This window comes from Streptomyces sp. NPDC093149, assembly GCF_044754145.1.
Lineage (GTDB): Bacteria > Actinomycetota > Actinomycetes > Streptomycetales > Streptomycetaceae > Streptomyces.
In genome coordinates this window covers 624845-680113 of the sequence record NZ_JBIVON010000003.1, presented here as the reverse complement: position 1 = coordinate 680113, position 55269 = coordinate 624845, and the positions used below count along the sequence as shown (strand labels likewise).

The following is a 55269-nucleotide window of genomic DNA, read 5'->3' as shown; positions in this document are numbered from 1 at the left end:
CCCGCGAAAGACCGCAGCCTTCAGCGATCAGACGCACCGGCCGGACCGGGATCCGCGCCGCAAAGCGGACCGAGACGTCGATCACCTCGCGGTCCAGGTGATCCGACCCGCCGGTGTCGAGGCGCCATGCGTTGTCCCAGTCGAGGGCAATGCGATTGCGGCGCCGCACGACCGGATCCTGGAGCAGCTCAGCTGCCAGGTCGGGGTCGTTGTCATGCAGCCGGTCCAGCAGCTCAGGTCGTACGGAGCGTACATTCATCCGCTCCAGGACCGTCAGCTTTGCAGTTTCCCCGCAAGCGGTACAGAGCGCGAGGAGCCAGACGTCGATGAGCTTGTGGTTTGCGTTGACGCGAAATTTACCGCTTGTCCGGAAGCGCTCGGACGCGCACGCGTGGCAACGGCGGAGAACGAGCGGCAGGCAGGTGGGCACAACCACCCAGTTTTTGAGCACAGAGGTACACCGGTTTCAGTGAGAAGTCCGCAGCAAAAAGGAGCGCGGCGCACATGCGCGACGCGCGACGATTCAGCGCTCGGGAGGTCTCACAGGGTGTACAACGGCGTGTCCTTGACTAGACAACTTGGCTCGGTAGCACGGTAATGGCGCACGGCGGCGCTGCTCCACTGGTTTTCGAGCGCCTCACCGCCAGGTTCTGTCCGGCGGATCACGGACGAGGCAAGAGCCGGATCGCGCCGACGGTGACGGTGCCGTGGAAGACGTAGACCCGCTTGTGGTACCTCGTGGCCATGGCCCGGAGTTCTTGAGCCTGTTGATCGTCCGTTCCGCCTCGCTCCTACGCTTGTGGATCGTCCTGTCGAAGCCGGCGGGCGTCCCCTGCCCGTGTTCACCACCAGTCGCCGTCCTGGAAGCGCATGTCCCTTGTACAGGGCGGTGTGCCAGTGACGACGGGCGAGCCGAGGTCGGCCAGCCGGGGGCAGCCGTCGGTGGAGGTTCGGTTGACGAGTTGCTGTTCGTTGGGGACGACTGGACACTTCGTGACCTGGCCGGACGTTCCCGACGCGAGGACGCCGCAGAGATCCAAGGGCCGTTCCGGCAGGCTGTGGGCGAGGCGACTGGCGCGTCAGCCTGGCGCTGAGGGCTGCCCGTCCCCTACAACTCAGTGACCACCCAAGACTGTTGTGTCATTCCCAGGGTGGAGGGGAGGTGCAGCCCGGCGAAGGATCCGCATGCGCGGCCTGTTCCTGGATGATCTTTCCTGTCCGAACATGCAACCGGAAGGATCGATATCGTGCGCAGACGACGTCTCGCTCCCCTGTTGGCCGTGAGTGTCATGGCAACGCTGGCTCCCGCGCTCGCCACCTCGACGGCCACCGCCGCTGCGGCGGCCACCCCATCGACCGCCTCCTCGTCCACCGCCACGCGCGTGCTGAACCGGTATGTGAAACAGAAGCCGCGGTGGAAGCGGTGCGAAGCCTCCTCTCCGGCTGAGTTCGAGTGCGCCACGATCAGGGTTCCACTGGACTACGGGGTTCCCTGGGGCAAACGGATCAGCTTAGCCATATCCCGGATCAAGAGCACCGCCCCCGACAAGCGGCGCGGTGTCCTGTTCTCCAACCCCGGCGGCCCGGGGGGACAGGGGCTCTACATGCCACTGGAAATGCAGGAGAGGCTCCCCAGGGCCGCACAGCAGAAGTACGACCTCATCGGCTTCGATCCGCGCGGTGTCGGACAGAGCAGCCCGGTTTCCTGCAATCTGGAGCCGGAGGAGGAGAACTGGCTGCGGCCGTACAAGGAGGAGACGTTCGGCAAAGACGTCGCCTGGGCACGCGACGTCGCGAACAAGTGCAAGGAGAAAGCGGGCGACACGCTCCCGCACATCACCACGCGCAACACCGCGCGCGACATGGATCTGCTCCGGGCGATCCTCGGTGAGAAGAAGATCTCGTACGTGGGTTACTCGTACGGCACCTACCTGGGCGCCGTCTACACCCAGCTCTTCCCGGGTCGGGCCGACCGGTTCGTGCTGGACAGCGCGGTCGATCCGGCGCGCGCCTGGCGAGGGATGATCCAGTGGTGGGCGGAGGGCGCCGAGCCCGCTTTCGACCGGTGGACTGAGTGGGCCGCCGAGCGTTCAGGGAAGTACGGCCTCGGTGACACCCCGAAGCAGGTCGACCGGACCTTCTGGGACCTGGTCGCGCAGGCCGACGAGAAGCCCATCGAGGTAGAGGGGCAACCGACCACCGGTGATGACATCCGGAGCGGTATGCGCGGGGCGGTCTTCAGCCCAAAGTACGCCACCGAGGGGGTCGTGGAACTGAAGAAGGCCGCGGCCGGCAAACCCGCCTCCGCGAACAAGATCGCGGCGTTCGCCGGATCCCGGGTGACCGGGACTGCAGACGCCGTCGATGCCGTCGAGGTGCCGTCCGACAACATGACGGCGAGCTTCTGGGCCGTGGTCTGCGGCGACAACTCGGCCGCATGGTCCCGCGATCCTGAGAGCTACCGGCAGGACGCCATCAAGGACAAGGGCCGTTACCCGCTCTACGGTGACTTCGCGTCCAGCATCAAGCCCTGCGCGTTCTGGGACAAGTCCATGGAACCGGCAACCAAGGTGAACAACAAGGTCGGCTCCCTGGTCGTCCAGAACGAGTGGGACTCGCAGACTCCGCTGCCCAGCGGTCAGGCCCTGCACGCCGACCTGAAGGCCTCGAAAATGGTCACCGTCCTCGGCGGCGAGGGCCATGGCGTCTACCCGAACGGCAACGCGTGCACGGACGGCACGGTCACCGACTACCTGCTCACCGGCAAGCTCCCGGCGAGGGACGTGACCTGCCGGGCCACGGCCGACTCGAACGCGGAGGCACGGAAGAGCCAGAAGCGGGACGCGCTCCCGGGCTCTCCGCTCCCGCAGCGTGCCCCGGACCGATTCTGAGCCCGATCGCATGGCCCCTTGCCGCATGACCCGTTGAAGACGGGGGCGGGACCACCCAGCGGGGTCCCGCCCCCATAGTGGATGCGGCCGACTGAGCCCGCGCGGGGACCGGCAGCCGTGTGTCCGGCAGGCCGTCCCCGAAGTGGCAGGGGGAAGGCGCATGGGCCGGCGCGGGTATCCGGCGCTGTAGTGTGCGGTGTTCGGCGCGGTGCCGCTGCAAGGCTACGGGCGGTCGCCGGCCGGGATGACGCGGACCCAGCGGCCGACCGCGTTATCTTCTCCCCATGGATCCGCTCACGTTCGACTACGCGAACCTTCATCTGCGTGTGGACCGGGGGGTGTTCGAGCTGTTCAACCTGGACTCCGCAGAGCACACGTTCCGGGTTCCGTTGCGCTGGCTCGGGGTGTTGGTGCACTACAAGAAGCCGGACAAGCCAGGCGAGTTGTTCTTCGGTGTCGTGCGCGATCCGAGTTCCGTCCTTTACGGCACCGACCGGCTCGCTTTCAGGTTCGCCCACTCGCCGGCGGTCCGGGTGCCGCACGGCGAAGAGCGTTTGTTCCGCGCGTACTTCAGCGAAGTGGCCGTGCTCGCCGACCGGTCGGTGGCCTGACTTCGGAGTCCGCGGTCTTCGAGCACAGCGACGTGCGCATGCGGGTCGACCACGAGGTATTCGAGGTGTTCCGGCTGAACCACTTCATCGGGTCTTTCCGGGCCCCTCTGCGGTGGGAACCGTCGCTGCCCTCCGGCCAACTGTGACGCTCAGAGCGGCCAAGTGAGGCACCCGGTCACACGCGGCCATCGACCGCGAAAAGAGCGGCGAAGGCGTCGACGCCGGGCCAGGCGTACCGATCCAGCATCGCCGAGCGGCTCGGCATCACCACGGGCGCGAAGCAGGGACCACACCCCTCGGGCAGCACTGAGCCCCTTCCGACCTGACGGCGGCGCCGTCGAGGCGGGCTGCCGCACAAGGCGAAGAAGCACCTGGCAGTCGCTCGTCGATCGCTGTCGTTCGTCGTCGGTCGCAGGTCCTGCACGGCTCCGGCCTATGCTGGGCGAATGTCCGCGAACGGAGCACCACCAAGTGGCTCGGGCAGTGCGGAGCCCGGCGCCGACGCGGAGTTGCCCGCGACCCTGTACATCGCCGGACTCGCGCTGAGACGGGTGGAGGGCCCTCCCCCGCTGGCCTGCTGGACCGGTTGCTTCCCGGCACCGGCGGGCGCCGACCGGGCCTCGGTCAGCCTGGTGACTGAACCGCCTGCCCTGCCGCAGCCGGCCACCCTCCGACTCGCCCACGATGTGGTGAGCCGATTCGACGCCTTCGTCGCCCGGGCCATGGAGTACTGCCGCATCCGGCTCCGTGAGGAACATTTCGGGCTCACCGCCGAGGAGCTGGATCTGTTGGACCTTCCGGAGCCGCCACTGGGAGTTCCCGAGGCAACGGTGTGGGCCGATCAGAGTTGGGCTGTCCGATTCGCCGAGAGCGGGCTCCGTATGGGCGACCCCTACGGAATCCTCGTAACCTTCGACGGGACTCGGCCCGTCGATGTGCAGGGCATCGACGACGAGTGACGAACCGCCCGTCGTACCGTCAGCACACATCGGAGCAGCCTCACCCTGCCCTGGAACTCGGGCGCGGTCGAGGGCCACGTCAACCGGATCAAGATGCTCGAACGCCGGATGTTCGGCCGCGCAGGCTCCCACCTTCTGCGCAAGCGCGTTCTCCTCGCGAATTGAGTGTGTCGCTCCCGACCCTCGCCGCCGGCCCTCGCTCCCTCCCCTCAGCTCGGCTCCCCCGTGTTCGCCCCGACCGCAGTCGGTGCGCACCGGTCGGCGTGCCTCACGCTCAGCTGCCCGGCGGCGCTTCTCTTCCTCGTCGGCCTTCGCGGCCCGGAGGCGGTAGAGGGCGTCGTCGTCGGGGGTGTCGAGCGCGTGGGTCGCGGTTTGCCGTCCGCCATCCGGTCGCCGCCCCCGTCCGTCGCGTACGAGGGGCAGGTGCGGTGGAACCGGTCGGGCGCGCGGAGAACGGGTCGCTGGCACCGGACGTGAGCGCGTGACGGGATCCACGAGGCTGTCAGGTTCCAGACATGCCGGTTTCAGACAGTGAACGACGCTTCTTGATCCGGTAGTTGGACTTACAGACTGAGCGTCGCCCGTGGATGCCCTACCGGGGCACCCTCGAAAGGAGACCTCGTGAAGAAGACCCTGTCTGTGGCAGCGAGCCTGGCGATCGCCGCGACCTGTGGCCTTGGCATGGCGCTTCCCGCGCACGCCGCTGACGCGACCGGTGTCACGACTGCGGCGAGCCGGTCGCTGCAGTCCTCCATCGACACCTCCTCCATGGACCCGCAGCACCAGGCCGTCGTCGACCGGATCCTGGCCAAGCTGCCCGCCGACTGGGAGGCCCGCCTCGACGCGGCCAAGGCCAAGTACGGTCTGAAGGGCGAGGAGTGGCAGCAGATCCGCGACAGCGCGATCAACCCCGGCGACTACCAGTGCCAGACGACCGATCTGTCGAAGTACGCCAACTCCCTCCTCGATGGCGCCCAGGACCCGTGGACCATCTTCATCCTTTCGCTCTTCGGTGGCTTCGACATGCCCACCTACGACGCGCTGATCTACGGCAAGGAGTCGTCGTCGAACACGTTCGGCGCCAAGGGTGAGTACACCCAGCAGCTCAACTCCGAGATGAAGAACCTCAAGCGCTTCTGGGACATCGACTCGGCACGCATCGAGCTGATCCCCATGCACGGCGCGGACGTCTTCACCAGCCCGGACCGGCTCGCCCGCACCCTCTCCGTGCTGTACGGCGGCACGCCCGAGGAGAACCTCGACCTGGCCGACATGTTCATCGAACTGGTCGACTCGGAGCCGGTCCTCCAGGGCGGCGCCAACCCGATCTTCACCTTCAACGCCTTCGCCTACAGCGAGAAGGACGACCCGGAGCCGCTCGGCATCACGGACCGGATCATCATGGGTGACGGCATCCTGCAGGGCATGAACGCGGTGAGCCTGGGCGACGTCGCGCCGCGCGGCATCCTGGGCCACGAGTTCGGCCACCACGTCCAGTACCAGAAGAACCTCTTCGAGAGCGACCTGACCGGCCCGGAGGCCACCCGCCGCACCGAACTCATGGCGGACGCGTTCGGCACGTACTACCTGACCCACTCCCGGGGCGAGTCGCTGAACGCCGCCCGCGTCCTCAAGTCCGAGAAGTCGTTCTACCAGGTCGGCGACTGCAGCTTCAACAGCTCCGGTCACCACGGCACGCCCAACCAGCGGCTCGACTCGGCGACCTGGGCGGCGGGCGTGGCCAACGAGGCGCCGAACCAGGGCCACATCCTGCCCGCCCTCGCGTTCGACAAGCTCTTCGAGGCCAAGCTGCCCGACCTGGTCAAGCCGGACAACAAGTAACAATCACCACCGCAGCGCGGGGCGATGAACGCCTGAGCGGCTGAGGACCCGCGCGGGGCGGGCCGGATCACGCACCGGCCCGCCCCGCGCGCCCACGCCGCGAGCCGGGCCGCGGCCCGGAGTCACAACCAGCCACGACGGCTGGCCTGAACACCGAGCTGGAAACGGGTCTTGGCGCCGAGCATCTCCTGGAGGCGGGCGATGCGCCGGGCGACGGTGCGCTCGCTCACCCGGAGCTCACGGGCGATCGACTCGTCGGTCAACCCCGTGCTGAGGTAGCTCAGGAGCTGCCGACCCTCGGGGGTCGCCTCGCTCTTGACGGCCTCACCGGCCGGCGGGAGCGGAACGGCGATCTGCCAGTACGACTCGAAGACGCCGATCAGCCCGTCCAGGAGCCCCGACGGCTGCACGACGACACTGTGGTGTCCCGTACGGTTCGGGGCAGCGACGGAGACCACGGCGAAACGGTCGTCGCAGACCAGCACGTTCAGCGCGACATCGGGGAAGACCCTGGCCTGTTCTCCCCGGGCGACGCACTCGTGCGCCACTTCCAGAGCCTTGGGGTCCTGCAGGATGTTGGCGCTGTACACCACCCGGTAGGCGATCCCGCGGCCCAGCGCATCCAGCGTGCCGGGGCCGACCTCCGGCATCCGGTCGCCCCCGCCCACCGGCCCGATCGACAGCGCGCGCACCTGGGACACGGCCCCGTTGTGCACCCGTGACTGGATCTCTCCGCGCCGCTCGGAGGTGTCGACGACCTCGACGTAGCTCGCTCCGGCGGTGTGGTCGAGCCAGTACTGCGACAGGGCCGTGGCGCTCTCGTAGGCGGTCCGGGCCTGGCGCGCGCGCCGCTCGGCGACCGCCTCCAGCACCGCGCGGGGCGGCTGGGCGGTCAGCCTGCCGTCCGTACGGGACACCAAGCCGATGTCGCTGAGTTCGGCGACGGCGTCCTTGAGACCGTCAAGCAGCGACCCGGCCAGCGCCGGCCGGTCGGTGAGTTCGGTCAGGGTCTGCGGACCCCATTCCACGAGCGCGAGGTAGGCGGCCTCCGCTGTCGCGGAGAGACCGAGAGCCTGCAACGGGCGCAGCGTGCGCATGTCCCCCCAACCCGGCGGCACCGCACGGCGCCACCCCCCGACCCCATTTCTACGGTGGCTGTCATTCCGCCAAAGATCGTCACCCTAACACCGGCGTGATCACGCGGACCAGGAGCGGACGGCGTGACAAGCGGAGCTGGTGAAGGCGTCGGCGTGAACGCCGGCGGAAGCGTCGGCAGTCGGTCCGCGCCCGCCGGTACCGGGGCGCCCGGCCACCCCACCGGCTGCCCCGAGGAGAAGCCCCCCGTGCCGAAAGGAGTCACCAAGCGCACCATCCCGCGGCCTGTTGAGGGCGGCCCTGTTCAGCCTCCCCGACAACTGGGCCCTCCGCCGGGACGCCCTATCAGATCTGGCAGGCCGGCGACGCGGACGTCGGCGACACGATCCGCGTCCACTACGAGCCGGGGCGTCCCGAGACGGCGAGCACCCGCTCCGTGACAGGAACCAGGGTGTCGTCCGGCATTTTGGCCCCGGTTGGGCTCGCGCTCGTGATCCTCATGCCGCTGCCGGCACTCAGGGGCGGATGGGAAGGCCTCCGCGGCATTCGGCGGGCGGCGCGGAAGCGGAATCGGTCGGCGGCGGGATGACGCTGCCTGCGGAGACAGCCTCGCCCTTGCGCCCACGGGTGCCGTGAGCCGGCCGGCGCGGGCGGAACCGGCCCGGACCCGTATGCCCGGCCGGCGCAGGGCAGTCGTCACAACCGCCGTGTCATGACGGCTTCGCGGACTCGTTCGACCGCCTGCTGGAGGACCCGATTCGGTCTGTGTCGCGCATCACATCCGACCCATGTCACGTCCGGGCCGCCTGCTCCCATCCGGTGGGTGTCAGCAAGCGAGCCGAGGAGGACGGAACGATGAACGCACGGCAGGAGACCGGCACCACGACCGCGCACCGCGTGGTGGTCCTGGGGGCGGGGTACGCGGGCATGTCCGCGGCGATCCAGCTCGCGGCCCGGGTCAAGGGGCGCGAGGGCGTACAGGTGACCTTGGTGAACGCACAGGAGCGCTTCACCGAGCGGATGCGGCTGCACATGACGGGGACCGGGCAGCGGTCCGCCGAGCTGAGCATCCCGGGGCTGCTGGAGGGCACGGGCGCGCGGTTCGTGCGCGGCTGGGTGACGACGATGGACGCGGACACCAAAACCGTGCGGACCGACGACGACCGGGTGCTGCACTACGACACGCTGGTGTACGCGCTGGGCGGGGCCGCCGACACCTTGACGGTGCCGGGGGCCGAGGACCACGCGTACACCCTGAGCAGTGCCCAGGACGCCGAGTTGCTGGCCGCCCGGCTGGGGCGGCTCGCAAGCGGCACCGTGGTGGTCGCCGGAAGCGGGTTGACCGGCATCGAGTCGGCTGCGGAGATCGCCGAACAGCACCCGGAGCTCAACGTCGTGCTGCTGGGCCGGGCCGAGCCCGGTGCGGCCATGAACCCCAGGGCCAAGGCGTATGTGCGGGCCGCGCTCGACCGGCTGGACGTCGTGGTGCGCGCCGGGGCCGAGGTGGTGAGGGTGCTGGCCGACGCGGTCGAGCTGGCGGGCGGGGAGAGCATCGCCGCCGACGCCGTTCTGTGGACCAGTGGTACGCGGGTGTCGCCGCTGGCGGCCGCCGCCGGGCTGACGGTCGACGAGCGTGGACGCATCGTCACCGATGCCGCGCTGCGGTCGGTGTCGCACGCCGACGTGTACGCGGTCGGTGACGCGGCCGCGATCCGCCAGGGCTACGGCGTCATGCACGGCACCTGCCAGGGCGGCATGCCGACCGGGGTACACGCCGCGCTGTCGATCGACCGTGTGCTGAAGGGAAAGCAGCCCAAGCCGTTCCGCTTCGGCTACTACCACACGCCGGTGAGCCTGGGGCGGCACGACGCGGTGGTGCAGTTCACCCGCCCCGACGACAGCCCTCGGCGAATTCACCTGACCGGCCGTATGGCGGCCCGGTACAAGGAGACAGTGACTGCCTCGCCCTGGCCGGCCTACGGCCGTATGAAGAAGATGCCCGCCTCGGGCGCCTTCTGGCCCCGAGGGGGCCGCTTCACCCGGGTCGGGGAGGCCCGGTGACCGACCTGGCCGCCCGCCCCGACCAGCAGGTCTTCCACGAGCACCGGCGACTGCTGTTCTCGGTGGCCTACCGCCTCCTCGGCTCCGCCGCCGACGCCGAGGACGCGGTCCAGGACGCCTGGATCAAGTGGTCCGCCGCCGACCGCTCGCAGGTGGCCGACCCCAAGGCGTACCTGACGCGGATCGTCTCGAACCTGGCGCTGGAACGGCTGCGTTCCACCCGGCACAAGCGCGAAACGTACGTGGGTCCGTGGCTGCCGGAGCCCATCCTCACCGGCGGGGACGCCTCCGAGATCGTCACGGACGCCGAATCGGTGTCGATGGCCATGCTGGTGGTGCTGGAGACGCTCAGCCCGCTGGAGCGCGCGGTGTTCGTCCTGAAGGAAGTCTTCGACTTCAGCCACGCCGAGATCGCGCAGGCGGTGGAACGTTCCGAAGTCGCGGTGCGACAGGCCGCGCACCGGGCCCGCGAGCACGTGCAGGCCCGACGGCCGCGCTTCGCCGCCGACAGGTCGAGTCAGCGCGAGGCCACCGAGCGGTTCCTCGCCGCCGCGACCGGCGGAGACGTCAACGCCCTGATGGAACTGCTCTCCCCGGACGTGACCCTGTGGACCGACGGCGGTGGCAAGGTCCGCCAGGCCCTGCGTCCGATCGTCGGCGCGACCACGGTGGCCGCCTGGTTCGCGGCGATCGGCACCGTCACCTACCAGGGAGTCGATCCCGCTGACATGAATGCCCGACTCGTCGGGATCAACGGTGCGCCGGGCATTGTGTTCAGCGGGCCGCAACGCGTGATCGCCACCGTCACCTTCGACTTCGACGCCGACGGCCGTATCACCGCCATCCACAACGTGGCCAACCCGGACAAGCTCAAGGCCGTCGCCGACGGCACCATTCACGGCATCGGCACGCGGTGAGCACCGCAACCGCGTGCTGCCGCCGGGTGCGGGAGACACCGTCGAGCGCCGCCTCGTCCGCCGGCGGCTGCGAGGCACCCAGGGTGATCGGGGCGCCGTAGGTGTGCATCGCGACCTCCTGGAGCTGGTGCCGGGCGACGGCGCCGGAGGTCTGCGGCGGCTCCGACGCGCCCCGCCCCGTCCGGCAACCGCGATCCTGGCCGGCCTTTCGCAGCGTGCTCTGCAGTTCCCCCGTCGGTGCGGCGGACCAGGCCGGCACCTGTACGTCGAGGCTGGGCGTGGAGGCGACCGCGGCCCGGAACGCGGTCGGCGTTCGTCGTTCAGGCGCGGCAGAGCGGGGAACCCGGGTGTCGTTGCCACGCCGACCGTCCATCACTCGCGCTCCGACGACGGACGGGAATATCCCGGCCGACGCGGCGGGCGCACGGACGACCTGAGCGCCCGTCACAAGAGCGGAGACTCCACTGAAGTCTGATAGGTTGGCTTTTATCGTTCAAGCCTTCCCGGCCGGGCCCCGCCTCCGCCAGGAAGGCTTTTTTCATGCCCTGATCCACCCCGGCACAACGGGAGACCGCCGCCGTCCTGCCACGACCGCACAACCCCGTGATGCCCCGGACACCACCCGACCGCCGAACATGGAGGAGATTCATGACCGACATATCCGTGCGCCTCGCCGAGCAGGCCGACCGACCGACGCTGGAGCGCCTCTGGTTACTGTTTCAACATGACATGTCGGAGTTCAGCGGTGTGCTGCCCCGCCCGGACGGAACCTTCCGAAGCGATCGGCTCCACGCCGCGTTCACGCAGGCCGACTGGGCACCCTATCTCGTGACCAGTGGCGAGTGCCCCGTCGGGCTCGCATTCGTCCGCAGCCTGACAGGCCCGACGCGCGTACTGAGCAGCTTCTTCGTGGTGCGTGGCGTACGCGGGACGGGGATCGGGCTGCGCGCCGTTCACGAGGTCGTGGCGAAGCACCCGGGGCCCTGGGAAGTCGCCTTCCAGGAACGCAACGACGCCGCAGTCGGATTCTGGCGCCGCGTTGCTTCCGAGATCGCAGGCGACGCATGGGCCGAGGAACGCAGAGCGGTACCGGGTCGCCCGGACCTGCCACCCGATACCTGGATCTCGTTCACCGCCCCGGCCACGACCCGGGACTGAATGCCGAACGCGGCGTTGCTGCCGAGAAGGACTCGGCAGCCACGAACTCCCCCGTGCCCGAGGGCATTTTTTTGCGCGACCTGTAACACCCGGCGCCACCAGCAGGGTTGCAGCTCTCCGGGATGTGGCCGAGGTGCGCGGTGGTGGGGATGATGCGAGAGCGGGTGCCGTAGGCGGTCCGTTCGTGGGGCCCGGATCACCGGCCGGGGCGGCGCCCGCGCATGAGCCACAGAGTCCACGAGACCGACCGCTGCCGCACGCATCACGGGCCGGCCGCACCGGCACGGGGCTTCGGCCGACTCGCGGCGTGCGACCTGAGGTTGACGACATCTACGTCGCACGTCGTGAGCGGACGCCGGGACGTCCAGCCTGCCGACGGATGACCGGGACCACGCGAACTCGCAGGATGGATCCCGTCAAACACCGGCTCCTCAAGAAAGGCAGGAGATCATCATGGCGTCTCTTCCACGGGGCAGGACCGTGGCCGTCCTGGCCGCACTCGCCGCAGGTCTCGCCCTGTCCGGTTCCGCCGTCGCTTCCCCCGGGCACCGGGAGGAGAAGCCGATCCGCGCGAGCGTCGTCGGAAGCGCCGAGTTCGTGCTGCCCTACTACAAGGACGACGACATCCGCTCGTTCACCTTCGACGCCCATGGCGCCCCGTACAGCCGTCCGCTGCCCACGATCCCCACGGGTCTGCCCACCGACGCGCGGGGGACGATCGAGATCTCTCACTACTCGGCCGAGCGACACATCACGTACACGTCCAAGGGGCGCGTGGACTGCTTGGTCACCGGACCGCGAACCGCGACGCTGACAGCGGTCATCACCGAGGTGAGCCCCGGCGGACCGCCCACCGTCAGGCACCGGGTCGGGCTGAGCGTCTACGACGGGGGCAAGGACGAAGGCCGTTCCTCCGACCGTGTCGGCTTCTCCTGGAACGGCGTGAACCTGCTGACGGACAGCGGCGCCCGACCCGAGGAGGCCCCGGTCGGCACCTGCATGGCCCCCGCCCCGTACGCCCCGGTGACCAGGGGCGGGTACACGGTCACGCACGCCGAGCTGCCGCCGCCACCGCCGACGCCCAGCCGATCGGAGCAGCACCTCTCACGCCTCCCCGGCCGCACGGCGGACCCCCAACCGTCATGGGCGGCTCACAGATGAGTGTCGACGGGCAGCTGCCGGCACCTTCTCTGCGAGCCGACCGGCGAGGAGGCCGGGACCGCACTCCTCCAAATCCTTTGCTCCGGCGAGCATTTCACCCGAAGTATCGGCTCCGAGCGCCTCCGCGGCGCCGCGCCGCTCGAACTCTCTGCTGTTGAAGCCGGTGCCGGAGGCCGGGTCGAGGCCCGGTTTGCCGCGCACGTCCGCCGTCCCGGGCCGCCGGGGGAAGCGGCATCGGCGGACGATCAGAACGCAGTGGGGTGGTGCCGGCCAGTTCCTCACGGATGCAGGTACAGGCATGGCCGAGTTCCCCGACCCGAATGCGGGGGCCGGTCTGCCGGCAGGCCACCGGCTCCCGCCAGGGCCGGTGATCCCGTTCTCGGGCTCCTGCCCGAACGGTCCGCCCCCACATCCCCTCGTATTCTGTTCCCGTGCCAGCCTCCCGCCTGCATCGCGTCGCCGTCCTTGTTCTCGAGGGCGCGAAGCCGCTCGATGTCGGCATTCCTGCTCAGGTGTTCACGACCCGCGCGAGCATGCCGTACGAGGTGCGCGTGTGCGGCGCCGCACCCGGTCTCGTGACCGGCGGCGACGGCCTGTCGTACTGCGTCGCCCACGGCCTCGACGCACTCGCATGGGCCGACATCGTCTTCATCCCCGGCTACCGGTCCCCGGACTGCGACGACCCGCCCCAGGCCGTCGTCGATGCGCTGATCGCGGCCCACGATCGGGGCGCACGCCTCGCAGCCATCTCGACGGGCGCCTTCGCGCTCGCGGCCACGGGCCTGCTCGACGGCAGGCGCGCCACGACGCACTGGCATTACACGCGCGCGCTCGCGGCGAAGCATCCGCTCCTCCAGGTCGACGAGAACGTCCTGTTCGTCGACGAGGGAAGCGTGCTGACGTCGGCCGGTGCCGCCTCCGGCATCGACCTGTGCCTGCACATTCTGCGCGGTGACCTCGGGGTGGCCGCATCGAACCACGCGGCCCGACGCCTGGTCGCGGCCCCCTACCGCAGCGGCGGCCAGGCGCAGTATGTGCCACGCAGCGTGCCCGAGCCGCTCGGCGAGCGGTTCGCCGCCACCCGCGAGTGGGCGTTGCACCGGCTGGGCGATCCCCTCACCCTTGAGATGCTCGCCCGGCACGCGACGGTGTCGCCACGCACGTTCTCGCGGCGCTTCGCCGAGGACACCGGATACACGCCGATGCAGTGGGTCATGCGTGCCCGCATCGACGTGGCCCGCGAGCTGCTCGAACGCTCGGAACGGAGCATCGAGCAGATCGCCGCCGACACCGGTCTCGGCACCGGCGCGAATCTGCGGCTGCACTTCCAGCGCATCCTCGGCACCACGCCGAGCGAGTATCGGCGCACCTTCGCCCAGGGCGAGTAGCCCGCCACCGTGGCGCGATCCTTTCGAGCCGTGGCACTCACGCCGCTGTCACGGGCGGACGGTGCAAGCGAACCTGATGGCGAACGAAAGGGACACCACTCATGACTCGTATCGCCATCAACGGATTCGGACGCATCGGACGCAATGTGCTGCGCGCGCTGCTCGAACGCGACAGCGACCTCGATGTCGTCGCCGTGAACGACCTCACGGAGCCCGCCACCCTCGCGCGGCTGCTCGCGTACGACACCACGGCCGGCCGGCTCGGCCGCCCGGTGACCGTCGACGGAAACGTCCTTGTCGTCGACGGCCGTCGCATCACGGTGCTCGCCGAACGCGAACCGGCGCAGCTGCCGTGGGCCGAGCTCGGTGTCGACATCGTGCTCGAGGCGACCGGCCGCTTCACGTCGGCCGCGGCCGCCCGCGCCCACCTCGACGCAGGCGCGAAGAAGGTGCTCGTCGGTGCGCCGTCGGACGGCGCCGATGTCACGCTCGCGTTCGGGGTCAACACCGACGCGTACGACCCGGCCGTGCACACGATCATCTCGAACGCCTCGTGCACGACCAACGCGCTCGCACCGCTGGCCGCGGTACTGGACGAGCTCGCCGGCATAGAGCACGGCTTCATGACGACGGTGCACGCGTACACCCAGGAACAGAACCTGCAGGACGGCCCGCACCGTGACGCCCGCCGCGCCCGCGCCGCCGCTGTCAACATCGTGCCGACCACGACGGGCGCCGCGAAAGCGATCGGACTCGTACTGCCGAACCTCGATGGCAAACTGGCGGGCGATTCGATCCGCGTACCGGTTCCGGTGGGTTCGATCGTCGAACTCAACACGACCGTCGCCCGCGACGTGACGCGCGACGACGTGCTGGCGGCTTACCGCGCCGCAGCACAAGGGCCGCTCGCCGGTGTCCTCGAGTACTCGGACGACCCGCTCGTGTCCTCCGACATCACGGGCAATCCCGCCTCATCGATCTTCGACGCGGCCCTCACCCGCGTCGACGGCCGCCACATCAAGGTGGTCGCCTGGTACGACAACGAATGGGGCTTCTCGAACCGCGTGATCGACACACTCACGCTCATCGCCGCCCACTGACCGGACGCCAGGACACCTTCCACCTGCCCCAGGGCCTGGACCTCCTTCTGGATCGGGCCGGATCGACGAGCGGGGGCCCTGTGCCGCGGACGTGAGGCGGAGGAGGGAGTCATGGCGACCGGCGACAACGCGGCGAGGCGCGGCACCGGGCTCCGCGAGCCCGGCCTGACCCGGACGAACCACCCCGGCCGCGGCGAACGGCCGGCCCCCTCGCCCGTGCCCGCGGCGAGCTGACCGCGGCCACCGCCGACCGGACCGCGGTCTACGACGCTCGCCGAGCCGGGCGGGGACCGGTTGCCCCCGCGACCGGCCGGACGGGACGAATTGCCCGGCTTCGAGGCCGAGTGGCTGAGTACGCCGTGGCGCTCGGAGGCGCCGCTCGACGGCCCAAGGGCTGTCCGGTGATCCGCGGTGGATCAGCGCGTGGCGTCGGATGCGGTGCATCGCAAGGCGGAGGGGCGTCCGCATACCTGATGTATGTGGACGTTCCGACGACGCGGCGAGGTGCCGTAGCTGTCGTCGCGTGCCCGCCGGGGATTACGGGACAGCCCTTGGCTGCGCACGAACTCACCACAGCACTCGATGAGTTGTACGCCCCCGGGCCCTTTCCTCGCCCTCGGCGACGGCGAGGCGGAAGCCGACGGCATGATCAGTCGGCCGTGGCGGCGAAGGGGCCGTCGGCGCCGAAAGCGAGCCGCGCGAAGTTCTCGCCGATGCGGCGGTGTGCCGCGGGATCGGGATGGACCTCGTCCGGCAGCGGGAACTCGGCGTAGTCCGTCTCGCCGTACAGTTCGCGTCCGTCCAGGTAGTGCAGGTTCGGGTCGTCGGCCGCCCGCTGGTGGACGATCCTGGTGAGTGCGTCGCGGATGACGTTGAGCGTCAGGCGTCCGGCTGCGCGTTCGGCTGGATCGCCCGTGGCCTTGAACCGCAGGGTGCCGCCGCCGAAGTCGGGCGCGAGGGGGCCGGGGGTGTCCTCCTGGACCGGGCACAGGATGGGGGACACGACCAGCAGCGGCGTGGTCGGATGCCCCTCGCGGATGGTGTCGAGGAAGCCGTGGACCGCGGGGGTGAAGGCGCGCAGGCGCATCACGTCGGAGTTGACGACATTGATGCCGATCTTGAGGCTGATCAGGTCCGCGGGTGTGTCCCGCATCGCGCGGGCGGTGAACGGGTCGAGCAGTGCGCTGCCGCCGAACCCCATGTTGACCAGTTCCACTCCGCCCCGGGCGGCTGCCAGGGCCGGCCAGATGGCACTCGGGTGAGCGGCGTTCGAGCCGTGGCTGATGGAACTGCCGTGGTGCAGCCACACCCTGCGCCCGTTGTCCGGAGCCTGTTCGATGGAGGCGTTGGTGCGCAGCGCGATCAGCTCGGTGATCTCCGTGTGCGGGAGCCAGATCTCGATGTTCTTGTCACCTGTCGGCAGACCGTGGAAGCGGGCGGTGCCGGGAGGCCCTTCGGACAGCTCGGCGGACTGGGTGAGCATGTCTGTGACGGTGCGGACGTTACCGCCGGTCACCCTGGCCTGGGCGGCGAGAACGCCATCGACCAGCAGGTCGTACACGCCGTCCGCCGGGGCGGGGAACCCTTGGTAGACCCGCTTGGTGGGCAGCGTGTCGAGTTCAATCGCGGTGGCCCTGGTACGGAAGACCAATCGCACGCCGGAGGGCTGGGCCTCGGCCATGGCCAGTTGGCCGTCGGGGATCTGCCGGCGTGCCCGGGCGGGCAGCCGATGCGGCAGCAGACCGTGCGCGGTCGCCTCCACGTCGAGGAAGCCGCGCAGGATGTCCGCGGTGACAGGTGTGGTGATCCAGTGGTGCTCGGTATTCATGGCCCCTGCCTGTTGATCAAGAATTTCGGGATGTTCGTTTGCGCCGGGGCTCGGCGCGACGGACCGCCTCCGGCGGTGCCGCCCTCGTCCGGTCAGGGTGTGGCCCGGTTCCGTAGCAGAGCGTCGAGGGAATCGACGATCCAGGCCGCCATCGGGTCGAAACCGACCTCGCCCGCCAGTTCCGCACCCGCCCGGCAAGGCGTTCCGCGGTCAGCCCCACTCGAACCATAACCTTCCACCCATCCAGCGATATCGATTATGCATTTGCCTAAGAGCTTTAGGCAAATTAGCGTTTCGTTCATGAAGCCTCTGACTGAGCAAGAGATCCGCTCCGCGTTCGTGAACTGCACCAAGGGCGAGGCGAAGCGCCTGTCCGTCCCCCGCGACCTGGCCGAGCGGCCCTGGGCCGACCTGGACTTCCTCGGCTGGCGAGACCCCCAGGCCCCCGACCGCGCCTACCTCGCCATCGAACTGGACGGCCGACCGGTGGCGCTCGCACTGCGCTCCCCCGGCCCCGGCTCCTGGCAGCTGCGGCGCAGCATGTGCTCGATGTGCCTGACCACGCACACCGGCGGCGTCTCGCTGATGGTCGCCGCGAAGGCCGGCAAGGCCGGGCAACAGGGCAACTCCGTGGGGGCCTACATATGCAGCGACCTCGCCTGCTCGCTGTACGTGCGGGGCAAGAAGAACGCGGGCGCCGGCGCACGGCTCCACGAGTCACTCACCCTGGAGGAGAAGATCCGGCGGACCGTCGCGAACCTCGCCGTGTTCATCACCAAGATCACCACATGAAGCGTCCAGCCCGGCAGCCGACCGACGCGCGCCTGCTCGCCGGAATCGGCGCACCGGTGGCGGCCTGCTCCGATCTCGTCTTCGATCTTCACGTACGGCGCGGTCAGCAGGGTGTCCAGGTCGTCCGTCACACAACGCTCTTGGACGCCCTGTCTGCGTTCCCGGATGCGGAGCGCTCCGGCCGCCCCGGCCGGTCAACTGGAGGCGCTCAGCTCGAAAGCCTCTGACCTGCAGTGATTCTGGGAAGGGCAACGATCCGAGGGCTGCGCGAGCCTGTGTATCCGGTCGGCCCGCCAAGAGCCTGTCGGGTGGCCTCGGATCGGATGGCGGACGCGGTCCGGTGCGTGCGGTTCCGAGGCGCAGGAGGGTGTCGGAGGGGGTCTCCCCTGCTCGAACGCGGCTGAGAGCTCGGGGAAGGAGCGTCGGCGACCGACGACGACGCGGGAAGCGTGTGTGCCAGGGCGTGGCCGCCCGGCCTGAGGCCACCCGACAGGCCCTAAGCGGCTGCCGCGCGGAAGAGGGTCAGGAGGGCCTGGGCAGGCGGGGTGTCCGCGTCGAAGAACTGCGTGGTCATCGCGGGTGGCACGGCCGTGCCGTGCATGCGGACCTCGTGGCACCTAAAACAGAACGCCGCCTCGAACAGCGCCAGGTCGGGAGAGTCCTCGTACGCCCGGATGCTCCAGCCCGGTGAGAAGCCGCAGCGGTGCTGTTCGCTGCCGGGCAGGCCCTCGATCAAGGTCAGAGCATCGGCGGCCTCTGCCCCGGCCCAATGGGCGACCGCCCTGCCGGGGTAGGGGACGCCCCGCTCGGTCGGGAGGGCGGAGATCCTCACGACCTCGATCAGCACGGTGGCGGCAACGGCTTCGGCGGGGAGTTGCATGTGCGCAGTCTGCCCGCCGGGCCGGCCGCCGGCCAAGGCATGTCGCGAGAGGCAATCCGCCGCGCGAGAGCCCGGAGCACAGAGATCCGGCAGGCCGACTCCCTCGCTCGCGTGCCGACTGAAGCGGCCTCGCCGATCACACCGTCAGCATCGCGCATGACTCGTCCAACCCCGCGTCAGGCGACGTTCCTCCCGTCGCCTGATCGAACTCGGCTGTCTGTCTGTACGGCGAGCTCTTTGGTCATGAACACGCGGCCGGTACCCGGCGGATCACAGGGCACCTCCCCCAGACGCTTCCACCCTTGTTTCCGATAGAAGCCCGGGGCCTGGAAGGTGATCGTGTAGAGCACGGCCGCGCGGCAGCCGCGGGCACGGGCCTCGTCCTCGGCCCGCCGAAGGATCTCCCTGCCCAGCCCGCTGCCGCGCAGCTCCGGGGGCAGGAACACGAGGTCGACGAAGAACAGCCCGAGTGAGGTGCGCCCGGTCAGTCCGCCGATCACCTGGTGCGTCTTCGGATCACGGACCAGAACGGCCAGCGGCCTTCGGTCGTCGACTCCCGTCTTCTCGATGTTGAACCGGTCCAGCCCGTCGGAGAGCACCGCGACATCCGCAGGCGCGGGGACATCGGTGACCACGAGGTCGGTCCGGGGTTCGGGACGTGGTGACGCGCCGACGGGCGTGTCGGATGCGGGCATGGTTCCTCCAGTACGTAAGCGGAGGCGGTGCGGCCTCCGGTTCGGATGCAGGTGCGGGAACCCGGCGTTCCCTGCGCACCCGGCGACGTTACGGCGTGGACGCTTCGACGGACGTCGAACTGACATCGGCGACAATCGAGAACATGGACATTCAGCGCGCGGGTCAGGACGTGGGTGTGGACCTGGCGGCCGTGGCCAGGCTGCTGGCCGACGGGACCCGGGCCGCCTTCTGTCTGGCGCTGCTCGACGGCCGGGCGTGGACCGCGACCGAGCTCGCACGATATGCCGGGGTCGCACCGTCGACCGCGACGTCGCATCTGAACCTGCTCGTCGGCGGCGGAGTCCTCGTCGAGGAGCGGCACGGACGCCACCGTTACCTTCGGGTGGCCGACCGCACGGTGATCGAGTTGATCGAGAGTCTCGCCGCGCTGGCCCCGCAGCAAGCTGCCCGACCGAGCTCGCTGGCGGCCGCCGGCCGTCAGCAGGCACTGGCCCGTGCGCGGCTGTGTTACGACCACCTTGCCGGAGCCGTCGCGCTGGCGATCACCGACGCGATGGCCGAGCGCGGCCTGCTGGAGTGGGGTCCCGAGCCGGGACTGACCGGTGAGGGCGCAGCCTGGCTGGCCGAGATCGGCATCACGGTGCCGAGCGGATCGCGTCGCCCGCTGGTGCGCGCGTGCCTGGACTGGACCGAGCGCCGTCCCCACCTGGCCGGCGCGGTGGGTGCCGCCCTGTGCGCCCACGCACTCACGGCCGGATGGATCACACGGATCGGCACGACCCGTGCCCTCACCGTGACCCCCGCCGGCCGACGGGCATGGCACGACCACCTCGGCCTGCCGCCGGCTGACCTCTGACCCTTCGGCGGTCGTCACAGACGCGACGGACGCACGACGCCCGGACCCACGTCCTCGTGGTCACAGTTGGGGAGGCACGTCACCACCGAGGAGGGTGATCAGCCGGGCGAGGAGGGCGTCGAGTTCGCGGCCGACGTCGGCGATCCCCGGGTTGCCGTAGTCGGCGAACAGGAGACTGGGCTGTTCGACGGCGAGTTTCGTGTCGCCGTCGGGGTCCGCGTAGAGCAGGGTCCGAAGCGGTGCGTGCAGCATGACCGAAGGGTCGTGGCGGAACATGCGTTCAGCGATGGTGTGGTTGCCCATCAGATACTGCGTGGCCTTCCAGAGGGATGGCGATCCTGCCATGACGGCGGTGATGTCGCTGCGGAAGTAGCGCATGAACCCGTGCGGGGCGTTGATCTCGGCGAGCTCGAGCGTGGCCTGCCAGGAGGCCATCTGGAAGAAGCGGTCGAGATCGACCTCGGGGACAAGGGTTTCGTAGTGCTCGCGGGCCGCGTCGTAGGAGCGCGGGAGCGCCACGACGAGCCGCCGGGCGGGGTGGTCGATGACGGCGGATTCCATGGTCATGGTCGTGCCTGTTCGTCGCCGGAGTGAACGAGTTCGACGTCGTGGATGTCGAGCGTGATGGAAGGGAGGTTGAGGTTGACGCTGTTGTCGGGATTGCGACGGAAGACTCGTCGGCGCGTGGCCACGAGCAGACCGTCGAAGGTCTTGTGGCGGCTGGTGTAGTGGCCGACGAGTGTGCTGCCGTTGACTTCGGTGATGTAGTCCATGCGGCGCTGCACTCCGAGGGCGTCGAAGTAGAACACTTGGTCGGGGTTGTGCGTGGCGATCTCGGGCGGGAATCGCACCTGCAGGCGTCGCCAGGTCTGCCCGGCCTCGCGCCACGGTTCGATCTCGTGGACCCGCACGTCCGGATGGGTGAAGAGGAACGGGGTTGTGAAGTAGTTCCAGCACGCGTAGCCCAGGAAGTATCCGAGATGTGGAGCGTCCCAGGCGCTGTTGCGGAGCATTCCCTTGAAGCCGGCCCGTGCGGGTGCGAGGGTCTCGACCGGTTCGCCGTCGAGGGTCTGCATGGTGACGCTGTCGGCGGCGGCGTCGAAGACCATGCGCTGGTCGGGGCGGGTGAACGGGGTGAACACGATGTGCTCCCTGACCGTGTCGAGCGTCAGGATCTGGTCGAACGTCCTGTCCGGCGACCAGCCCTTCATCGCCCAGATCGGGCCGCCGATGGAGATGTCGACGTTCAGGCCACGCAGGGTGTCCCAGGTCTCCTGGCCGCCGGCGGTGGCGATTGCCAGATCGAGGAGTTCGTCACTCATGAGCCGGGTGCTTTCCGTCGCGAATGTGTATGCCGGTCACCGAATCCGGGGAGGCCTTCCGGCGGCCGTCAGGGGCGGACGAGAACGAGGCCGACCTTGCCGGGCCGTACCGCGTGCTCCACGGCGTCGGCCAGCTCGTCGAGGCCGTACGTGGCGGCCACCTCGAACTGGTCCTTGAGCTCCAGCGCGATCTGCTTCGCGGTGGCGACGTCGGACGCCCTCCTCTCGGCGGAGGCCTCGGACAGCCACCGGCCGATGTTCTTGCCCCGCAGCGTCAACGATTTGTTGAGCAGTGTCGACGTGTGCACCGCGATCGCCTCTTCGGCGATTTGCCCGTAACTGACGAGTTTCCCGCCCGGCGTCAACAGGTCCAGAAGGCTCTCTGCCAGCTTCCCGCCGATCGGGTCGAGGGCCACACCGATCGGGCGGCCGCCGGCTGCCTTGCGGACCTCCTCGGCCCAGCCCGAATCCTCTGTCGATACGACCGGCACGTCGGGGAACCGCTTGCGCAGCTCGGCAGCCCCGCGGTCGCTGCGGACGACGTTGACCAGTGCCAGGTTGTGAAATCGACATATCCCAGTCAGCAGCCGCCCGACCGACGAGCCCGCGGCGGTCTGCACCACAAGGCCGTCGTATCCGAAGGCCGGGTGCTCCTGCGCCTCACGGCGCAGCATCACCGCGGTGAGCGGGTTCGCGAGCATCTGCGCGGCGACCTCGTCCGACAACTCGTCCGGTACGGCGACGACCGTCTCGGCATCCGCCGTGATCCACTGGGACCACGCTCCCGGCTCGGGGAAGACCGTTACGCGGCCACCGACCTCGACCCCCGGGGCCAAGCGTGCTCCGCTGCCGATCGCCTCCACCACGCCGGTGGCCTCCAGGCCGGCCGGAACCGGCTGTGCAGCCTTCCCCGGGTAGGCTTCGACGGCCTGGAGGTCGCCGGGGTGTATCGAGAAGACCGTGGTGCGGATGAGGACCTGGCCGTGCCCTGGCGCTGTCGGCTCCGGCTCCTCGATCACGGTCAGGACGTCGGCAGGCGACCCTCCACGGGTGTGAACAACACGACGGTTCATGGTTCTTCTCCTGCGCGCTGGTACGTGTGGGTTCTGGCCCCGGCATCGACCGACGTCCGGCTGCGCCGGTTGTGCTCCGCGGAACACGGGTTTCGTAGGGCACGCAACCTGCGCCGTACGCGCGGTCCTTGCCGTCGGTTCGTGGTGATTGCCGACTCAAGCAGTTCGTCACTCACGGGCCGGGTCCTTTCGGGGGCGGTGTCGGCGTGAGAACTCGGTCCGGCGCGCGTTTGGCGGCCGGCCCCGTGCACGACGGCCCGTCGGCGCCTGCGACGGTCAGCCGTGACGCGCTCGGCATCGAACGACGAGGAGGTGGCTTCAGGGGCTGAACAGACCGGGGTTCTCGCGGACGTAATCGGCCACTCCCGAAGGAGGCCGTCCGGTGACCTGCTCAACCCCGTCCGCCTTGCGGTCGTAGCGATTCTCCGCGTGAAGGCGAGCCATGGTGGAGATGTGCTGGAAGACGTGGTCGGGCAGTCCCAACGGCCTGAGATCGTCGTCGATCCATTCCTGCAAGGGCACGTCGATGTAACCGACCTGTCGGCCCAGGGCTGCGGAGACCTCCGCCGCCATGGCGGCGACGTCCTCCGACCGCGGGCCGGTCAGCTCATAGATCCGGCCGACGTGCGGGGCGGGATCGGCCAGGATCTCCTCCACGACCGCGGCGACATCCCGGGCCGCCACAGGGGAGGTCTTCGCCCGGCCGAAGGGCAGCCTGATGCTTCCGTACTTCGCGATCGAGGAGAAGCCCACACGGAACAGCGGGTTCTCCATGAACACGGTGGGTCTGACCTGGACGACGGGCAGGCCCGACCAGCCGAGGACCTGCTCCACCAGCCACTGCTGCCGCTGCTGCGCGGACTCGGAGGTGCTGGTGAGGTGCATCTCGGAGACAGTCAGCTGCGACATGTTCACGAACACTTCCAGGGACCCGTACGCATGCGTCACGGCCGCCACCGTCATGGCGGCCTCCAGATACTGCGCCGACACGCCCATGCCGAAGTACATACGTCCACAACCGGCCAGGGCGTCGGCGACGTCGCCCGCGCGCGTCAGGTCGCCGACCACGGTCTCGGCGCCCGTCGCGCGCAGCGCCTCCGCCCGCTCGTCATCGCGGTGCACCATGGCCCGAACGGGCAGGCCCCGACGCCGAAGGCCTTCGACCACGGAGCGCCCGACGCCGCCGACACTGCCCGCCGCGCCTGTCACCAGAATGGGTAGCACACTGGCTTGCGGGGTGCGGTCCATAGGTGCAGCTTGTGACGCGTACGACCGCGGCGCAACCGGAGCCCGCCGAGCCGTAGCCGCTGCGACAACGGTCGGCTGTCGGCGACGGCGACGGGACGTACGACAGGGGCGTCCCGGAGCTCTGGTATGCATGCGACCCGGCCGCCGCCTCGGCTGTGCGCAACCGCTTCGCGGACGAGGCCGCCGGCATCGGCAACCTGCTCGTCACCGCGGATTTTCCCGGCATGCGCCTCGGGCGGATCATCACAGCCGACGGAGGACATCGTTTCGTCGCCGTGCGGCCGCAGGGTCGGCGTGATGTCCCCCAGAGTGGTTGTCGGGGGAACATATCGGCTGCAGGCATCTCGGCTTCGCATCGGTGCGGAGCCGGAGACCCGGCGGGTTCTCAGGCACGGACCCGGGCGGCGCCTTGAGTTGTGACGGTTTGCGTTCGTGGTGCTGTGTTCGCGTCCTGCCACTGCGATCGAGGCGAGGGCCTTGCGGGCCTGCCCGGCAGCTGAGGGGTGTCCCGTAACCCCTGGTGGAACAGCGCGCGACGTCGGATGCGGTGCATCGCAAGGCGGAGGAACGTCCGCACACTGGATGTATGCGGGCGTTGTATGCGGACGTCCCGACAACGCGGCGCGGTGCCGCGGCTGTCGTCGCGCGGGACAGCCCATGGGGAAGCCGGGGCCGTTGTCAGTGGGGCCGTCTATTGTGCCGGCCATGTCTGATGATCTACGGAACGACGGCCTGCGGGCCGAACCCACGGCTGCGGCAGAGTGGTTGCCGGACCCCGGGCCCCCGATGGCGCCGTCGGAGCCCGGGCCGCGGAGAGGGGAAGCCGCGTGCTGGGGAGCCCGCTCCCCATTCGTCGCCGACGGGCTCGACACCGGTGCCGGGGAGAAGCACTTCACCGGGGACTTCGAGACCCACCTGATGGTGCTTCTGCGCGAGCGGGAAGAACCGTCGTTGCTTCGCTTCGCGGAGCACAACGGGGTGAAGTACTCCCGAATCGTCCTGGACAGGGGGAAGACGCCGGACCAACCGATGCTCACCACCACCGGCCGTGGGACTCTGGCCCTGCAACGGGCCACTGCCGGACGGCGCGTGGAACAACTGCGCAGTGAGGGCTTCGAGGTCGCACGCGTGAAGATCGAGGCGGCACCATGGAACAAGGACGTGCCGCGGACAGCCCGGGAGGCTGCGGCGCTCCCGCCGCAGTGCTACTTCGAGCACCATGTGAAGCTGGCGCTGACCGATGTCGATCAGGTGGCGGTGGTGCGGGCGCTGTGCGAGCCCCACGCGGCGCACGTCTCCCGCAATGCCCGCCGTCCACTCAGCGGGGGCCGCCACGAGCGCTTCGTCACGCAACGCTGCCGACCGGTCGGCCGTCCTGCTGCTCGCGCGCGACTGGACGCCCTGCTGGCATCGCTCGCCGACGCGGGGTTCGCGGCCGTGGAGGTCGAGGAGGAGTTCGTGGTGCACGACGACAACCTCGCCATGGACGAAGGCTGGATGGTCACGGCCGGGAGCGGCGCCGCGTGACGAAGAGCAACCGGAACCGTCCGATTCTCCCCGCACCGAAGGAGGCGATCGAGGGCTTGGAATCTCCGTCGGAGGAGTTCGACCGCCGATCGCGTGCCGGTGAGCCTGAGTTCACGGACGCGGCGCAGGCCGTGCGCTGGCGGACCGCCCGCCGAGCGGCGATCGATCACGTGCTCGCACTGATCGCCGGATCCTGGTGGAGCGACAGTCTGGTATTGCGGGGCAGCTTGCCGCTGCAGGCATGGGCCGGCGAGCAGGCCCGGGAGCCGGCTGATCTCGACTGGGTGGTGGTTCGCGACATGCTCAACACGGGCTGGCAGTACGGAAACCTCATCGACCTGACCCGCACCTGGCCCGCCGTGGCGGACACGCTGGAGCCCGCTGACGATGCGCACGGCATTCAGGGGATCTGGGATGCGCGGCATCCGTCGTCGGACCTGAGGCGGCTGCTGGAGGCCGCCTCGGCGGATGGGGAAGCCGAGTCCTTGTACGGGGACCTGCTTGAGCGGATCAGGCAACGACCCGAGGCACCGGGCGGCGTGTTGCTCGACGCCGACCAGGCGTACGCGGAGTCGAGCGACGGAGGATGGTCCTACCACGGGCCGGGGGTGCGGCTGGAAGTTCCCTGGCGGGCGTCCGAGTTGCCGCCCGGCCGGATACGCGTGGACTTCGCCACCGACGACATGTTCTCCGATCCGCCGGAGTTTGCGGCCTTGCCGGTCGGCTGCGGCGAACCACCCGTCGTGGTCCAGACGGCCAGCCGGGAACTGTCGCTCGCCTGGAAGATCCTCTGGCTGCAAGTCGAGTCCGAGGAGGACGGCGGCGCCCAGGGCAAGGACCTCTACGACGCCGTCCTCCTGGCCGAGGACCGCCGTACCAGGCTGTCCACGAGCCTCCTCGATGACGTCCTGTCCGGCGGTTACGGCTGCGCCGGCGCCAATGGGATCGACCCGGACCGGATACGCCAATGGCCCATGGCATGGGCGCAGTTCCAAACCGAGTATCCCTGGGTGCAGGGGAGCGCGGAGGAATGGTCGTCCCGCTTGTCCGCGGCACTCACTTCGATGTTCTCGGTGGCGGTACCGACAACGGCCGATCTCGAGGTCGGTGATTCGGTGTCAATCTGCAGTGGTCCCTTCGCCACTCTCCAGGCGACTGTCGACGAGGTCGGTCCCCACTCGAAAAGGGTCAGGGTTATTGTCCATGCGTTCCACCGGGAGACCACGGTCGACCTCTCCTTCGACCAAGTGCGGAAGATTTGATGAGGTGGGCACCAGATGTGTTCCTGGCTCACGCCCAGGGCCGCGAGTTCCGGGTGACCGACGGGCTTCAAGGCAATGCCTCAAGCGCCAGATGTTCGGCCGCGCAGGATTCCAGTCTCTCCGCAGCCAGACTCTCCCGGCCCCGCAATCGGGTCGACGCCGGGCTCGGCCGGGACTTACGATCGAGCATGGCGATCAAGTACGTGTGGCGGGGCGACCTCGACAACACTTCCCTCAACGCGCTGCACGCCGACGGCTTCGGTCACCCGGTCGCTCGGACCGACTGGCGGGCACGACTCGAACGCCACAGCCTCGGCTGGGTCTGCGCCTGGGAAGACGGCTCCCTGATCGGCTTCGTCAACGTTGCCTGGGACGGCGGAGCCCATGCTTTCATCCTGGACACGGTGGTCGCTCAGCATCGCCGGGCAAAAGGAATCGGCGCCGGGCTCGTTGCGATCGCAGCGGACGAAGCCCGTGCCGCGAAGTGTGCGTGGCTTCACGTCGACTTCGAGGACCACTTGCGTCCGTTCTACTTCGATGCCTGTGGCTTCAAAGCGACGACAGCCGGACTGATCGCCCTTTAGCGCGCCGGCATCAGCCCTCGATCTCCTGCACACGACCAGGCGCGGAGTAACGGCATCCACTACGAACTCCGCCCGTCCTCAGCTGTCACGGAGCGTGGCCTCGCCACAGAAGTTTGCCCGTACGTGGCGGCCGGCGCGTCGTTGCTCGGCCGTGAGCACTCGGCCGGGAAGCACCCGATCGGCTGTCATATCCTTCTGCCGTGGCGAACCGGCGGCGGTCTATGGGTGATGTCTTCTGGGCTTGGGATCAGGCCCTGAGCGGGCAGCGGCGCCCGACTCGGATTCAGAAATGGGTGGCCCGACACCCGATCGGCGCCGGTTTCTGCGCGGCTGTTCCCTTCGCGCTTTTCGGCTTGTTGCTGTGGCGCGAGGAGGAGCCCGAGGATCCGCTGTTCGCTGTGGTCTTCGGGCTGCTCATGGGGCTTGTCTTCGGACTTACGGCCTTCTCGGAGCGGCTGCGGCAGGGCAGGCTCAAGCGTCTTGGCATAGGGGACGGGTCTTGACCACGGCCAGCCACTGGCGCCTACGCCCCCTTCAGACTTCGTGCGGGGAGGTGCGGGATCGCCGACCACGCATTTCGGACAGCTTCGTCACTCGGCCGGAGTCGTCGGAGCGGAGCCCCGCAAGGGCAGGCGGAGGGTAGGGATGTCGCGAAGCCCGAGGGACGAGTTCTTTCATGGCCCGGGTGGGATGTGCTTGAGCATCTTGTTCTATGGGTGGACGGCGGCCAGTAGCGGCACCGCGCCCTGGCTGAGAGTTGCCGCGACGCTGATGCTGGTGGCCTGGGTGATGTTGCTGGCGAGGCACCTTTTGCGACGGGCCCGTGGCCATAAGGCTTCTGGGCACCCGGATGAATCGGCCCCCTGAAAGACACCGAGGCCCGGGGAGGGCGGGCCCGCCGCCCATGAAGGAGGCAGGCCGCCAGGGTGGGACGGGAGCCGATGCGCGGTAGCCGGAACAGCGGCAGGTCTATGTCGCCATGATGACCGCTGGGCATGGCGGTCCGACTTGTGACGTACCTCCAGTAGGGTCCGGTCATGGCCATGGAACATCCCAACTCGTGGGCTGCCCAAGCGATACGACGGGTACGGTCAGACGACCTGAGTCGGACACCGACGCCCCTGCGTCCGCTTCGGCTACCCGCGATCCGGGACGTCGAGATCTACGTCAAGGACGAGTCCGCGCATCCCACCGGAAGCATGAAGTACCGCCTGGTGCGGGCCATGTTCTGTGAGGCGATAGCCAGCGGCGCCATCAGGGCGGATACGCCGGTAGTCGCTGCTACGGGCGGGGCGGTTGCCATCGCCGGAGCCCACTTCGCGAGACTGCTGGGTCTGGTGTTCACCGCCGTCGTACCGGCGAAGACCTCTGTGGACGTCCTGGCCAGGATCGAACGGGAGGGCGGCCGGTGGCAGGTGGGTGAGCAGCCGCCGGCCGCGGTGCAGGGAGAGGCGAGGGCGTTGGCCGAGCGGCTCGGTGGCCACTTCCTTGACCATTTCACCGACGCGGGGCGAGCGGTGGCCGGGTGGGGTGAGCCGACGATCGCCGACGAGATCTTCGTGCAACTGAGCGGGGAGCCGCACCCCATCCCCAAGTGGATCGTCACCGGTGCGGGAACGGGGGCGACCTCGGCAGCGGTGGGGCGCCACCTGCGGCAACACGGTCATCCGACTCGGCTGGCCGTGGTGGACCCGGAGAACTCCGCCTATTTCCCCGCGTGGGCGAGCGGGTGTGGCGACTACACCACGGGAATGCCCTCGCGGATACCCGGCATCGGTCGCCCACGCGTCGAGCCCGGCTTCCTGCCGACGGTGGTCGATCTGGTGATCCCGGTGCCGGACGCGGCGTCCCTTGCAGCCCTGCGGTGGCTTCGCACTGCTGCCGGGATCGCAGCCGGACCGGCGACCGGCACCAACTTCTGGGGGACGTGCCACCTCGTGGCACGGATGCGCGAGGCGGGGACGCCGGGCAGCATCGTCACCATCATCGGCGACACCGCTGATCCGTACCAGAACACCCACCTCGACACGGCGTGGGTGCGTGCGCGAGGCCTCGACCCCACACCCTACGAGGCCGAGATCGAGCGGTTCGCCCGCACCGGGGAGTGGCCGGCCGGGTAGCGGCCCGCGTGACGGCCGGGCACGGATGCGCCTCGGGCCTCTGTCCCGACCGGATTGGATGAGACGGCGACTGGCTTCGGTGAGAACGGTCACGTGAGCGATCCGGAGTCCGGCCTCACCGGATCCTGGTGACGCGTGGTCCGGCAGCTCACATGACATGCGCGCTTCCTGTCGGCGAGAGTCGGCGAGAGTCGGCGAGATCTTTCACGGAATGTGTGCCACAACCACCACTGATCGTGCCGGTCTTCCCGTTGGCGCGCAGCAGGCGATCGGTCGCCCGGGCCTCCGGGACGGGCGCCGGTTCCGCCGGGCCGCCCCAGGAACTGGCGGACCGGCGGAGCGCGGCGGACCGGCTCGGCAACGACGTACCCGATTCCCCGCACCCACGACCTGACGTGGTCGCACCGGCGCGGGCACCACCAAGCCATATCGCCACGCTCCCCCTACGGGAAAAGAGGCATTGCAGGAAACGAAATCCCACCGGCGTACCGGATCACCGGCCCATCGGCGGCGTCCCGGACGTTCGTCGGACTCGACTGCCTTGAAGGCGCCGTGGTCCCGATCCCTATGGCACCACGACAGTCAGCGATGTGTCAGTCACCTGGAAGCCGAGCTTCTCGTAGACGCGGCGGGCCGGATTCGCATCACTCACGACAAGCGAGACCTCGGCCAGCCCGTCGGCCGCAGCCACACCGAGCACCCGACGCAACAGATCGGCACCGAGGCCCTTGTAACGGGCTTCGGGGCGACGGAATACGTCCGCGATCCACGGCAGTCCGTCACGGTCGGTGAGGATCGCCCCAGCGACAACGCGGTCCGTCTCGTCCACCACCAGGGCACTGCATGGAAGGACCGGCCCGAGGACGGAGCCCGCCAGCATCGGTTTCAGGAGCTCGTTCAGGGCTTCTTCGTCGCTGCCACGGTGATGGTCTGGATGACCGGCAGGAAAGGCGGCTCGCCACGCCGGGAACACGGCGTCGGCATCACGGTCGCAAGGGACTGCCCGCAGTCCCTCGCCCAAGACCCGCGACGACCAGTCGGTCGGCGGCGGGCATCCGACCAGGTCCCGCCGCATCTCGTGGGCGTGTCTCATCACCCGTGCACCACGGCGCAGCAGTTGCTCGCCGAGATCCACAGATCCCGAGACCGCCCATCCGGACATGCCGGAGACGATGGTCTCCACGGGGTCGGGGCCGACCACTTCGGCCAGGTCCGCCCACGGGTGCCCCTCGCGAACACCCTGCAGATAGGTCAGGACCGGCACACCCTGCCGATTGGTCAGGGTCTGGCGCTGCTCGTCGTTCTCAGTCACTCGTCATCCTTGATAGACCGCATGTACCTCGGTGCGGCATTCTCCTGTTCCGCATTCGCCGCGGCAACAGAATTTCGCAGCTCACACGCCTGTACGACAGCTCGTCCCAGCAGTACGGGATCGAAGCAGTGGAATGCCCGCCCGGCACCACCGATGCCCTCCTGGGTACCGACGACGAAAACCTCGACGAATACGTACGGACCACCGCGTTCTGCGCGGCCTGACCCCTTCGCACCGCGACCGCCGGGCCCGGAATCACGCACACCCGACCGTTGGCGCGCGGGCCCCGCCCACCCGAGGGCTGTCCCGTAACCCCTGGCGGGCGCACGACGACAGCTACGGCACCTCGCCGCGTTGTCGGAAGGTCCGCATACATCCAGTACGCAGCATCTCTCCGCCTCGCGATGCACCGCATCCGACGCCGCGCGCTGCTCCACCAGGGACTACGGGGCAGCCCTTAGCATGATCTCCATGGACATCACCATTCACACGAGCGTTCTTCCGCACGACGACCCGGACGCGTCCCTGGCCTTCTACCGCGACGTCCTCGGCTTCGAGGTCCGCAGCGATGTCGGACAGGGCAAGATGCGCTGGATCACGGTCGGCCCCGCCGGACAGCCCGACACGTCCATCCTCCTGGCACCACCGGCCGTCGACCCCGGGGTCACCGAGGACGAGCGCCGCACCATCACCGAGATGATGGCCAAGGGCACCTACGGCTGGATCCTGCTGGCCACCCGGGATCTCGACGGCACCTTCGAAAGGGTCCAGGACGGCAACGCCGAGGTCGTCCAGGAGCCGACCGAGCAGCCCTATGGCATCCGCGACTGCGCCTTCCGCGACCCCGCGGGCAACCTGGTCCGCATCCAGGAACTGCGCTGAGCCGCCCAACGGCCCCTGCTTCACCTCCGAGCAACTCCTCGGCCTGCCCGCCCGGCTCGCCCACCCCGGCGGACCGTGGCACCGCCACCGAGCACCTCGCCGCCCACCCCGCCGTGCAGGCCCGGGTGCTCACGGGCATCGAGGACGAGAACCTCTCTTCATGTATCGCCCCTCGTGGGGACGCGCACGTACAGCGGCACAACGCCTGAACGACCTCAAGCGACTGCGCCGCGTCCGCGACCGGCTTGACGCCCACAGCGTCCACCAACCCGGTCACCCTCCACCCGGCCGGCCTCACGACCGACGAGTCACCACCAGGGCGCGCTCCGCCCGGTCCCCCGGTCGGGTCCCGGCCGAACAGCACGTGCCGTCACCGGCAGCCGAACCCGTCGGCTGCAGAGCCCACCGGCTCGCGACATCCCGGTGGCAGCCGACCGGGCGTGGCCCCGCCCACCATCCGGTTCACCGATACGCCCGGCCCCGCACATAGGCGATGACGAGGGCAACAGCGGTGACCGCGCACGCCAGCATGCCGAAGGCCAGGAAGGCGTAACCCGCTTCGCTGATACCGGGTTCGGAGGTCTGTATCGCAGTCATGCCGTCGCCGACGGAGATCCGGTGTTCCTTGTCCGGGTGGGCGACGATGTAGAGGACCATGGCGGCAACGGCCGCCACGCACAACACCGCCCCGGCCAGCGGCCAGGCGCCCGCTCTGCCGTACCAGGGGACCTTGGGGACCAGAGCGACATGCGGGCACCGCGTCAGCAGCGCAAGCCCCAGCTCAGCAGGGCGCTCGGCCATCCCGTCCGCCCGGAGCCGTCGGCCGTCGTCCAAGCCGATCACGCAACGGTGTCCGTTCCCCAGCCGGGCTGCGATCGCGTTCACGGATTCGCCATCGACGTGGAGCGAGGTGACACGGTCCCAGGACCAGCCCGACACTCCGCGCCGGGACCCGTGGACCAGCCCGCCCTCCCGCACCTCGAAGTACTCCCCCGGCTCGCCGCGCACCGCCCGGACGATCTGGGTCACCGCCACACCCGCGGCGCCCAGCGCCACACCGAGCAACAGCCCGATCGCCTTGTTGCTGCCGACCGACCCGTCGCCTGTCGCGGATATGCCCCACACGCCCAGCCAGCCGCAGGGGACGGCAATGAGCAGGGCCCAGCCCGCGTTCACCCACCGCTTCCGGTGGTCGACCGCGTGACGGCTGACCACGGGGCCGAGCTCCTCGAAAGCGTTTGCTCCCTCGTTTTCCATCACTGCGCAAGTCAAACACCAGGCGTGTCCGGCCTCAAGATCTCGGCCATACGGATCGGTTGCTCTCGATCGGAAGGGCTCGGAGGGCCTCGGAGAGCTTCGGAGGACCTCGGGATCACGGGCTGCGCTCACGCGGCTGGAGCGCCCCCTTGTCCGGCGCCCCGGCGATGAGATCTGCGTGTCCGATCGGTCCACGAACAGGCCGGTGGCGAAATCGCTTGCCCGTTGCGCCGGTTGACAAGGTTGTCACGGCGCCGGGCAGATCACTCATGCCGTCCCGGCGGAACAGGGCGTCGAGTCCTTCCCCGACCGCGAACCGAGACGTGCCTGGATCCGGTCGACGTCGGGTACGTCCAGTCGCCTGGCGATCACGAGGGAGAGCGACAGCCAGTCGGAACCGTTGCCCGCCGCGCCCTGCGCCCGCAGACTCCGGTCGAGTCCCTCAAGGGCGAGCATCTCGTCGTACGGCGACTCGATGGCACGTGCCAGTTCGAGTGCCTGCTCATGGCACTCGCGGGCCTCGGACGCGAAGGCGACACCGTCGGCCGCCAGGCAGACCGCGCCGAGGATGTTGAGGGCTTCCGCCTCGCCCCCTCGGTCCTTGAGCTCGCGGCACAGGTCCACGCTCGCGCGAGCATTCTTCATCGCGATGCCGTGGGCTCCGCTCGCCGACTGCGTCTCGGCCAGATGCATGAGGACGTGAGCCCGTCCCATACGGCTGCCGAGTTCGTGACAAATGGTGAGGGCTTCGTCGAGGTCTCTCTCAGCCGCTTCGAGTCGTCCCGCGCTGAACCCGACCCGGCCCAGGTACATGAGGGCGTTGGCCTGGCCGAGCCTGGCACCCAATGCGCGGAACATGCCGAGCGCCTGCTCGATGCATTCCGCGGCCTCCTCGTACTCTCCCCTCAGCCGCAGTACGTCACCGAGGTCGGCCAGGGTATTGCCCTGGCCGTAGCGGTTGTCGAGGATGCGATAGCTCACGAGGGCCTCACGGTGGGCGTCGACGGCTCCCGCGTAGCGTCCGGCGGACTTGTGCAGATCACCGAGAGCCGTGAGGGCATTCGCCCGGCCGAGGCGGTTTCCAGAAGCACCGTGCAGCTCCAGCGCGTGTTCGAGGCTCTCGGCGGCCTCGGCGTAACGCCCGGTCAGTTGCTGCACATGGCCGATGTCGACGAGCACATGAGCCATGCCGCGTGTGTCGCCCACGTCGCGGAAGAGCCGCAGCGCCCGCTGATACATGTCGTCGGCCTCCTCATATCTCCCGGTCACCCGAAGGACACTCGCCAGATCACCGAACGCGATGGCTTGGCCGTGGCTGTCCGGGAGACCGTCGAAGCGCTCCAGCGCCTGCACGAGGTTCGCCTCGGACTGTTCGTACCGGCCCATCACACGATGGATCACCGCCATGTTCCGCAATGCCGTCGCCTGCCCCAGCAGATCCCCGGCGGCGAGAGCGCATTCCAGTGCGGTCCCGTGCAGGGCGAGTGCTTCGCTCCAGTGTCCGTGAGTACGCAGGAACTCCTTCATCGCGGCGGGAAGATGCATGGCGTGAGTGCGGTGACCGTGGCGCGCCGCGTACTCGACCGCCGCCTGGAGGTTGGCGTACTCGGCGCGCATCCAGGCGGTCGCGCGATCAGCATCGGGAACATCGGGGATCTCCGGTTGCAGGCTGGTCACATAGCGCGGCTCGGGGCTGTTGTAGCGGTTGAAGAAGTGGGCGGCCCGGGTCGCGGCGTGGAGGTAGTAGTCCAACTGCCTCTCCAGTGCCTCGTGCACGGCACGGGTTCCGGCCTCGCACGCGAGCGTACGGGCGTACTCACGGACGAGGTCGTGCATGCGGTAGCGGCCACGGGCCGTTTCCTCGATGAGGTGATGCTCCTCGATCTCCTCAAGCATGCGGCGGGCGTCCGACACCCCGGTGTCCTGCAGTGCGGCGGCCCCGTAGGCGTCGACGTCGACGCCCGGCTGCATCCCGAGATGCCGGAACAGCTTCTGGCGATCCGCCGGAAGGTCTCGATAGGAGAGCTGAAACGCGGCGGCGACAGAGGTGTGTTCGGTGGACAGGCCGCTCAGTTGTCCGTTCGGGTCGCTCAGGTCGGCCACCACGTCGGCAGCGGTCCAGGTGGGGTGATGGCGCAGGCGTGCGGCGGTGAGCTGAAGCGCCAGAGGGAGGTAGCCGCACAGTCGGCCGAGTTCGGCGATCGGGAGGTCACCGGTGTCGAGATCGGCTCGTCCGGCCTTCGCGACGAGCAATTGCACCGCGCGTTCGGGCTGCAGGACTTCCAGGGTGAGCGGCACGACGTCCTCGAGGGCGGTCAGCCTCCGGCGACTGGTTATCAGCACGAGCGAGGAACCGGTGCCGGGCAGGAGAGGCTCGATCTGTTCACTGCTGCAGGCGTCGTCGAGCAGGATGAGCATGCGGCGGTCGGCCAGATCGCTGCGCCACAGACCGGCGCGGGCCTCCAGGCCGCCCGGGATACGCTGAGGGTCCTCACCGAGGGCGAGCAACAGGGTGGTGAGGGCGTCGGCCGGGTCGACGGGGGGCGTGCCCGGTGTGTGTGCGTGCAGCGGGAGGAAGATCTGGCCGTCGGGGAAGTCCTTGCGCAGACGGTGGGCCGCGTGGACGGCGAACGCTGTCTTGCCCACACCGGGCATGCCGTCGACGGCGTGGATGTTGATCACGCCCGAGGGTCCCTCGGAGCGGCTGCGTACCGCGGCTGTCAGCAGGTGGAGTTCGTCGTCACGGCCGGTGAAGGACGCGATGTCCCGTGGCAGTTCCGTGGGCACGGTGGGGGTGACGGGCGTGCCTCCCGCCGGGGGTTGGGGCGTGGTGCGGCCGGAGTCGTCGAGTATGTGCTGGTAGGCCGTGCGGGCTTCGGGCCCCGGCTCGACACCGAGGTCGTCGACAAGGGTGCGACGCAGCCGGTGGTACACGTCCAGGGCCGCGGCCTGCTGGCCGGTGCGGTGGAGAGCCAGCATCAGCTGGCTGTGGAAGGACTCCCGGAAAGGGAATTCGGCTGCCAGGCGACGAAGTTCGGGCAGAAGGCCGTCGTGCCGGCCGCGCTGCAGCTCCGCGTGGTTCCGCCACTCCAGGGCCTGCAGCCGGGCCTCCTGCCACTCGTCGACGTGGGCGTAGGCCGTCTCCGCAGCTGCGGGCAGGTCGCTCAGAGGAGTGCCGCGCCAGAGACCGAGGGCGGCTTCGGCCTCGCGCGCCACATTGTCCCAGTCGCTCTCCAGACGTGAGACGCGAGCTGCCTCGACCCTCCGGGTGAAGACATCGATGTCCAGCTCGCCCTCACCGACGTGGAGGAGGATTCCATGACGCGGGGCCTGGACACGAGCCTCCTCCCCCAAGGCGCGGCGCAGACGGCTCAGATGGTTGTGCAGGGAAGCGCGGGCGGTGGCCGGTGGCCGCGCGCCCCACAGGACTGTTTCGAGACGGTCGTGGGAGACGACACGGTTCGGCGTGAGCAACAGGACTGCCAGGAGGGTCCGGGCCTTGAGGGACCCCGGTGTCCGGTCGGTCCCGTGCTCGTCGTGGACCGTCAGCGGGCCGAGGAGTCCGAATCTCACGTTTTTCCCCCTGTGTCGAGCTCTTCCGGCTGTTACCGGACCGCGTCGCTCCGTCCGCGTGGGCTGCATCGTAGCTCCGCGTCGACGTACTGACGTGGGGTTTCGTCGGGCCCCCACATTCCCTCTCGTGCCCCCGACGTCCCCGGATGAAGGGAGGTTGGCGTTCTGTTGGAGAGCTGTTGACCGGGTGGGCCAGCATGCCGATGTCGATCAGGCGTGGGCTCGGTCCTGTTGCCGGGAGCGTGCTTGACGGCGGGGTGGGTCCCACTCGTTTGCGCCTCGAAAGGTGTGCACGCATTGCTGCCTCTCTCGTCGTTCACCGATGCGATCGTCGCGACCGTGCTCCTGCGTTCCGCTGCCGCCAAGGCCGTGTCACCCGGTGTGGCGTCCGCGGCCGTCGGTGAGGCGCTCGGCGGACGCGCAGTCATTTCGCCGGCATTCGTCCGGGCTGTTTCGGCATGGGAATCAATCGCCGCCGTCGCACTTCTGACACCGGCTCTGCGCTGGGCCGCGAGCGCTCTCGTCGCGGTACTCGGTCTGAGCTTCGCACTTCTGGGAGCAGCCGGGTCAATACGCGGAAGCAAGGTGCCCTGCGGCTGTTTCGGAGCCGAATCCGCGCGTCCGCTGGGTGCGGTGAACACGGCTGTCGGGGCCTTCTTCATCGCGGCGGCGGCCGTTCACGCATTCGGCCCCTCACACATCGACGCATCCGTCCTGACTTTCACCGTGCTGTTGGTGACGATCCTTTCCGGTGCCTGGCTGATCCTGTCGCAACGCCGGACGGGCTGGGTCGTCGTAAAGAATTTCTTCCGGCGATGGGAATCCGCATCATGATGGTCGTTATGGCGTTCGCACTGCTGATACTGACCGCCGCGGTAGTGCTGCTCTTCGCGATGATGGGCGAGCTCAGTTCCCGTGTCCCCGATCCCGAGGACGGCCGGATCGTCGCCCTGGAGGAGTACCGGCCCGGCGCCGAGGCGGAGGAGTGGCCCGAGCCGCTGTCGGGGCTGGTCGGCGCCCGACGCTCCGCGCTCCTGGTGCTGAGCACCGTGTGCGCGACATGTGCCACGGTGGCCGACGAGATCGGTCACCGTCCTGAACTCGTGGCCCGGAGGCCTGTCGGCACCGTGGTCACGTGCGCGAATGCCGAGGAAGGCGAGAAGTTCGCCGCGGACCACGCGCTGCCTCCGGGCAGCTATGCGATCGACGCGGGCGGCGCCTGGGTGTCGGAGAACTTCGGTGTCGGCAAGAGTCCGTCGGCCCTGGTGTTCAACGGGGGCGTGCTCACCGAGGCCTTCGCGTTCAGCAAGGTCAGCCCACTTCTGGAACGCATCCAGATCGGAACAGCCACGGAGGAAATGGCATGACCGTTTTCAGGAAGAGATCACATGATGCTCTCGGCGGCGTGGAGAAGGCCCGTGTGGGACGACGGCGGGTGCTGGGCGGTATCGGGGCGAGTGGCCTGATGGCCTCGGCCGCGGTGTTCGCCAGCTCGTCCACGGCGCACGCGGGCAACGCCGACTGCTGCAACCTCGCACACCCGCCGGGGACTTCCGGCTACCTGTCCAACTACACCGACTGCTCGTCCAGGGCCGCGTACATCTGGGGCTGCACCTCCAGTGGCGGCTACCTGCACTGCTACTGCTGCGAGACGGCCGGCAACGCTCAGTCCGCCTACCGCTGCCAGTACAACTGAACGGGGAGTACACGTGGTGACGTGGTTGGCGATCGCCGGCATGGCGGCGGTCCTTCAAGTCTTCAGCCCTTGAGGCCAGTCCATGGCCGGGGTCGCCGGTCCCATGCTGACCCGCAGCAGATCCGAGGGAACGCGTTTCCTGGCCGGTCTGTTCGCAGGAGAAGTGATCGCCGCAACACTGATGAGTCTGGTGGTGTACGTCATCGGCGCCGGCCTGGCCGTGCTCGTCCCTCACACGGGGCTGCAGGTCGTCATGGCGGCGGTGGCTGTGATCCTCGGTGTGGCGGACCTGCTGAACCGCACGCCGCACATCTGGCGACAGGTCCCGCAGTCGCTGGTACGCACCCACCCACCGGGAATGCTGGGTCTTTCGTGGGGTTTCGACCTCGCGTTGCTGTTCACCACCCAGAAGACCACGTCGCTCACCTGGGCGGCGCTGGCCGCGGCGCTGCTGCTGCACCCCTCGTTCTCCTGGCTCTATCTCGTCGGCATGGCGGTGGTCGGCGTGCTGACGATCGCGTTGCGGAGCATCACCTGGAACTTCGTGCCCCTTTCGGAGTTCGGCGATCGCCTGCAGCCGTGGTTCGTACCGACGCGGCGGGCGGCGGGAGCCCTTCTGGTGGTCGTCGGCGTGCTGACGGCGGCCGGAGCATGGTGACGCGGGAAAGGGGGTGTGGACATCTCCGGTGAGCGGTCCGGTGACAAGAAGGGCCAGATATTCGTCACCAGGTTCGAATGCCAGAGTCTGTTCAGGCTGTTGCTCGTGCTCGGGTTGCACGTCAAGGTCAAGCGCGAGGTACGCCGGGCCGCCGAGGGGTTCCTGGGTGGCACGACGCTCGTCCAGTGGCGCCGCAGGACCGTGCTGAGCATCTCGCTGTGGCAGGACCTGGACAGCGTCTATTCCATGGGAAGAGTCGGCCACCACATCGTGGCCTCCCGGATGCCCGCGCGCACGGGGATCCGTACGGCATGCGGTGTGTATCCGTACGCGGGCGACTGGAAGCACGTCATGTTCGGCGCGCCCGCAACCGCCGGCGAGCCACTGTTCGCCACCGGTTCCGTGTCCACGACTGTGAAAGGAAATCCGTCATGAGGAACCACACCCCGACAGACCGGGGGTACGCGTTCATCAAGAGCAATCCCGATGGCACCAAGAACGTCTACGTCGCCATGGGGATCGCGGCCGAAGGCACACCGGAGGACGTGTTCGCCGTGCACCTGCGGCGTCCGGAAGTCGATGTGGACTCCGCCGTCGAGACCGTCGACACCGGCTCCGTGCGTCGCACCAGCTCGGCCGTGCACGTGTGGGCGGGCCCCGACAGCATCGTGAGGGTCCGGGCGGCACGTTCCGGACCGGGAACGCTTCTCGGAAGCTGATCCCGGCCCGGCCGGACGTGTGGCGGAGGCGGACGGGAATCGAACCCGCCGGACGGGGGTACCCCGTCCCTCCCGCTTTGAAGGCGGGGAGGCCCACCAGGAACCCTGACGCCTCCGCCACACACCCTAGAGCAAAAGCCGCGGCGCAGCGGCCCGTTCAGGCTTCCGCCCGCTGCCGCGGCCGTGCCGCGGAGCAGGGCGCCCTCATCGCGTCGAGCCGCTCACCACGAACGAACCGGATGACATGACACTCACACAGCAACCGGCACACGCCCTCACCCCCGAGCAGGTGCGGCTGACACAGTACGCACGGGGCGGTGGTTGCGCCTGCAAGATTCCGCCCGGTGAGTTGGAGAACGCGGTTTCCGCCCTTTCCCGCTCCCAACCTGTCTCGTCGGCACACGAGTTGCTGGTCGGCCTCGACAGCGGGGACGACGGAGCCGTGGTGCGTCTGACCGGGGACTCGGCGCTGATCCTGACCACCGATTTCTTCACCCCGGTCGTCGACAGCGCCTATGACTGGGGGCGCATCGCCGCAGCGAACGCCCTGTCCGACGTGTACGCCATGGGCGGCGCCCCGCTCCTCGCGGTGAACCTGCTGGCCTGGCCCCGCGACGTTCTTCCGCTGGAACTCTCCGCGGAGGTGCTGCGGGGTGGCATGGATACGGCTCGTGAGGCGGGCTGCCATCTCGCGGGCGGTCACAGCGTCGATGACGCCGAGCCCAAGTACGGCCTCGCCGTGACAGGCATCGCCGACGCGCGCCGTCTGCTGCGCAACGACTCCGGCCGGCCCGGTGTTCCGCTGTCGCTGACCAAGCCGCTCGGCATCGGCGTGCTGAACACCCGTCACAAGGCCACCGGCGAGAACTTCCCGCAGGCCGTCGACGCCATGACACGCCTCAACCACGACGCCTCGCAGGCCGCGCTCGCCGCGGGCATCACCTGCGCCACCGACGTCACCGGGTTCGGGCTGCTCGGTCACCTCCACAAGATGGCCCGGGCCAGCAACGTCAGCGCCGTCCTGGACCCGTCCGCCGTTCCTTATCTCGACGGAGCCAGGGAAGCGGCACGGGCGGGGTACGTGAGCGGCGGCACGCGACGCAACCTCGCCTGGACGGACCCGCACACCGCCTGGGGCGACGTGCCCGAGACCGAACGTCTCCTGCTCGCCGACGCCCAGACCTCCGGCGGCCTGCTCGTCGCCGGTGAGATCCCGGGCGCCCCGGTCATCGGGGAACTCGTGCCCGCCCGCGAACACACGCTGATCATCGGCTGAGCCGGCGTGAACCCGCAGAAGAGCGCCGACCGGCGCAGCGCCATCCCCCGTACCGACACGCTCCTGGCCGACCCTCGGCTCGTCCGGGCGGCCGACCGGATCGGCCGCCCCCGGGTGCGCGGCCTGGTCCGGGACGCGCAGCAGCACGCCAGGGACGGTGATCTGCTGCCGGAACAGGTCCTCTCCCACGTCCTGGCAGCTCTGCCCACGGGCCCGACCACGCTGCGGCCCGTCATCAATGCCACCGGCGTGGTCGTCCACACCAACCTGGGGAGGGCCCCGTTGTCCCCCGCGGCGGTCGAGGCAATGACCCTGGCCAGCGGGTACACCGACGTCGAGTACGACCTCGCCGACGGAACACGGGCCCGGCGGGGCCGTGGGACGATCGACGCCCTCCTGGACGCGGTGCCCGCCGCAGAGGACGCGCACGTCACCACGAACGGCGCGGCAGCGCTCGTGCTCATCGCGACCGCCCTGGCCCAGGGCCGCGAGATCATCGTCAGCCGGGGCGAACTCGTCGAGATCGGCGACGGGTTCCGTCTGCCGGATCTGCTGACGAGCACCGGTGCCCGGCTGAGAGAGGTCGGCACGACCAACAGGACCCACCTCGCCGACTACGCCGCCGCGGTCGGCCCCGACACCGGGTTCATCCTCAAGATCCACCCCTCCAACTTCCTCACAGTCGGGTTCACTTCGTCCGTGTCCGTGCGGGAACTGAGCGGTCTCGGCGTGCCGGTCGTGGCCGACATCGGCTCCGGTCTCCTGCATGCCGACCCGGCCCTCCCCGACGAGCCCGACGCGACGCAGTGGCTCGGCGCGGGTGCGGACCTCGTGACGGCCAGCGGGGACAAGCTCCTCGGTGGCCCGCAGGCCGGCATCGTCCTCGGACGCCGTGACCTGGTCACGGTCGTCCGCCGACACCCGCTCGCCCGCGCCGTGCGTGTCGGCAAGCTCACTCTCGCCGCACTCGAAGCCACGCTCCGCACGCCGCAGACACGCGTCGACCAGGCCCTGCACGCCACCCCGGAGTCACAGGAAGCGAGAGTGCGGGCGCTGGTTGCGCGGCTGCGCGACGCCGATGTGGACGCAACGGCCGTGCCCTGTGCCGGCGCGGTCGGCGGCGGAGGCGCGCCGGGGGTCGAACTGCCCGGATGGGCGGTGCGGCTGGCCCCGTCGTTCGCCGCCGCGCTGCGCACCGGCGACCCCAGTGTCGTGGGCCGTCTCGACCGGGGCTTCTGCCTCCTCGACCTGCGCTGCGTCCCGCCGGACGCGGATCCCTCGGTGGCGGCGGCCGTTCTCGCGGTGTCCCGTCGGCTGGACGGTTCGCCGTGCACGTGATGGCCACCGCGGGGCATGTGGATCACGGCAAATCCACTCTCGTACGCGCACTGACGGGAATGGAACCGGACCGATGGGCCGAGGAACAGCGGCGCGGCATGACCATCGACCTGGGATTCGCCTGGACACGGCTGCCGTCCGGAGTGACGGCGGCCTTCGTCGACGTCCCCGGTCACCACCGCTTCATCACCAACATGCTGGCCGGGATCGGCCCTGTGCCCGCCGCCCTCCTCGTCGTCGCGGCGGACGAGGGCTGGTGCAGGCAGACCGAGGAGCACGTGGCGGCGCTGACGGCCCTGAACGTGCGTCACGGACTGCTTGCCGTGACCCGCACCGACCTCGCCGACCCGGAAACAGCCATCGCCGAAGCACGCGACCGGCTCGCCGGTACACCGCTGGAGAACATCGAGGCCGTAGCCGTCCACGCGCCATCGGGCCGTGGCGTCGACCGGCTCAGGACCGCGCTGGACCGCCTCGTCCGCTCCCTTCCCGCAGCCGACACCGAAGGGCCGACCCGGCTGTGGATCGACCGTGCCTTCACCGTCCGCGGCGCGGGCACGGTGGTGACCGGAACCCTCGCCACCGGACGGATCGAGCGCGGCGACGAACTCGTGCTGGCACCCTCCGGCAAACAGGTGCGGATACGGGGGCTTCAAAGCCTCAAGGAAACCGTGACCGGCGCCGGGGCGGTTTCCAGGCTGGCGGTCAACCTCCGGGGCACGGCGCTCGAGGACGTGGCCCGAGGGCACGCCCTGATCGGTCCCGGGGAGTGGGCCCAGGTGTCCAGGATCGACGTGCGGCTCCACCACGTGCGGGAGATCCGGTCCCATCACCTGGTGCTGCATCTGGGATCCGCGGCCGTCCCCGCCCGGCTCCGCCCGTTGGGCCGGGAGACCGGCCGGCTCACACTGGCGCAACCGCTTCCCCTGCATGTCGGGGAGCGTGTCCTGCTGCGCGACCCCGGTATGCACCGGATCGTCGCCGGAGCGACGGTCCTCGACACGATGCCCGCGCCGCTGCGCCGCCGTGGCGCGGCGACCGCGCGTGCCGTGGAACTCTCGTCACTGCCACAAGCCCCCGACTGCGCGCGGTACATGCGGCTGCACCACTGCGCCAAGCGGTCCGATCTGCTGGAAACCGGTCTGCTGCGGCCCGGTGCCGATCCTCCCTCGACGACCAGGAGAGTCGGGGACTGGGTGATCCACAACAGCCTCTGGGAATCGTGGCGGACGGAGCTGATGCGGGTCGTCGACGCATGGGCGGAGCGTCACCCGCTCGCCCCCGGGATGCCACGGGCGGCGGCTGCCCGCATGGTCGGTCTTCCCGACTCGCGGCTGCTGGGACCCCTGATCGGCGCAGCGGCCCTCGTCAGTGACGCCACGGGCGTTCGGCGTCCGGGTTCGGGTGGCGCACTCCCCGAGGGCGTGCTGAGCGCCGTCGGAAAGGTGCGTGAGCGGCTGGAGAGCGCCCCCTTCGCCCCGCCGTCCGTTCCCGAACTGCAGGCGCTCGGACTCACCCGCAAGCACCTGTCGGCGGCCGAGCAGAACGGTCTCCTGCTGCGGATCACCGACGACGTATGTCTGCTGCCCGACGCTGCCCGGACCGCAGTGAGCCGCCTCGCCGCTCTGCCTCAGCCCTTCACCGTGAGCCAGGGGCGCGCCTGCCTCGGTACGAGCCGCAGAGTCGCGGTCCCGCTGTTCGAGTACCTCGACCGGCTGGGACTCACCGTCCGTACGAACGCCCAGGAGCGGCGGCTGCGCACCGGAGGGGCGACGGCCCTCGGATCGGACGGATCCGACTGGTGAGGGACCTCGGGCGTGAGCCGTTCCCGATCCGGAACGCTCGGTACCGGGGCCTCCGTCACGCTCGTGATCAGGGTCTCCGCTGGAGAACACCGACCGTCCTGAGACCTTTGCGACGCGCGGGACACCTCCGCCGCGGCCGGACCGGGCCACTGCGCCACCCGGACCTCGCGCCGGTCCCGTCCACGCGCGTCCGGTCATCGGGATGCGTCGGTCGGCTGTGCGGGACACCATGGGGGAATGGCGACAGCACCCATCACCGTCCATGCGCCGACCCCGTCCGGCGGGCGTCCCGTGACGGTGCACATCAACAACCGTGAGGAGAGACTCGGCCTCGCTCACAGCGACCACGACCTCGTCGTCTTTCTCGCCGATGCCGGAATGGCGGATCCGGAACGGATCCTCGACAACCCCGCCGTGGTCCGGTGGGCAGGCGCCGAGGCCCATCGGTACGAGTCCACCGCACAGCGGTCCGACCCCGGCTGAGCACCGACCGAGCGGTTCCGGTCCGCTACGGTACCTTCCCGAGGTCGCGCGGACTCTCCCGCTCAGGCCCGGCGAATCGTGGCAGGAGGCCTCGGCTTCGTCGGGACGGTGAGCCAAAGGCTTTTCGGCCGGGACGCGATGCTGTCGGCGCCGCTCTAACGGTCATGTACCGGGACGGAGTGCCCCTCGGAGTAGTCATTGACCCATCCGCACCCTGCGCAGGCGTAGCGGCCGTCGAGTCCCGCGATGTGGGTGCCGCAGCGGGAGCAGTCCATGTAGGTGATGACTGGCCGGTGCGCGGGTAACCGGTCACCGGAGCGGCTTCGAGCTGTGGGGCGTTCGTCAGCCATGGTCCGAGGCTACCGAAGCAGCGGCACCCTGGCCCCGGAAGAGCAGCCGCGACGGCCGGAGCACACACCCCCCGGCTTCCCGGGGCCGTGCAGCCGCGGCACCGGTCCGTGAGGGCCCCGCCCGGTCCCGCACGGGCCCGGCCGGCGGGCACCGCGCGGTCACGGGGCGGGCGGGCATCCCCAGGGAGCCGCCCGTTCCAGCTGTGCCACCAGGGCGAACAGCACGCCTCACCGCCGAGGGGAACGGCGAACTGGCCACCGAGCGGCAGGCCTTGGCGATCGTGCCCGAAGCCGTGGGAGCGCACCGCCGGCGTCGAGGAGCTGGGGGTGGTCGCCGAGGCCGCGGACCGGCTCGGCTTTCACCATCTGACCTGTTCGAAACATGTCGCGGTGCCCATGGACATCGCCGAACAGCGCGGCGGAACCTACTGGGACCCGCTCGCCACCTTCGGCTATCTCGCCGCCCGGACCGGACGGATCCGGTTCGCCACCCAGGTCCTGGTGCTCGGCCATCACCATCCGTCGGCCGTCGCGAAGCGATACGGCACGCTGGACCGCGTCTCGGGCAGGCGGCTCGTCCTGGGACTCGGCGTGGGCAGTCTGGAGGAGGAGTACCGGCTGCTCGGTGCCGCCTTCGAGAATCGGGGGGTGGTCGCCGACGACGCCCTGGCGGCGCTGCGGGTCTCCCTGCCCCGGCGTGAACCGGCGCACCACGGCGAACACTTCGACTACGAGGGGTTCGTGGTGGAGCCGCACGCCGTGCAGGACCGGGTGCCGCTGTGGATCGGTGGCCGGACCTCGCGTTCGCTGCGCCGGGCCGTGCCGTTCGGCGACGGCTGGGTGCCGTTCGGGCTGTCGCTCGACCGGCTGCGCGAGTTGGTCGACGCGGCCTCGCTGCGACGAGGTGGTTCGCGGTGTGCCACTCGCTGATGGTGGTGCACGAGGAGGGCAGTTACGTGGTGCGCCGGGCCACCGCCAACCACTGGCGGCTGAGCCGTACGGGTTCCGGCCGGCACGTGGTCACCCGGACGAACCGGATTCTGGACGGCCGCCCCGAGGCTCCCGCTCTGCTGGTGGGCGGGGCGCACGGCGAGCCGGCCCGCGGCTGAGGGCCTGTCGGGTGACCCCTGATCGGGCGGCCACGGCGTGGCACGCACTCCCCCAAGGCATTGAGGGCCGGGGGGACCCCCTCCGGCGTTGCCGCAATGCCCTGGTGGCTCCTTCCCCCGAGCTCTCAAGGAGCAGGGGAGACCCCGTCCGAGGCCGTCCCGGCTCCTTGGAGTCGCACGCACCACGCCGCGTCCGCTCTCCGATCGAAGGTCACCCGACAGGCTGTGCGGAGACGGCGCGGCGGGGCGGGGCGGTGGCACACCACCGCCCCGCCGCGGTGCGGCGTCAGCGGGCGCCGTACACCGGCTGGGGCGTCTCGGACGCGGCGAGCAGCTCGGTCGCCGCCGCCCCGGCCTCGGCCGGGTTCCAGCGGGCGCCCTTGTCGACGGTGGGGCCCGGCCGCCAGCCCTCCATCACGGTGATCCGGCCCGCCTCGGCCTCGAAGACCCGGCCGGTCACCCCGGCGCATGCCGCCGATCCCAGCCAGACGACGAGCGGCGACACGTTCTCCGGGGCCATCGCGTCGAAGCCACCGTCTCCGGGCGCCGCCATGGACTCGGCGAAGGTCTGCTCGGTCATCCGGGTGCGGGCGGCCGGGGCGATCGCGTTGACCTGGACCCCGTAACGGCCCATCTCGGCGGCGGCCACCAGTGTCAGGCCGACGATTCCCGCCTTTGCCGCGGAGTAGTTGCCCTGGCCGACGCTGCCCGACAGCCCCGCCCCCGAGCTGGTGTTGACCACACGGGCCTCGGGGAGCCGGCCGGCCCCGGCCTCGGCGCGCCAGTGCGCCGCCGCGTGTTTGAGCGGCAGGAAATGCCCCTTGAGGTGGACGCGCATCACCGCGTCCCAGTCGTCCTCGTCCAGGTTCACGAGCATCCGGTCGCGGAGGAATCCGGCGTTGTTGACGAGGGTGTCGAGCCGGCCGAAGGAGTCGAGCGCGGTGGCGACGAGGGAGGCCGCTCCGTCGGTGGTGGCGATGTCGCCGCTGTGCGCGACGGCTTCACCGCCGGACGCACGGATCTCCTCGACGACCTGCTGCGCGGGACCGGCGCCCGCTCCGGAGCCGTCGAGGTCCACGCCGAGGTCGTTGACGACGACCCTGGCGCCCTCTGCGGCGAGGGCCAGGGCATGTGCGCGGCCGAGTCCGCGGCCGGCGCCGGTGACGACGGCGACGCGTCCGGCGCACAGGGCGGTCGGTGTGGTCATGTCGGATGTCCTTCCGGTCGGGGCGGGAGCGGGGTGGCCGTACCGCTCCGTGGCACGACGCTCTCCCGCGGCTTCCGCATCACTGCTAACTTCTACCTAACAAACATTTGGTGGAAAGGTAGCTGATCTGGTCATGGGTGTCTCCACCTCCGCCCCGGAAGAGGGCATCGCGGTCGTCACCGTGGACTTCCCCCCGGTCAACGCCCTCCCCGTGCAAGGCTGGTACGAGCTGGCCGCCGCAGTGCGCGCCGCCGGAGCCGACCCGAAGGTCCGGTGTGTGGTGCTCACCGCCGAGGGCCGCGGCTTCAACGCGGGCGTGGACATCAAGGAGATGCAGCGCACGGCCGGGCACGAGGCGCTGATCGGCGCCAATCGGGGCTGCTACGAGGCGTTCGCCGCGGTCTACGAGTGCGAGGTTCCCGTGGTCGCCGCCGTACACGGCTTCTGCCTGGGCGGCGGCATCGGCCTGGTGGGCAACGCGGACGCCGTCGTGGCCAGCGACGACGCGACCTTCGGCCTCCCGGAGCTGGACCGTGGCGCACTCGGCGCGGCCACGCACCTCGCACGACTCGTCCCCCAGCACCTGATGCGGACCCTGTACTACACCTCGCGCACCGCGACGGCCGAGGAGTTGCACCGGCACGGCTCGGTGTGGCGGGTGGTCCCGCGCGACGGTCTCGCAAAGGCCTCCCTCGAACTCGCGCGTGAGATCGCCGCCAAGGACGGCAGTCTGATCCGGCTGGCCAAGGCCGCCATCAACGGCATCGACCCGGTCGACGTACGCCGCAGCTACCGGTTCGAACAGGGCTTCACCTTCGAGGCCAATCTCAGCGGCGTCGCCGACCGCGTGCGCGACACCTTCGGCACGGACAAGGAGCAGCAGGCGTGACACAGGACAAGACGATGACGGCCGACGATGTCGTCGGCCGTCTGGAGAGCGGCATGACGATCGGCATCGGTGGCTGGGGCTCGCGCCGCAAGCCGATGGCGCTGGTACGCGCGCTGCTGCGTTCGGACCTCACCGACCTGACCGTGGTCTCGTACGGCGGCCCGGACGTCGGCCTGCTCGCGGCCGCGGGCAAGGTCCGCAAGCTGGTCGCGGCGTTCGGGACGCTCGACTCCATACCGCTCGAACCACACTTCACCGCGGCCCGGCAACGGGGCGCGTTCGAGATGGTCGAGCTCGACGAGGCGATGCTGATGTGGGGCCTGACCGCCGGGGCGCACCGGCTGCCGTTCATGCCGGTACGGGCCGGTCTCGGATCGGACGTGCTGAAGGTCAACCCGTCCCTGCGCACCGTCACCTCACCGTACGAGGACGGTGAGGAGCTGGTCGCGGCACCGGCCCTGCGTCTGGACGCGGCCCTGGTCCACCTCAACCGCGCCGACGCACAGGGCAACGGCCAGTACCTGGGCCCCGACCCGTACTTCGACGACCTGTTCTGCGAGGCCGCCGACCACGCGTACGTCTCCTGCGAGCGGATCGTCGACACGGCGGACCTGCTCAAGGAGCACGGACCGCAGACCCTCCTGGTCAAGCGCCTGTTCGTGGACGGCGTCGTCGAGACACCGAACGGCGCGCACTTCACGTCCTGCATGCCCGACCACGAGCGCGACGAGGCCTTCCAGCGCGCCTACGTCCGAGCCGCCCGCGATCCCGAGGCGTGGCGGGCCTTCGACGAACGGTTCCTGTCCGGGGACGAAGCCGCGTACCAGGCCGCCGTCACGGCGTTCCACCAGGAGGAAGCATGAGCGCCACCGAGACCGGCACCCCGACGGCGACCCGCGCCGACTACTGCGTGGTGGCCTGTGCCGAGGCCTGGCGGAACGCCGGCGAGGTCCTCGCCAGCCCCATGGGCACCGTCCCGGCGATCGGGGCGCGTCTGGCGAAGCTCACCTTCTCGCCCGACCTTCTGCTGACCGACGGCGAGGCGCTGCTCATGGGCGACGTGCCCGCGGTGGGGGCGGAGCCGGGGATCGTCGAGGGCTGGCTGCCGTTCCGTCAGCACCTCGCACTCACCGCCACCGGCCGCCGGCACGTGATGATGGGCGCCAGCCAGCTCGACCGGTACGGCAACCAGAACATCTCCTGCATCGGCGACTGGGCCAGGCCTGTGCGACAGCTGCTCGGAGTGCGCGGCGCTCCCGGCAACACCCTCAACAATCCGACGAGTTACTGGGTGCCCAGGCATTCGGCGCGGGTGTTCGTCGAGCGCGTCGACATGGTCAGCGGCGTCGGGTACGACCGGGCCGCGGCGGCCGGCCCCTCCGCGACCCGCTACCACCGCATCCCCGAAGTCATCAGCAATCTGGGCGTCTTCGACTTCGAGACCCCCGACCGTACGATGCGGCTGCGCTCCCTGCATCCCGGAGTCACCGTCGAGCAGGTCCGCGAGGCCACCGGATTCGCCCTCACGATCCGCGAAGAGGTCCCCCTCACCCGCGAGCCCACCGAGGCGGAACTGCGGCTGATCCGCGAGGTCATCGACCCGAAGGGGCAACGCGAGCGCGAGGTTCCGGCATGAGCGGGCCCGGGTCGATCCCCACCGCGCTCACCGCACTGACCGGGGTCCGGCATCCGATCGTGCAGACCGGGATGGGCTGGGTGGCCGGCCCTCGCCTCGTCTCCGCCGCCGCGAACGCAGGAGCCCTCGGGATTCTCGCCTCCGCCACGATGAGCGCCGAACGGCTGCGCTCTGCGGTCCGCGAGGTCCGGTCCCGTACGGACGCGCCGTTCGGCGTCAATCTGCGGGCGGACGCCGGGGACGCCGACGAACGGGTACGGATCATCATCGACGAGGGCGTGCGGGTGGCGTCCTTCGCGCTCGCGCCGTCACAGGAGCTGATCGCCCGGCTCAAGGACGCGGGCGTCGTCGTCATCCCTTCCGTCGGGGCCCGGCGGCACGCGGAGAAGGTGGCCGCGTGGGGGGCCGACGCGGTGATGGTGCAGGGCGGCGAGGGCGGCGGCCACACGGGGAACGTGGCCACCACGGTGCTGCTCCCCCAGGTCGTCGACGCCGTGGGCATCCCGGTGATCGCGGCCGGCGGCTTCCACGACGGCCGCGGTCTGGTCGCCGCGCTCGCCTACGGGGCGGCCGGGATCGGCATGGGCACGCGATTCCTGCTCACCTCCGACAGCACCGTCCCGGCGGCGGTGAAGGCGAAGTACCTGGCCGCCACGGTGAAGGACGTCACGGTCACGACCAAGGTGGACGGGCTGCCGCACCGCATGCTGCGCACCGAACTGGTCGACGCCCTGGAGCGTTCGGGGCGGGCGGCCTCGCTGTTGCGGGCGCTGCGCCATGCCTCGGCCTTCAGGAAGGAGTCCGGGGCGAGCTGGCCCCGGCTGGTCCGCGACGGACTGGCGATGAGGCACGGCAAGGAGCTGACCTGGAGTCAGATCCTCATGGCCGCCAACACCCCGATGCTCCTGAAGGCCTCGATGATCGACGGGCGCACCGATCTCGGGGTGATGGCCTCGGGGCAGGTGGCGGGCCTGATCGACGATCTGCCGTCCTGTGCGGAACTCGTCGACCGCATCATGGCCGAGGCGCGGGCCACACTGAAGACGCTCTCCGGGGCCGGTTGACGGTCTCCCGCGTACGGCGCCGGGGCGGTCCGGATTCCGGACCGCCCCGATCCGCGTGCAGGGGACGGCGACGGCCACCCGGTGTGCCGTCCAGGAGGCAGCGCACCGGTACGTGGGCCGGCCGGGGCGTCAGGGACGGATCTCCCTGGGCAGGCCGAGGACGCGCTCGGCGATGATGTTGCGCTGGATCTCGTTCGATCCGGCGTAGATGGTGTCGGAGCGGGAGAAGAGGAACAGCCGCTGCCAGTCGTCGAGTTCGTACGGTTCACCGGCGGCGAGCATGCCGCCCGCACCGCGGACGCTCATGGCGAGTTCGCCGAGCTCCCGGTGCCAGGTGGCCCAGAAGATCTTGCCGATGGACGCCTCGGGCCCGGGTGCGCCCGCGGCCACGCCGTCGAGCATGCGCAGGGCGTTGCAGCGGATGGTCTCCAGTCCCGTCCAGGCCCGGGCGAGGCGGTCGCGGATCAGCGGATCGTCCGCGGCGCCGTTGCGTCCGGCCAGTTCGATGAGGGCTTCGAGTTCGCGCCGGAAGCCGACCTGCTGGCCGAGGGTGGAGACACCGCGTTCGAAGCCGAGCGTGGCCATGGCGACGCGCCAGCCCTCGCCCGGGGCTCCGACGACGTGTTCGGCGCGTGTGCGGGCCCCGTCGAAGAAGACCTCGTTGAACTCGCTGGTACCGGTCAACTGGGCGATCGGCCGGATCTCGACGCCGGGCTGGTCGAGCGGGACCAGGAGGTACGACAGGCCCTCGTGGCGGGACGAGCCGGGCTCGGTGCGAGCCACCACGAAGCACCACTGCGCCTCGTGGGCGAGTGACGTCCAGATCTTCTGCCCGGTGACCACCCAGGAGTCGCCGTCGCGCTCGGCCCTGGTCCGGACGTTCGCCAGGTCGGAACCGGCGTCGGGCTCGCTGTAGCCCTGGCACCACAGTTCCTCGGCCGCGACGATCGGCGGCAGGAAGCGGGCCCGCTGCTCCGGCGTGCCGAAGGCCACCAGGGTCGGGCCCAGCAGTTGTTCGCCGATGTGGTTGACGCGGGCGGGCGCGTCGGCGAGGGCGTACTCCTCGTGGAAGGCGACCTGCTGCTCGATGCTCGCGCCCCGGCCGCCGTACTCCGCGGGCCAGCCCACGCAGGTCCAGCCGGCTGCCGCCATGTGCCGCTCCCAGGCGAGCCGTTCGGCGAAGGCCTCGTGCTCGCGGCCCGGTCCGCCACGGCCTCGCAGACCCGCGAAGGGACCGGTGAGGTTGGCGGCCAGCCAGCCGCGGATCTCGGTGCGGAACTCCTCGACGCTGCTCATGGGATTACGTTAATCTACCAAACACTTGTTAGGGAAGCGCCGAAGGTGCACAGGTCCGTCGGCTGCACCGCCGCCATCGGCCCGTCCCTGTGGATCCGCAGGGGCCGCCCGCCGCACGGCCGCCGGGACGCCCCGGCCGCCTGCCGGGCCCCTGTACTGGCCGCCCGACGCGCACGACAGTGCGTGCCACACCGAGGGGAGCAGCCCGATGCGGCTGACTGAGGAACAGGAAGAACTGCGGTCCGCCGTACGGTCACTGCTGACCCGGCACGAAGGAGCCGAGGCCTGGCGGCCGTTGACCGAGCAGATCGGCGTCGCCGGTCTCGCCGTGCCCGAGGAGTACGGTGGGGCGGGCGGCGGCGCCCGGGATGTCCATGTGCTGATGGAGGAACTGGGCCGGAGCCTGAGTCCGCTGCCGTTCCTCGGCTCGGCGGTGCTCACGGCCGGCGCACTGCTCGCCACCGGCGACAAGGCGGCCTGCGGGCGTCTGCTGCCGGGGCTCGCCGAGGGCGGCTCGGTGGGAACCCTGGCCTGGGCCGAACAGGGGTCCTGGGAACCGGAGGCGGTACGCGCCGAGGCCGAGCCCGGACCCGGTGGAACCTGGCGCGTCACCGGGACGAAGGAGCATGTACTGGACTGGCCCCGGCTCGACGTGCTGCTCGTCGCGGCCCGTACGGCGGCCGGGGTCTCGCTCTTCGACGTGGCGGTGGACACCGCCGGGGCGCACCGCGCACCCGTCGTCACCATGGACGGCACGCGGAGCCAGGCACAGTGGGTGCTGGACGACGCCGAGGCGCAGCTGATCGGCGTGGACGGCGACGGCGGGCGGAGCCTGGCGCAGGTACGGGACCTGGCCTGCACGGCGCTCGCCGCGGAACAGGTGGGCGCGGCCGGGCGCTGCCTCGAACTCACCGTCGCCTACGCCCGGGACCGCGTCCAGTTCGGCCGCCCCATCGGCTCGTTCCAGGCCGTCAAGCACCGGCTCGCGGACGCCTATGTCCTGGTGGAGTCGGCGCGTTCGGCGGCGCTCGGCGCCGCCTTCGCCGCCGACCAGGACCCCGGCGCGCTGCCACGGGCCGCCGCTGTCGCGAAGTCGGTCTGTTCCGAGGCGTTCTCGGCGGTGGCCGGCGAGATGATCCAGTTGCACGGCGGCATCGGCATCACCTGGGAGCACGACGCGCACCGCTACTTCAAGCGGGCGCACGGGGCGGGCGAACTGTTCGGTTCGGCCGCGCGGCACCGGGCGCGGCTCGCCGCCGGGCTCGGGCTGGCCGGCAGCTGACCATCGATCGGGCACGCCCGGCAGAGAGGCCGTACATCATGGACATCGACAACCCGTTGGACTTCACGGGACGCGTGGTGCTCGTCACCGGCGGCACGAAGGGAATCGGTGCCGCCATCGCCGAGGCATTCCTCGATGCCGGGGCCGACGTCGTCGTCTGCGGCCGCAACGCCCCGGACACGACGCCGTCGGTGCGGGGCCGGACAGCGGTCTTCGTCTCCGCCGACGTACGCGACCCCGCGGCGGCCGTCCGGCTCGTCGACGCGGCGGTGGAACGCTTCGGCCGGCTCGACGTGCTCGTCAACAACGCGGGCGGCTCCCCGGACGCAGACGCGGCCACCGTCTCGCCCCGTTTCGTGGAGAGGATCGTCGCACTCAACCTGCTCGCGCCGTTCTACGTGGCGCAGGCTGCCCACCGCGTCATGAGGGCCCAGCACGGCGGCGGTTCGGTCATCAACATCGGCAGCGTCTCCGCGCACGACCCGCAGCCCGGCACCGCCGCGTACACGGCCGCCAAGGCCGGACTGCTGGCCCTCACCAAGGCACTTGCGCTGGAGTGGGCTCCCGAGGTGCGGGTCAATCACATCACCACCGGGCTGATCCGCACCGAGAGCGCGGCAGCCGTCTACGGCACGGGCGGCGGGGCGTCGGTGGCGCGCGTCATCCCGATGGGACGGATGGCCGTCCCCCCGGACGTCGCCCGCGCCTGCCTGTTCCTGGCGAGCGGGCTGTCCGGATATGTCAACGGGGCGGACCTCGCGGTGCACGGCGGTGGGGAGTTCCCCGCCCGCTACCTCGCCGCGAAATCGGCCGACGGGCAGGAGTGAACGGGGCGAGGACGCTTCGACGGGGGCCCGGACACGAACCGGCCCGGACATGAACCGGCCGGGCCCCTGGCGGGGCCCGGCCGGCACCTGCTCGACCTCCGCCGGATAGACGTTGAAACCACCTACCACGGACATGTTCTTCGAGCGGCCCGTGATGACGAGATCGCCGCGCTCGTCGAGGTGGCCCACGTCGCCGGTGGCCAGCCAGCCGTCCGCGTCGACGGCCGCCGCGCTCGCCGCCGGATCGTCCAGGTACCCGAGCATCACGTTGTAGCCGCGGACCGTGATCTCGCCGTCCCGCCCGGCGGGCAGCGGACGCCGGTCGCCGTCGGTCACCCGTACCTCGACGCCGTCGATGGGGCGGCCCGCGGTCAGGGCCACCGTCTCTGCGTCGTCGTCCGCGGAGCATGCGGTGACCGTGCCGCAGCTTTCGGTCAGGCCGTACGCTGTGACAACCTCCGGGAAGAGTTCGGCCCGCATCCGCCGGACGAGAGCGACGGGCACCGCGGCCGCACCGGTCACCGCGAACCGCGGCGACGACAGGTCGAACCGGCCCCTGCCGGGCGCGTCCAGCTGCTCGACGGCTCCGCGGGCCGAGACTCCGCCGGCGACAGCAGACGTGTACACACGAATGACAAAGAGTTGTCACACAACAACCGGAATGCACGGTCGGCCGCAGTCGGTTCGTACTGACATGACCATTGGAGTAGCACTCAACGCGACGGACTCCGCCAACCAGATCGATGCCACTGTGCAACTCGCGCGCGAGGCTGCGGCTGCCGGGCTGCGGTCGGCCTGGTTCGGGCAGACCTTCGGCGCGGACTCACCCCAGCTCGCGGCAGTCGTCGGGCGAGAAGTACCCGGTCTGCACGTGGGCACGTCGGCGATTCCGGTATTCGGCCGCCATCCCCTGCTGGTCTCCAGTCAGGCCCAGACCGCCCAGGCGGCCACACACGGCCGCTACCATCTCGGACTGGCGCTCGGCACCAAACTCCTGACCGAGGCGGGCTTCGGCATCCCCTTCGAACGGCCCATCGCGCGGCTGCGTGAATTCCTCACCGCCCTGCGGCAGTTGACCGAGACCGGTACCGCCGACTTCCGCGGAGAACTGCTCACCGCCACTACACCGATGCCCGCGCGTGTGCCGGGCGCCGAGAACGGTGTGCCGTTGCTCGTCGCCGCCATGGGCCCCCAGGCCTTGCGCGCCAGCGGTGAACTGGCGGATGGGATCCTGCCCTA

At 70.0% G+C, this 55269-nt stretch carries 54 protein-coding genes, 1 tRNA gene and 2 pseudogenes (2 of these 57 only partly in view); 39 read left to right on the top strand and 18 right to left on the bottom strand.

All coding sequences use genetic code 11. The features are described 5' to 3' along the window. From ACIQCZ_RS13600 to ACIQCZ_RS13590, 3 genes and pseudogenes are all read right to left on the bottom strand, one after another. Window positions 1-451 carry the 5' portion of a DUF1062 domain-containing protein gene (locus tag ACIQCZ_RS13600; protein WP_402282122.1) on the bottom strand. Its footprint begins 98 nt before the window's first position, so the window shows 451 of its 549 coding nt (coding positions 1-451); its start codon is at window positions 449-451; its stop codon lies beyond the left edge, outside the window. A 211-nt stretch (window positions 452-662) separates the two neighbouring features. After that, window positions 663-826 (bottom strand): annotated as a pseudogene (locus ACIQCZ_RS13595) (IS5/IS1182 family transposase); the annotation flags it as partial. Window positions 827-842: 16 nt separating this feature from the next. After that, entirely contained in the window at window positions 843-1040 is a 198-nt protein-coding gene (locus tag ACIQCZ_RS13590) for a hypothetical protein (RefSeq protein WP_402282120.1), read from the bottom strand. Window positions 1041-1289: 249 nt separating this feature from the next. On the opposite strand from ACIQCZ_RS13590, the gene ACIQCZ_RS13585 reads away from it, so the two are divergent. From ACIQCZ_RS13585 to ACIQCZ_RS13570, 4 genes are all read left to right on the top strand, one after another. Beyond that, complete coding sequence (locus ACIQCZ_RS13585; protein ID WP_402282177.1) at window positions 1290-2891, top strand: alpha/beta hydrolase; 1602 nt, start codon at window positions 1290-1292, stop codon at window positions 2889-2891. 284 nt (window positions 2892-3175) lie between these two features. After that, entirely contained in the window at window positions 3176-3502 is a 327-nt protein-coding gene (locus ACIQCZ_RS13580) for a hypothetical protein (protein WP_402282118.1), read from the top strand. A gap of 446 nt (window positions 3503-3948) precedes the next feature. Beyond that, a complete protein-coding gene (locus ACIQCZ_RS13575; RefSeq protein ID WP_402282117.1) occupies window positions 3949-4461 on the top strand; it encodes a hypothetical protein in 513 nt (170 codons plus the stop codon). A 621-nt stretch (window positions 4462-5082) separates the two neighbouring features. After that, the gene (locus tag ACIQCZ_RS13570; protein ID WP_402282115.1) at window positions 5083-6303 is read left to right on the top strand and encodes a hypothetical protein; all 1221 of its coding nucleotides are present in this window, start codon (window positions 5083-5085) and stop codon (window positions 6301-6303) included. 122 nt (window positions 6304-6425) lie between these two features. Here ACIQCZ_RS13570 and ACIQCZ_RS13565 read toward each other — a convergent pair whose 3' ends face one another. Next, entirely contained in the window at window positions 6426-7400 is a 975-nt protein-coding gene (locus tag ACIQCZ_RS13565; protein ID WP_402282114.1) for a LuxR C-terminal-related transcriptional regulator, read from the bottom strand. A gap of 853 nt (window positions 7401-8253) precedes the next feature. Between ACIQCZ_RS13565 and ACIQCZ_RS13560 the strand changes: the two genes are divergently transcribed. The 7 genes from ACIQCZ_RS13560 to ACIQCZ_RS13530 all read left to right on the top strand — a co-directional run bounded on the left by ACIQCZ_RS13560 (window position 8254) and on the right by ACIQCZ_RS13530 (window position 15417). Then, window positions 8254-9459 carry an NAD(P)/FAD-dependent oxidoreductase gene (locus ACIQCZ_RS13560; RefSeq protein WP_402282113.1) on the top strand — a complete coding sequence of 402 codons (1206 nt, stop codon included), beginning with the start codon at window positions 8254-8256 and terminating at the stop codon, window positions 9457-9459. Then, window positions 9456-10376, top strand: a complete 921-nt coding sequence (locus ACIQCZ_RS13555) for an RNA polymerase sigma-70 factor (protein WP_402282111.1) — start codon at window positions 9456-9458, stop codon at window positions 10374-10376. The genes ACIQCZ_RS13560 and ACIQCZ_RS13555 overlap by 4 nt, the downstream gene beginning before the upstream one ends. Window positions 10377-11024: 648 nt before the next feature. Continuing rightward, the gene (locus ACIQCZ_RS13550) at window positions 11025-11534 is read left to right on the top strand and encodes a GNAT family N-acetyltransferase (RefSeq protein WP_402282109.1); all 510 of its coding nucleotides are present in this window, start codon (window positions 11025-11027) and stop codon (window positions 11532-11534) included. Window positions 11535-11987: 453 nt separating this feature from the next. Next, the gene (locus ACIQCZ_RS13545; protein WP_402282107.1) at window positions 11988-12695 is read left to right on the top strand and encodes a hypothetical protein; all 708 of its coding nucleotides are present in this window, start codon (window positions 11988-11990) and stop codon (window positions 12693-12695) included. A 431-nt stretch (window positions 12696-13126) separates the two neighbouring features. Further along, window positions 13127-14083, top strand: a complete 957-nt coding sequence (locus tag ACIQCZ_RS13540; RefSeq protein ID WP_402282106.1) for a GlxA family transcriptional regulator — start codon at window positions 13127-13129, stop codon at window positions 14081-14083. Window positions 14084-14184: 101 nt separating this feature from the next. Then, entirely contained in the window at window positions 14185-15183 is a 999-nt protein-coding gene (gene gap / locus ACIQCZ_RS13535; protein WP_402282104.1) for a type I glyceraldehyde-3-phosphate dehydrogenase, read from the top strand. A gap of 111 nt (window positions 15184-15294) precedes the next feature. Beyond that, window positions 15295-15417 (top strand): hypothetical protein, encoded by a 123-nt coding sequence (locus ACIQCZ_RS13530; protein ID WP_402282103.1) that lies wholly within the window; start codon window positions 15295-15297, stop codon window positions 15415-15417. Window positions 15418-15832: 415 nt separating this feature from the next. Here ACIQCZ_RS13530 and ACIQCZ_RS13525 read toward each other — a convergent pair whose 3' ends face one another. After that, complete coding sequence (locus ACIQCZ_RS13525) at window positions 15833-17011, bottom strand: GDSL-type esterase/lipase family protein (RefSeq protein ID WP_402282102.1); 1179 nt, start codon at window positions 17009-17011, stop codon at window positions 15833-15835. A gap of 300 nt (window positions 17012-17311) precedes the next feature. On the opposite strand from ACIQCZ_RS13525, the gene ACIQCZ_RS13520 reads away from it, so the two are divergent. Together ACIQCZ_RS13520 and ACIQCZ_RS13515 are read left to right on the top strand one after the other, a co-directional pair. Then, entirely contained in the window at window positions 17312-17803 is a 492-nt protein-coding gene (locus ACIQCZ_RS13520) for an FBP domain-containing protein (protein ID WP_402282100.1), read from the top strand. Beyond that, a complete protein-coding gene (locus ACIQCZ_RS13515; protein ID WP_402282099.1) occupies window positions 17800-18030 on the top strand; it encodes a hypothetical protein in 231 nt (76 codons plus the stop codon). The genes ACIQCZ_RS13520 and ACIQCZ_RS13515 overlap by 4 nt, the downstream gene beginning before the upstream one ends. A 269-nt stretch (window positions 18031-18299) precedes the next feature. Here the strand turns inward: ACIQCZ_RS13515 and ACIQCZ_RS13510 are convergent, their stop codons facing one another. Continuing rightward, complete coding sequence (locus tag ACIQCZ_RS13510; protein WP_402282096.1) at window positions 18300-18683, bottom strand: hypothetical protein; 384 nt, start codon at window positions 18681-18683, stop codon at window positions 18300-18302. A 176-nt stretch (window positions 18684-18859) separates the two neighbouring features. Further along, window positions 18860-19378, bottom strand: coding sequence for a GNAT family N-acetyltransferase (locus tag ACIQCZ_RS13505; protein ID WP_402282095.1), 519 nt, complete (start codon window positions 19376-19378; stop codon window positions 18860-18862). Between the two features lie 143 nt (window positions 19379-19521). On the opposite strand from ACIQCZ_RS13505, the gene ACIQCZ_RS13500 reads away from it, so the two are divergent. Beyond that, window positions 19522-20235, top strand: a complete 714-nt coding sequence (locus tag ACIQCZ_RS13500) for an ArsR/SmtB family transcription factor (protein WP_402282093.1) — start codon at window positions 19522-19524, stop codon at window positions 20233-20235. A gap of 60 nt (window positions 20236-20295) precedes the next feature. Here the strand turns inward: ACIQCZ_RS13500 and ACIQCZ_RS13495 are convergent, their stop codons facing one another. From ACIQCZ_RS13495 to ACIQCZ_RS13480, 4 genes are all read right to left on the bottom strand, one after another. Then, window positions 20296-20802 carry a DUF302 domain-containing protein gene (locus tag ACIQCZ_RS13495; RefSeq protein ID WP_402282091.1) on the bottom strand — a complete coding sequence of 169 codons (507 nt, stop codon included), beginning with the start codon at window positions 20800-20802 and terminating at the stop codon, window positions 20296-20298. After that, window positions 20799-21557 carry a hypothetical protein gene (locus ACIQCZ_RS13490; RefSeq protein ID WP_402282089.1) on the bottom strand — a complete coding sequence of 253 codons (759 nt, stop codon included), beginning with the start codon at window positions 21555-21557 and terminating at the stop codon, window positions 20799-20801. Before ACIQCZ_RS13490 ends, ACIQCZ_RS13495 begins: the two co-directional genes overlap by 4 nt. A gap of 68 nt (window positions 21558-21625) precedes the next feature. After that, window positions 21626-22630 (bottom strand): zinc-binding dehydrogenase, encoded by a 1005-nt coding sequence (locus ACIQCZ_RS13485; protein ID WP_402282087.1) that lies wholly within the window; start codon window positions 22628-22630, stop codon window positions 21626-21628. A gap of 318 nt (window positions 22631-22948) precedes the next feature. Then, window positions 22949-23878 carry an NAD(P)H-binding protein gene (locus ACIQCZ_RS13480; RefSeq protein WP_402282085.1) on the bottom strand — a complete coding sequence of 310 codons (930 nt, stop codon included), beginning with the start codon at window positions 23876-23878 and terminating at the stop codon, window positions 22949-22951. 705 nt (window positions 23879-24583) lie between these two features. Here ACIQCZ_RS13480 and ACIQCZ_RS13475 point away from each other — a divergent pair. From ACIQCZ_RS13475 to ACIQCZ_RS13455, 5 genes are all read left to right on the top strand, one after another. Further along, a complete protein-coding gene (locus ACIQCZ_RS13475) occupies window positions 24584-25405 on the top strand; it encodes a hypothetical protein (RefSeq protein ID WP_402282083.1) in 822 nt (273 codons plus the stop codon). A 56-nt stretch (window positions 25406-25461) separates the two neighbouring features. Then, complete coding sequence (locus ACIQCZ_RS13470; protein ID WP_402282082.1) at window positions 25462-26667, top strand: nucleotidyl transferase AbiEii/AbiGii toxin family protein; 1206 nt, start codon at window positions 25462-25464, stop codon at window positions 26665-26667. 188 nt (window positions 26668-26855) lie between these two features. Then, window positions 26856-27251, top strand: coding sequence for a GNAT family N-acetyltransferase (locus tag ACIQCZ_RS13465; RefSeq protein WP_402282081.1), 396 nt, complete (start codon window positions 26856-26858; stop codon window positions 27249-27251). 200 nt (window positions 27252-27451) lie between these two features. Next, window positions 27452-27754 (top strand): hypothetical protein, encoded by a 303-nt coding sequence (locus ACIQCZ_RS13460; protein ID WP_402282079.1) that lies wholly within the window; start codon window positions 27452-27454, stop codon window positions 27752-27754. A gap of 534 nt (window positions 27755-28288) precedes the next feature. Beyond that, window positions 28289-29371 (top strand): PLP-dependent cysteine synthase family protein, encoded by a 1083-nt coding sequence (locus ACIQCZ_RS13455; RefSeq protein WP_402282078.1) that lies wholly within the window; start codon window positions 28289-28291, stop codon window positions 29369-29371. Between the two features lie 565 nt (window positions 29372-29936). Here the strand turns inward: ACIQCZ_RS13455 and ACIQCZ_RS13450 are convergent. Beyond that, entirely contained in the window at window positions 29937-30683 is a 747-nt protein-coding gene (locus ACIQCZ_RS13450) for a GNAT family N-acetyltransferase (RefSeq protein WP_402282076.1), read from the bottom strand. A 471-nt stretch (window positions 30684-31154) separates the two neighbouring features. Between ACIQCZ_RS13450 and ACIQCZ_RS13445 the strand changes: the two genes are divergently transcribed. After that, window positions 31155-31565 carry a VOC family protein gene (locus ACIQCZ_RS13445; RefSeq protein ID WP_402282075.1) on the top strand — a complete coding sequence of 137 codons (411 nt, stop codon included), beginning with the start codon at window positions 31155-31157 and terminating at the stop codon, window positions 31563-31565. Between the two features lie 462 nt (window positions 31566-32027). Here ACIQCZ_RS13445 and ACIQCZ_RS13440 read toward each other — a convergent pair whose 3' ends face one another. Further along, a complete protein-coding gene (locus tag ACIQCZ_RS13440; RefSeq protein ID WP_402282073.1) occupies window positions 32028-32780 on the bottom strand; it encodes a hypothetical protein in 753 nt (250 codons plus the stop codon). Window positions 32781-33089: 309 nt separating this feature from the next. Further along, window positions 33090-36395 (bottom strand): BTAD domain-containing putative transcriptional regulator, encoded by a 3306-nt coding sequence (locus ACIQCZ_RS13435; RefSeq protein WP_402282072.1) that lies wholly within the window; start codon window positions 36393-36395, stop codon window positions 33090-33092. Between the two features lie 288 nt (window positions 36396-36683). Between ACIQCZ_RS13435 and ACIQCZ_RS13430 the strand changes: the two genes are divergently transcribed. The 6 genes from ACIQCZ_RS13430 to ACIQCZ_RS13405 all read left to right on the top strand — a co-directional run bounded on the left by ACIQCZ_RS13430 (window position 36684) and on the right by ACIQCZ_RS13405 (window position 39468). Next, window positions 36684-37229, top strand: a complete 546-nt coding sequence (locus ACIQCZ_RS13430) for a MauE/DoxX family redox-associated membrane protein (RefSeq protein WP_402282071.1) — start codon at window positions 36684-36686, stop codon at window positions 37227-37229. Continuing rightward, a complete protein-coding gene (locus ACIQCZ_RS13425; RefSeq protein ID WP_402282069.1) occupies window positions 37211-37762 on the top strand; it encodes a hypothetical protein in 552 nt (183 codons plus the stop codon). The genes ACIQCZ_RS13430 and ACIQCZ_RS13425 overlap by 19 nt, the downstream gene beginning before the upstream one ends. Beyond that, complete coding sequence (locus ACIQCZ_RS13420) at window positions 37759-38091, top strand: hypothetical protein (RefSeq protein WP_402282067.1); 333 nt, start codon at window positions 37759-37761, stop codon at window positions 38089-38091. Before ACIQCZ_RS13425 ends, ACIQCZ_RS13420 begins: the two co-directional genes overlap by 4 nt. A 163-nt stretch (window positions 38092-38254) precedes the next feature. Further along, window positions 38255-38749 carry a hypothetical protein gene (locus ACIQCZ_RS13415; RefSeq protein WP_376278129.1) on the top strand — a complete coding sequence of 165 codons (495 nt, stop codon included), beginning with the start codon at window positions 38255-38257 and terminating at the stop codon, window positions 38747-38749. A 15-nt stretch (window positions 38750-38764) separates the two neighbouring features. After that, complete coding sequence (locus ACIQCZ_RS13410; RefSeq protein ID WP_376216711.1) at window positions 38765-39184, top strand: hypothetical protein; 420 nt, start codon at window positions 38765-38767, stop codon at window positions 39182-39184. Then, window positions 39181-39468: a hypothetical protein gene (locus ACIQCZ_RS13405; protein WP_376216713.1), complete on the top strand. Its 288-nt coding sequence runs from the start codon at window positions 39181-39183 to the stop codon at window positions 39466-39468. Before ACIQCZ_RS13410 ends, ACIQCZ_RS13405 begins: the two co-directional genes overlap by 4 nt. Before the next feature lie 20 nt (window positions 39469-39488). On the opposite strand, the gene ACIQCZ_RS13400 is transcribed toward ACIQCZ_RS13405, so the two are convergent. Beyond that, window positions 39489-39584 (bottom strand) — tRNA-Sec (locus tag ACIQCZ_RS13400). A gap of 128 nt (window positions 39585-39712) precedes the next feature. Here ACIQCZ_RS13400 and selD point away from each other — a divergent pair. The 6 genes from selD to ACIQCZ_RS13370 all read left to right on the top strand — a co-directional run bounded on the left by selD (window position 39713) and on the right by ACIQCZ_RS13370 (window position 45829). Then, the gene (gene selD / locus ACIQCZ_RS13395; RefSeq protein WP_402282064.1) at window positions 39713-40744 is read left to right on the top strand and encodes a selenide, water dikinase SelD; all 1032 of its coding nucleotides are present in this window, start codon (window positions 39713-39715) and stop codon (window positions 40742-40744) included. A gap of 6 nt (window positions 40745-40750) precedes the next feature. Then, the gene (selA, locus tag ACIQCZ_RS13390; RefSeq protein ID WP_402282062.1) at window positions 40751-42082 is read left to right on the top strand and encodes an L-seryl-tRNA(Sec) selenium transferase; all 1332 of its coding nucleotides are present in this window, start codon (window positions 40751-40753) and stop codon (window positions 42080-42082) included. Continuing rightward, a complete protein-coding gene (selB, locus tag ACIQCZ_RS13385; protein ID WP_402282061.1) occupies window positions 42082-43887 on the top strand; it encodes a selenocysteine-specific translation elongation factor in 1806 nt (601 codons plus the stop codon). Before selA ends, selB begins: the two co-directional genes overlap by 1 nt. A gap of 237 nt (window positions 43888-44124) precedes the next feature. After that, on the top strand, window positions 44125-44370 hold the full coding sequence (locus tag ACIQCZ_RS13380) for a hypothetical protein (protein WP_402282059.1): 246 nt from the start codon (window positions 44125-44127) through the stop codon (window positions 44368-44370). A 437-nt stretch (window positions 44371-44807) separates the two neighbouring features. Further along, complete coding sequence (locus ACIQCZ_RS13375; RefSeq protein WP_402282057.1) at window positions 44808-45650, top strand: TIGR03619 family F420-dependent LLM class oxidoreductase; 843 nt, start codon at window positions 44808-44810, stop codon at window positions 45648-45650. Then, window positions 45635-45829 (top strand): hypothetical protein, encoded by a 195-nt coding sequence (locus tag ACIQCZ_RS13370; RefSeq protein WP_402282056.1) that lies wholly within the window; start codon window positions 45635-45637, stop codon window positions 45827-45829. Before ACIQCZ_RS13375 ends, ACIQCZ_RS13370 begins: the two co-directional genes overlap by 16 nt. Window positions 45830-46115: 286 nt before the next feature. Here ACIQCZ_RS13370 and ACIQCZ_RS13365 read toward each other — a convergent pair whose 3' ends face one another. Next, the gene (locus ACIQCZ_RS13365; RefSeq protein WP_402282053.1) at window positions 46116-47036 is read right to left on the bottom strand and encodes an SDR family oxidoreductase; all 921 of its coding nucleotides are present in this window, start codon (window positions 47034-47036) and stop codon (window positions 46116-46118) included. Between the two features lie 133 nt (window positions 47037-47169). On the opposite strand from ACIQCZ_RS13365, the gene ACIQCZ_RS13360 reads away from it, so the two are divergent. From ACIQCZ_RS13360 to ACIQCZ_RS13345, 4 genes are read left to right on the top strand one after another with little or no spacing between them, the layout of a single operon-like run. Then, complete coding sequence (locus ACIQCZ_RS13360; protein ID WP_402282052.1) at window positions 47170-47925, top strand: enoyl-CoA hydratase family protein; 756 nt, start codon at window positions 47170-47172, stop codon at window positions 47923-47925. Between the two features lie 14 nt (window positions 47926-47939). Next, a complete protein-coding gene (locus ACIQCZ_RS13355; RefSeq protein ID WP_402282175.1) occupies window positions 47940-48788 on the top strand; it encodes a CoA transferase subunit A in 849 nt (282 codons plus the stop codon). Further along, window positions 48785-49561: a CoA-transferase subunit beta gene (locus ACIQCZ_RS13350; RefSeq protein WP_402282050.1), complete on the top strand. Its 777-nt coding sequence runs from the start codon at window positions 48785-48787 to the stop codon at window positions 49559-49561. Before ACIQCZ_RS13355 ends, ACIQCZ_RS13350 begins: the two co-directional genes overlap by 4 nt. After that, window positions 49558-50625 carry an NAD(P)H-dependent flavin oxidoreductase gene (locus ACIQCZ_RS13345; protein WP_402282048.1) on the top strand — a complete coding sequence of 356 codons (1068 nt, stop codon included), beginning with the start codon at window positions 49558-49560 and terminating at the stop codon, window positions 50623-50625. The genes ACIQCZ_RS13350 and ACIQCZ_RS13345 overlap by 4 nt, the downstream gene beginning before the upstream one ends. Window positions 50626-50754: 129 nt before the next feature. Here ACIQCZ_RS13345 and ACIQCZ_RS13340 read toward each other — a convergent pair whose 3' ends face one another. Then, window positions 50755-51921, bottom strand: a complete 1167-nt coding sequence (locus ACIQCZ_RS13340) for an acyl-CoA dehydrogenase family protein (protein WP_402282047.1) — start codon at window positions 51919-51921, stop codon at window positions 50755-50757. Between the two features lie 208 nt (window positions 51922-52129). Here ACIQCZ_RS13340 and ACIQCZ_RS13335 point away from each other — a divergent pair, with 208 nt between their 5' ends. Both ACIQCZ_RS13335 and ACIQCZ_RS13330 read left to right on the top strand, forming a co-directional pair. Beyond that, window positions 52130-53203: an acyl-CoA dehydrogenase family protein gene (locus ACIQCZ_RS13335; RefSeq protein ID WP_402282046.1), complete on the top strand. Its 1074-nt coding sequence runs from the start codon at window positions 52130-52132 to the stop codon at window positions 53201-53203. Between the two features lie 38 nt (window positions 53204-53241). Then, window positions 53242-54030 carry an SDR family oxidoreductase gene (locus ACIQCZ_RS13330; protein WP_402282044.1) on the top strand — a complete coding sequence of 263 codons (789 nt, stop codon included), beginning with the start codon at window positions 53242-53244 and terminating at the stop codon, window positions 54028-54030. A 261-nt stretch (window positions 54031-54291) separates the two neighbouring features. Here ACIQCZ_RS13330 and ACIQCZ_RS13325 read toward each other — a convergent pair. Beyond that, a pseudogene (locus tag ACIQCZ_RS13325) lies at window positions 54292-54657 on the bottom strand (AMP-binding protein); the annotation flags it as partial. Between the two features lie 67 nt (window positions 54658-54724). Here ACIQCZ_RS13325 and ACIQCZ_RS13320 point away from each other — a divergent pair. Next, window positions 54725-55269, top strand: the 5' portion of a protein-coding gene (locus ACIQCZ_RS13320; protein ID WP_402282043.1) for an LLM class F420-dependent oxidoreductase. It continues 379 nt past the right edge of the window; only the first 545 of its 924 coding nucleotides appear in the window; the start codon lies at window positions 54725-54727; its stop codon lies off the right edge, out of view.

What these genes read in the sequence shown, in the direction of transcription:
- ACIQCZ_RS13550 (WP_402282109.1), top strand. Translation starts at nt 11,025, where the DNA reads ATGACCGACATATCCGTGCGCCTCGCCGAGCAGGCCGACCGACCGACG.
- ACIQCZ_RS13495 (WP_402282091.1), bottom strand. Translation starts at nt 20,802, where the DNA reads ATGACCATGGAATCCGCCGTCATCGACCACCCCGCCCGGCGGCTCGTC.
- ACIQCZ_RS13510 (WP_402282096.1), bottom strand. Translation starts at nt 18,683, where the DNA reads ATGCAACTCCCCGCCGAAGCCGTTGCCGCCACCGTGCTGATCGAGGTC.
- ACIQCZ_RS13340 (WP_402282047.1), bottom strand. Translation starts at nt 51,921, where the DNA reads ATGAGCAGCGTCGAGGAGTTCCGCACCGAGATCCGCGGCTGGCTGGCC.
- selD (WP_402282064.1), top strand. Translation starts at nt 39,713, where the DNA reads ATGACACTCACACAGCAACCGGCACACGCCCTCACCCCCGAGCAGGTG.
- ACIQCZ_RS13580 (WP_402282118.1), top strand. Translation starts at nt 3,176, where the DNA reads ATGGATCCGCTCACGTTCGACTACGCGAACCTTCATCTGCGTGTGGAC.
- ACIQCZ_RS13405 (WP_376216713.1), top strand. Translation starts at nt 39,181, where the DNA reads ATGAGGAACCACACCCCGACAGACCGGGGGTACGCGTTCATCAAGAGC.
- ACIQCZ_RS13560 (WP_402282113.1), top strand. Translation starts at nt 8,254, where the DNA reads ATGAACGCACGGCAGGAGACCGGCACCACGACCGCGCACCGCGTGGTG.
- ACIQCZ_RS13500 (WP_402282093.1), top strand. Translation starts at nt 19,522, where the DNA reads ATGGACATTCAGCGCGCGGGTCAGGACGTGGGTGTGGACCTGGCGGCC.
- selB (WP_402282061.1), top strand. Translation starts at nt 42,082, where the DNA reads ATGGCCACCGCGGGGCATGTGGATCACGGCAAATCCACTCTCGTACGC.
- ACIQCZ_RS13490 (WP_402282089.1), bottom strand. Translation starts at nt 21,557, where the DNA reads ATGAGTGACGAACTCCTCGATCTGGCAATCGCCACCGCCGGCGGCCAG.
- ACIQCZ_RS13525 (WP_402282102.1), bottom strand. Translation starts at nt 17,011, where the DNA reads ATGAATACCGAGCACCACTGGATCACCACACCTGTCACCGCGGACATC.
- ACIQCZ_RS13425 (WP_402282069.1), top strand. Translation starts at nt 37,211, where the DNA reads ATGGGAATCCGCATCATGATGGTCGTTATGGCGTTCGCACTGCTGATA.
- ACIQCZ_RS13330 (WP_402282044.1), top strand. Translation starts at nt 53,242, where the DNA reads ATGGACATCGACAACCCGTTGGACTTCACGGGACGCGTGGTGCTCGTC.
- ACIQCZ_RS13445 (WP_402282075.1), top strand. Translation starts at nt 31,155, where the DNA reads ATGGACATCACCATTCACACGAGCGTTCTTCCGCACGACGACCCGGAC.
- ACIQCZ_RS13350 (WP_402282050.1), top strand. Translation starts at nt 48,785, where the DNA reads ATGAGCGCCACCGAGACCGGCACCCCGACGGCGACCCGCGCCGACTAC.
- ACIQCZ_RS13545 (WP_402282107.1), top strand. Translation starts at nt 11,988, where the DNA reads ATGGCGTCTCTTCCACGGGGCAGGACCGTGGCCGTCCTGGCCGCACTC.
- ACIQCZ_RS13575 (WP_402282117.1), top strand. Translation starts at nt 3,949, where the DNA reads ATGTCCGCGAACGGAGCACCACCAAGTGGCTCGGGCAGTGCGGAGCCC.
- ACIQCZ_RS13355 (WP_402282175.1), top strand. Translation starts at nt 47,940, where the DNA reads ATGACGGCCGACGATGTCGTCGGCCGTCTGGAGAGCGGCATGACGATC.
- ACIQCZ_RS13505 (WP_402282095.1), bottom strand. Translation starts at nt 19,378, where the DNA reads ATGCCCGCATCCGACACGCCCGTCGGCGCGTCACCACGTCCCGAACCC.
- ACIQCZ_RS13485 (WP_402282087.1), bottom strand. Translation starts at nt 22,630, where the DNA reads ATGAACCGTCGTGTTGTTCACACCCGTGGAGGGTCGCCTGCCGACGTC.
- ACIQCZ_RS13455 (WP_402282078.1), top strand. Translation starts at nt 28,289, where the DNA reads ATGGCCATGGAACATCCCAACTCGTGGGCTGCCCAAGCGATACGACGG.
- ACIQCZ_RS13515 (WP_402282099.1), top strand. Translation starts at nt 17,800, where the DNA reads ATGAAGCGTCCAGCCCGGCAGCCGACCGACGCGCGCCTGCTCGCCGGA.
- ACIQCZ_RS13420 (WP_402282067.1), top strand. Translation starts at nt 37,759, where the DNA reads ATGACCGTTTTCAGGAAGAGATCACATGATGCTCTCGGCGGCGTGGAG.
- ACIQCZ_RS13345 (WP_402282048.1), top strand. Translation starts at nt 49,558, where the DNA reads ATGAGCGGGCCCGGGTCGATCCCCACCGCGCTCACCGCACTGACCGGG.
- ACIQCZ_RS13335 (WP_402282046.1), top strand. Translation starts at nt 52,130, where the DNA reads ATGCGGCTGACTGAGGAACAGGAAGAACTGCGGTCCGCCGTACGGTCA.
- ACIQCZ_RS13360 (WP_402282052.1), top strand. Translation starts at nt 47,170, where the DNA reads ATGGGTGTCTCCACCTCCGCCCCGGAAGAGGGCATCGCGGTCGTCACC.
- ACIQCZ_RS13585 (WP_402282177.1), top strand. Translation starts at nt 1,290, where the DNA reads ATGGCAACGCTGGCTCCCGCGCTCGCCACCTCGACGGCCACCGCCGCT.
- ACIQCZ_RS13475 (WP_402282083.1), top strand. Translation starts at nt 24,584, where the DNA reads ATGTCTGATGATCTACGGAACGACGGCCTGCGGGCCGAACCCACGGCT.
- ACIQCZ_RS13465 (WP_402282081.1), top strand. Translation starts at nt 26,856, where the DNA reads ATGGCGATCAAGTACGTGTGGCGGGGCGACCTCGACAACACTTCCCTC.
- ACIQCZ_RS13565 (WP_402282114.1), bottom strand. Translation starts at nt 7,400, where the DNA reads ATGCGCACGCTGCGCCCGTTGCAGGCTCTCGGTCTCTCCGCGACAGCG.
- ACIQCZ_RS13380 (WP_402282059.1), top strand. Translation starts at nt 44,125, where the DNA reads ATGGCGACAGCACCCATCACCGTCCATGCGCCGACCCCGTCCGGCGGG.
- ACIQCZ_RS13365 (WP_402282053.1), bottom strand. Translation starts at nt 47,036, where the DNA reads ATGACCACACCGACCGCCCTGTGCGCCGGACGCGTCGCCGTCGTCACC.
- ACIQCZ_RS13480 (WP_402282085.1), bottom strand. Translation starts at nt 23,878, where the DNA reads ATGGACCGCACCCCGCAAGCCAGTGTGCTACCCATTCTGGTGACAGGC.
- ACIQCZ_RS13530 (WP_402282103.1), top strand. Translation starts at nt 15,295, where the DNA reads ATGGCGACCGGCGACAACGCGGCGAGGCGCGGCACCGGGCTCCGCGAG.
- ACIQCZ_RS13520 (WP_402282100.1), top strand. Translation starts at nt 17,312, where the DNA reads ATGAAGCCTCTGACTGAGCAAGAGATCCGCTCCGCGTTCGTGAACTGC.
- gap (WP_402282104.1), top strand. Translation starts at nt 14,185, where the DNA reads ATGACTCGTATCGCCATCAACGGATTCGGACGCATCGGACGCAATGTG.